Consider the following 54,205-nt stretch of genomic DNA (forward strand, 5'->3'; position numbering starts at 1 on the left):
GTCGAGGATCTTCGCCGCGTCCTCGACCTTCTGGCGGATCTCGGCCTTGTTGACGCCGGCGATCTTCAGGGCGAAGCCCATGTTGTCGGCGACGGTCATGTGCGGGTAGAGCGCGTAGTTCTGGAACACCATGGCGATGTCCCGGTCCTTGGGCGGCAGGTGCGTGACGTCGCGCTCACCGATGCGGATGGCGCCGGCGTTCACGTCCTCCAGGCCCGCGAGCATGCGCAGGGAGGTGGACTTTCCGCAGCCGGAGGGACCGACGAGGACGAGGAATTCGCCGTCCGCTACGTCGAGCTCGAGCTGGTCGACGGCGGGCTTGTCGCCACCCGGGTAGATGCGGGTCGCCTTGTCGAACGAAACAGTGGCCATGGTGAGGGCCCCTTCCACCGGCAGGAACGTGCCGGACGATCCGAGTAGAGGGAGTGGTGTAGTCCACCTGAGTGAACTGCTCGGACGGTACCCCGGGGGGGACCGCTCTGTCAGTAGTCCTGCGGCTGCGACCTTCGAGGAAATTTTCGACGGGGGCACCGGCGGTGTTGGTTACACTGCACGGGCACGTCAGTGCATGCCTCCTTAGCTCAGATGGCCAGAGCAACGCACTTGTAATGCGTAGGTCGTCGGTTCGAATCCGACAGGGGGCTCTTTTTTCTGCCTAGTGGCGGCCCGACAGGCGGTCCGCGATGCGGGCCAGGCGGGGGGCCGTGGGCGTCGGGGTGGTCAGTTCTCGGCGGTCCGCGTTGCGGTACGTCGCGTACATGCCCTGGACGCCGATCCAGCGGAACGGTTCCGGTTCCCACTTGCGGACCTTGTGGTTGACCCAGGGCAGGGTCGTGAGGTCCGTGGGGCCCGCCTGGCCCGAGTCCTGCTGGACCAGGTCGCGCAGGGTGCGGGCCGCGAGGTTGGCGGTGGCGACGCCCGAGCCGACGTAGCCGCCCGCCCAGCCCAGGCCCGTCGCGCGGTCCAGGGTGACCGTGGCGCACCAGTCGCGGGGGACGCCCAGGACCCCGGACCAGGCGTGGGCCACCTCGACCCCGGCCAGCTGCGGGAAGAAGCGGGTGAGGATCTCGCGCAGGGCCTCGATCGTGGCCGGTTGCGTGCGGCCGTCGTTGTCCGTCTTCGAGCCGAAGCGGTACGGGACGCCTCGGCCGCCCAGTGCTATGCGGCCGTCGGCGGTGCGCTGGGCGTACATGTACGCGTGCGCCATGTCGCCGAGGGTCTCGCGGCCCTCCCAGCCGATCGACTCCCACTGGGTGGGCGACAGGGGCTCCGTCGCGATCATTGAGGAGTTCATCGGGAGCCACGTGCGGCGCTGGCCCTTCAGGGACGCCGTGAAGCCCTCCGTGCAGCGCAGGATGTAGGGGGCGCGGACCGTGCCGTACGGGGTGATGGCGTGCTTGGGCTTGATCTCCGTGACCGGCGTCGATTCGTGGATCGTCACGCCCAGTGCCTCGACCGCCGCCGCCAGGCCCTTCACCAGTTTCACCGGGTGCAGGCGCGCGCCGTGCGGGGTCCAGGTGGAGCCGACGGCGCCCGCGACGCGGATCCGGTCGGCCGTCTCCCGGGCGCCGTGCAGCGTGCGCTCCTTCTCGCCGTACGCGAGTTCCGTCGCGTGGAACTCCTTCAGGCGTGCCAACTGGGCAGGCGTGTACGCCACTTCGAGTACGCCGCCGTGGTGGATGTCCGCCTCGATCGACTCGTCGGCGGCGGCGCGGATCACCTCGTCGACGGTCTCGTTCATCGCCTCCTGGAGGCGGACCGCGGCCTCCCTGCCGTGCAGGCGGGCGTAGCGGTCGCGGCCCGCGATGCCGTTGTAGAGCCAGCCGCCGTTGCGGCCGGAGGCTCCGTACCCGCAGAACTTCTGTTCCAGGACGGTGATGCGGAGGAAGGGGGCGGCCTTCTTCAGGTAGTACGCGGTCCACAGGCCCGTGTAGCCGCCGCCGACAATGCAGACGTCGGCACTCTCGTCGCCCGGCAGGGGTTCACGGGGGGCCGGGGTGCCGTCGTCCGTGTACCAGTACGAGATGCCGCCGTTGATCGTGCTGCTCATGCGCGGGACGTTACTGCGCTGGTGGGGGCTTTGGGGAGGGGTTCAGGGCAGGGCATTCCGATACGTTGATCCGGCACGTGGCGGAGCGTCACGTGCCGGATCGACAAAGGACAGTTCAGATGGCCGTACGCAAGGCCGGGCGCATCGTCGCCGCGGTGGCCGCCACCGCACTTCTCGCCGGGGGCGCAGCCGCCTGCGGGCCCGAGGACCTCACGGGCGGGAGCGACGACAAGGGGTCGGCCTCGGAGTCCGCCGCCACCGGCGGTTCCGGTGGCCCCGAGGCGAAGGAGCCGCCGGCCGGCACCGACGCGCTCGCGAAGACGCCCGCCACGGTGAAGGGCGGCGTGATCACCGTCGGCGACCCGAAGGCCGCGCACACGGTCAAGCTGTACGAGGACGCGCGCTGCCCGATCTGCAAGAAGTTCGAGGAGACCGGCGCGCAGGCCCTGGTGAAGCCGGTGGCCGACGGCAAGGTGAAGGTCGAGTACACGCTCGCCTCGTTCCTCGACAAGAACCTCGGCGGCAGCGGCTCGGTCAACGCGGCGAACGCGCTGCGCGCCTCGGTGGACGCGGGCAAGTTCCCGCAGTTCCACGCCGCGGTCTTCGCCAACCAGGCCGAGGTCGAGACCGACGACGCCTACACGCCCGCCTTCCTGCTGAAGATCGCCGACAAGGTGGACGGGCTGCGGGGCGCCGAGTTCGACAAGGCGGTGCACAAGGGCACGTACAAGAAGTGGGTCGGTGAGGCCATGCAGGCCTTCACCGACGACGGCATGCAGGGCACGCCGACCGTCGTCATCGACGGCAAGAAGGCGGACAGCAACTCGCTGTTCGACCAGGACACGTTCGCCAAGGAGCTCAAGGCGTCCGGGATCTCCTGAATCTCCTGACCGCCCATCGTGCCGGTGCCGGGCGTACGGCGCTCCGGGTCAGCGGGTAGCAGGCGAGGCCGATCAGGACCGACGTGAAGTGGCCCAGGTCGGTGAAGGTCCTGCCGGTGATCAGTGGAGTGCCGTACACGGCGATGACGACGAGGAGATACGCGTATCTCCAGGGGGCGGGGACCCAGTAGGTGAGGACCGCGATCACGCCCGCGAGGGCGTAACTGACGCCCACATCAAGGGTGTTGACCGATGACGGCGGCGCGGCGCCGTGGTGGATCGCCAGCGCGAGGACGCCCTCGCTGATGAGCGTGGCCATGACGTGCGCGCCCGCGGCCACCGCGAGCCAGCGCGCCGTGCCGAGCCAGCGTTCGGCGGTGGCGTGGAACACGGTGTAGAGCACGGCGTACGAGAGCCAGGTGCCGCCGTCGATCCACAGCGCGCTGGAGATCAGGACGCGGACGGGGTTCTTGGACAGCTCGTGGATGTTCGTGGAGCGCTGGCGCAGGAAGTCCTGCTCGAACTCCGGTGACATGTGGTGCATCGCGACCGTCGTGACGAAGAGGATCGCGAGCCAGGTGTACGTCCCCGGGGCGCCGCGGATGTAGGCCAGGACAGCCTGCCTCGCGGGCCTCGTGGCCCGAAGAATCCCCATGCGGTGATTGACCCACGCCGGTAGCGTCGCGGGCGTGATCGACATTCGCATTCCGGACGGGCTGATCGAGTCGCAGTACGAGTACGCGGGGGAGCCGGGCCGTGCCTTCATCGCGGCGCTGCCCGCGCGCGTGACGGAGTTCGTCGAGCGGTGGGACCTGAGGGTCGACGGGCCCCCGATGCACGGCATGGCCGCGCTCGTGCTGCCCGTGGTGCGGCGGGGCGACGGCACTCCCGCCGCGGTCAAGTTCCAGCTCCTGGACGAGGAGACCGAGGGGGAGCCCGTCGGGCTGCGCGTGTGGGACGGGGACGGGGCGGTGCGGCTGCTGGACCACGACGCCGGCACGGGCACGATGCTGCTCGAACGCCTCGACTCCGGGCGGATGTTGTCGACGATGAAGGACACCCGGAAAGCCGTGCTCGTCATCGCCGAGCTGCTTGCGCGGCTCACCGCCGTGCCCGCGCCGCAGGGGATGCGGGGGCTGGGGGACATCGCGGCGGAGATGGTCGACGATCTGCCTCAGGCGCTGAAGGCGATCTCCGACCCGGCCGAGCGCGCGATCGTGGAGCGGTGCGGGGGCGCGGTGCGCGAGGTCATGGGCGAGCCCGGTGACCGGCTGTTGCACTGGGACCTGCACTTAGAGAACGTCCTGGCGGCCGAGCGCGAGCCGTGGCTCGCCATCGACCCGAAGCCGCTGGCCGGGGACCCCGGCTTCGACCTCTGGCCCGCGCTCAACAACCGCTTCGACGTGGACGACGTGCTGTGGCGGTTCGACGCGATGAGCGAGGTGCTCGGGCTCGACCGGGAGCGGGCGCGCGCGTGGACGCTGGGGCGGGTGCTGCAGAACGCGCTGTGGGAGATCGAGGACGGGCGGGCGCTGGACGAGGAGGATCTGGAGGTCGCCCGGCTGCTGTTGGGGGTGCGGTGAGCCGCGTCGTACCCTGCGGCCATGATTCGTGCCGCCACCCCTGCCGACGTGCCCCTCATCCACGCCATGGTCCGCGACCTGGCGGAGTACGAGAAAGCCCTCGACGAAGCGAGGGCCACCGAGGAGCAGCTGCGTGAAGCGCTCTTCGGGGAGCGGCCCGCCGCGTTCGCGCACATCGCGGAGGCGCAGGACGCGTCGGGCAAGAGCGAGGTCGTCGGGTTCTCGCTGTGGTTCCTGAACTTCTCCACGTGGCGCGGGGTGCACGGGATCTACCTGGAGGACCTGTACGTACGGCCCGAGGCGCGCGGCGGCGGCCACGGCAAGGCGCTGCTGACCGAGCTCGCGCGGATCTGTGTGGAGCGCGGTTACGAGCGCCTCGAGTGGTCCGTGCTCGACTGGAACGAGCCGTCGATCAACTTCTACAAGTCGCTCGGTGCGCTGCCGCAGGACGAGTGGACCGTGTACCGGCTGACCGATGAGGCGTTGGCGGGACTCGGGGCCTGAGCGGGTTTCCGCTGAGCCGTTCTACGGGATCAGGACCACCTTGCCCGTCGTACGGCGGCTCTCCAGGTCGGCGTGGGCTGTTGCCGCCTTCGACAGGGGGTAGCGCTGGATCGCCGGGGTGAAGTGGCCCTTCGCCGCTTCGGCCAGGGCCGCGAGCTCCAGGGTGCGGACCGGGTTGTCGCCGCCCGCCTTCCGCATCATGACCGGGCCGAGGACGCCGGTCTGGGTGATGCCGCGGGCCGCCAGCTGCTCGTCGGTGAAGGTCAGGGGCTCGCCGTCGTGCGGGCCCTTGCCCGACCAGCCGAAGACGAGGTGTTCGCCGCCGCGGGCGAGGAGGTCCACGGCGGCCCGGCCGGGCGCCCCGCCCACGCCGTCGAAGACGACGGTGGCGCCGGGGACGCCGAGCTTCGCCAGGTAGGCGTGCGCCTCGTCCGGCCAGTCCGGGTTCGTGTAGTCGACGGCGAGGTCGGCGCCGTTCGCCTCGACGCGGGCCGTCTTCTCCGGGCCGCCCGCCAGCCCGATCACGGTGGCGCCCGCGTGCTTGGCGTACTGGACCAGGAGCGTGCCGATGCCGCCCGCCGCCGCCGGGACGACGGCCACGGAGTCGGGGGTCAGCTCGGCGAACTGAAGGATTCCCATCGTCGTACGGCCCGTGCCGATCAGGGCCACGGCCTCCGCGTCGTCCAGGCCTTCGGGGATCTCGTGCAGCCGGGAGGCCTCCGTGACGGCCAGCTCGGCGTAGCCCCCGGGGGCGAAGCCGATGTGGGCGACCACGCGCTTGCCGAGCCAGTTCGCGTCGACTCCCTCGCCGAGGGACTCGACCGTGCCGGCCACCTCGCGGCCCGGGATCGTGGGCAGCTCGGGGAGTTCGGGGAGCGGGCCCTTGATTCCCTCGCGGATGGCGGTGTCCAGGAGGTGCACGCCCGCCGCTGTCACCGCGATGCGGAGCTGGCCGGGGGCCGGGACCGGGTCCGGGGTCTCCTCGTACGTGAGGTGGTCGGCCGGGCCGAAGGTGTGCAGGCGGATGGCGTGCATGGGGGGTGCTCCCTGGACGAGGACGAGGACGTGGGCTTGGTCGTGGTCGTGGTCGTGGGCTTGGGTGTCGGGTCGGGGTCTCGGGGTCGGTGAGGTGGTGGGCCTGGACGCCAGCCTGGTTCCTCAAGCGGACTTGAGGTCAAGCCTTGTGGAGGTCAGTGCGAGCGTCACCGCCTCCAGCGCGCTGTTGAAGGACACCTCGGAGAGCAGGCCGGGCGCGGCGACCTGGTCACCGGCCAGGTAGACGCCGTCGCCGCGGTCGATCGCCGGGCGGTCCCGCCAGGTGGTGCCGGGCAGGTCCACCGCGCCGGTGCGGCCGTTGGACACGGCGTCGCGGCGCCAGACCAGGCGGTCGCGCCAGCCGGGGAAGCCGAGGTCGAGCAGGTGGTCGGCGCGGGCCACGCCGTCCGCCTTGGACTCGTCGGGGGAGAGGGGGATCTGACCCTGGATCAGTTCCTGCCCGGCGGGGGCGAGGGTGCGGTCCTGTGTGGTGAACCGTTCGATCCAGCCGGTCCCGTCCAGGTCGGAGATGGCGAACGGGTCGACCCTGCGGGAGGTGAGGGCCACGTCGACGAGGGTCGTGCGGGCGCTGTCCCACTGGAGGGTGTCGTCCTGGAGGAGCCGGCGGGCCGCGGGGAGGGAGGTGGCGACGACGACGGGGCCCGTGGCGGGGAGCGAGGCGAGGCTGTCGACGCGGGACAGCGTCTCCACGCGTACCCCCAGGTTCCAGGCGAGGGTCGCCATGCGGTCGATGACCGAGCCCCAGCCGCCGCGCGGGTAGTGCGCCTCCGGGGGCAGCTTCGTGGCGCGGCGCAGGCGCTCGTGCACGAACCTGGCGGAGAGGGAGCCGGGGTCGTGGTGGAACGTCGCCACGGCGATGTAGTGCGCGGCGGCGCGTGCGCCTTCCTCGCCGACCTCGGCGGTGGCCCAGGTCATGAAGTCCTCGTCCACCGGCGCCTGTTCGGGCCTGCGGCGCAGGAGCTTCAGCATCGCGAGAGGTGGGGTACGGCGGAGCCTGCCCTGGTGGTGGAGGCGCAGGCGGGTGCCTTCGATGGGCGGGAGGGAGGCGAGGGGGCCGATGAGGTCGCGCTGCTTGAGCCAGGTCCAGTGGGGCCCGCCGTTGTAGAGGGCGTGCGGGCCTTCGTTCGTGCGGTACGCGCCTTCGGCGGTGCGCGCTCGGCCGCCGAGGGTGTGGTGGGACTCGTGGATGGTGACGCGGGCGCCGGATTCGGCGGCGGTGATGGCCGCGGTGAGACCGGCGAAGCCGCCGCCGATGACGGTGAGGTGCGTGGTGGGGGTGGGGTTGGAGTGCTTGGGGTTGTTGCGCATGGGGTGCTCCTGTCGTGGTCGGGCGCGGGCAGCCGCGCCTGGCTGCGCCCACTCGGTACGGCCTGCTCGGTACGGCCTACTCGATACGACGGACAGGGGTGCCCTGGATGTGACATCGGGGTGCGGCGGCGTTGTCAGTGGGTGGGTGCACGATGGGGGCATGGGACAGAGGGATGCGGCAGCGGTGAAGAAGGCTCGGCGGCCTGAGGTGCGGTTGCCCGCGCTGCGGGAGTTCGACGGGGGCGAGTTGGAGCCCGACGGGGATTACGACGGGTTCGGGTTCCGGGACCTCGATCTCGCGGGGCAGGACGGCGGGGGAGCGCTGTTCCTGGACTGCGCGATGACGGGCTGCGGGGTGACCGAGACGCGGCTCAGCAGGGCGCGGTTCGTGGACTCGGTGCTGACGGAGCTGCGGGGGGTCGGCACGGAGCTGGTGGAGGCGTCGCTGCGGGACGTGGAGGTGGTGGACGCGCGGCTGGGGGGCGTTCAGCTGCACGGGAGCGTGCTGGAGCGGGTCGTCGTACGGGGCGGGAAGATCGACTATCTGAACCTGCGGAAGGCGCGGTTGAAGGACGTCGTCTTCGAGGGGTGCGTGCTGGTGGAGCCGGACTTCGGGCAGGCGGCTCTGGAGCGGGTGGAGTTCGTGGGCTGCGTGCTGAAGGGGGCGGACTTCAGCGGGGTCCGGATGAAGGACGTCGACCTGAGGGGGGCCGCGGAGGTGGACATCCTGCGGGGGATCGACTGCCTGGCGGGGGCGGTGATCAGTACGGCGCAGCTGATGGATCTGGCGCCGGCGTTCGCCGCGCAGGTGGGGGTGCGGGTGGAGTAGCGGCCGGGTTTGGCTGGGTGGTTCCGGTCCGCCGGTGGGTGCGGTGTCTCTCCGTGGGTGGTGCGGGCCGCTGCGACCGGCGTACGCGCTGGGCGCTTATGCCCGGGGGAATCGGGACTGGAGGGTCCAGATGGTGGGGTTGTCCGCCAGGGACTCGTGGAGGTCGATGAGGTCCGCCAGGAGATCCTGGAGGAAGTCCCGCGCCTCGCGGCGGAGCTCGGAGTGGGAGAACGTCAGCGGGGGCTCCTCCGCCCGCATCCAGTCCGCCTCGATGTCCACCCACCCGAAGCGCCGGGTGAACAGCATGCGGTCCGTCGACTCCGTGAAGTCGAGCTCCGCGTGCTGAGGACGGGAGGCCCTGCTCCCCCGGGGGTCCTGGTCCACGAGCTCGACGATGTCGCACAGCGCCCACGCGAAGTCGAGGACGGGAACCCATCCCCAGGCTGTGGACAGCTCCCGGTCCGCCTTCGTGTCCGCGAGATACACGTCCCCGCAGAACAGGTCGTGCCGCAGCGCGTGGACGTCCGCGCGGCGGTAGTCGAACTGCGGGGGGTCGGGAAAGCGGTGGGAGAGGGCGTAGCCGATGTCGAGCACGTGAGTGATGGTGTCATGGCGGCGGAGGCCACCTGTCGATGCCTGCCGGTGCTTGTCGGTGCCCGCCGATGCCCGTCCGTCCCTGTTGGTACCTGTCGATGCCTGTTGATGCTTCCTCACGGCAGCAGGCGCTGTTCCTTCGCCACCGCCACCGCTCCGGCCCTCGTGTCCACGCCGAGCTTGTCGTAGATACGGCCCAGGTGCGTCTTCACCGTGGCCTCGCTGATGAACAGCGCGCGGGCGATGTCGCGGTTGCCGAGCCCGTGGGAGAGCTGGGCGAGGATGTCGAGCTCGCGGTCCGTGAGGGTCGGCAGCGGCTTGCGCATGCGGGCCATCACGCGGGACGCGACCGGCGGCGAGAGCGTGGTGCGGCCCTGCGCGGCGGCGTGGATAGCGGCGAAGAGCTCCTCGGGGCGCTCGGCCTTCAGGAGATAGCCCGTGGCGCCCGCCTCGATGGCGCGGGTGATGTCGGCGTCCGTGTCGTACGTCGTCAGGACCAGGACGTGCGGCGGGGCGGCGGGCGCCGTGATCCGGCGGGTCGCCTCCACTCCGTCCATTCCCTCGCCCAGCTGGAGGTCCATCAGGACCACGTCCGGGGTCAGCTTCGCGGCCAGCGCGATCGCCTCCTCGCCCGTGCCCGCCTCGCCGACCACCTCGATGTCCGGCGCGCTGCCCAGCAGGGCGAGCAGTCCGGCGCGTACGACGACGTGGTCGTCGCAGACCAGCAGGCGGACCGGGGAACTGTCGGGCGTCATGACGTCTCCTGGGGGGAAAGCGGGATCGCGACCGAGAGCACCGTGCCCTCGCCCGGTGCCGACTCGATCGTCAGTGTGCCGCCGAGCTGTCGTGCCCTGGCGCGGATCGCGGGCAGTCCGTGGCCCCGCCGGTCGGGGGCGGGCCGCGGCTCGGCGGGTGTGAAGCCGCGGCCGTCGTCCGCGACGTCGAGCACCACCTGGTCGTCCAGGTGGGTGAGCGTCAGCGCCGCCGTCCGCGCGCCGGCGTGCTCCGTCACGTTGGCCAGGGCGCCCTGCGCGATGCGCAGGAGCGCTGACTGCGTCCGGTCCGGGAGCGGGACCGGCGTGCCCTCGGAGTGGAAGCGGACCGTGAGGCCCGCGTCCCGCGCGGTGCGCGCGGCCAGCGTCCGCAGTGCCTCGTCGAGGCCGCCGCCGTCGGCGAGGTCGGCGGGCGCCAGGTCGTGCACGAAGCGGCGGGCCTCGGTGAGGCCGCGTTCGGTGATCGACTCGGCCGTACGGACATGGGTGCGGGCCTTGGCCGGGTCCGTGTCCCAGACGCGGTCGGCGGCCTGGAGCAGCATCTGCTGGCTGGACAGGCCCTGGGCGAGGGTGTCGTGGATCTCCATGGAGATGCGCTGGCGTTCGGCGAGGGTGCCTTCGCGGCGCTCGGTGGCGGCCAGTTCGCGGCGGGTGCGGATGAGGTCGTCGATCAGTTCGCGCTGGCGGCCCGCCTGGCGCTGCATGTAGGCGAAGACCGCCGTCGCGATCGCCGACACGGCGGGCGGCCCGAGGATCAGGTCGGGGTCGTAGCGGCCCGCGAGCCGCAGCTGCGACGCGATGACGCAGCCGGTCAGGACGGCCACCAGGACCAGGGCCGCGCGCGGCGGCAGCGTCCGGAGCCCGGTGAAGAAGAGCGGCACCGCGCACCACCCGAAGCTCGGCGCGAGGACGACGAGGACCAGCCAGACCCCGACGACCAGGGCGAGCCAGGTCAGGCGGCGGGGGGTGGGACGGGTGCCGGGTGCCGGGCCGGACGCGTACGACGCGGAGTGCTTTCCCCGCAGGGCCGCGGTGAGCGGTGGAAGGGCGTAGAGGACGGCGAGGACCACCGAGAGCACGATGATCCACGGGACGCGCGCGCCGCCGGGGTGGCGCAGCAGGAAGCGGGCCAGCGAGGTGGCGAGGAGCAGGTAGAACGCCGCGTGCATGACGGCGGCGAGCCATCGGGCGTCGGGGTCCGGCGTGCGGGGGTCGAGGCCCGGCGTGCGCTGTCCCACTGGGGCGCCTCCCTCTCGTACAGCCTCGTGCCGCCGTCTCTCATGTCGCCGTCACGCGGTCGCTGAACTGCGCAAACAACCTCATTGTGGCCCGGCGGGACCACCGAGGGGTCAACCGATCGGTTGACCCTGGTGTCGGCCGAGTCGCGCGCGGCTCCCAGCCGGTACGCCGAGGGGTGCGGGCCGGATGCGGCCGGAGGATTGGTGGCAGAGGAAAACAACCTCCCCGAACACCCCGAACACCCTGAACATCCTGAACACCCCCGAACTCCGCCCCACCTTCACCTTGAGGAGCACCCCGTGCAGAAGATCTCCCGCCGCACCCGCGTCCTGACCATCGCCGCCACCGCCGCCGTTCTCGGCGCGGTCACCTTCGGCGCCGTCTCCGCCAGCGCCGAGTCCCCGGCCGCCGCCCCCAAGGCCGCCGTCGCCGCCGACGCGGCCAACAAGAACCTCACGCAGTCGACGCACCTGAACGTCGCCGCCGCGACCAAGGCCGCCCAGGCCACCCTCGACGCCGCGAAGAAGGAGAACCAGCGCGTCTCCGTCGCCGTCGTGGACCGCAACGGCAACACCATCGTCGAGCTGCGCGGCGACGGCGCGGGCCCGCAGTCCCCCGAGTCCGCCGTGAAGAAGGCGTACACCGCCGTCTCCTGGAACGCGCCCACCTCCGAGCTGGTCAAGCGCCTGGAGCAGGCCCCGAACCTGAAGGACATCCCCGGCACCCTGTTCCTCGCGGGCGGTGCGCCGGTCACCGCCAAGGACGCGCCCATCGCGGGCATCGGTGTCGCGGGCGCCCCGAGCGGCGACCTGGACGAGAAGTTCGCCAAGGCGGGCGTCGCGGCGCTCGGCCGCTGAAGCCGCTGAGCCGCGAAGCTGCCGAGGCCGGCTGATCTCATGATGCCGAGGCTGTTCCCGGTCCGTACGACGACGAGGAGAACGATCATGACAAGGACCGCTGTCGACCAGCGGCTGCTCGACGCCGCACACGCCGGGAACGCCGCCGAGGTGAGAGCCGCCATCGACGCGGGCGCCCGCGTCGAGACCCGCGACACCGAGCTGCGCACGCCCCTGCTGCTCGCCGCCCTCGGCGATCACGTCGAGGCCGCGCAAGTCCTGGTGGCCGCGGGAGCGGACGTCGACGCGCAGGACCATCGCGCCGACAGCCCCTGGCTGGCCACCGGCGTGACGGGCAGCGTCGCCATGCTGCACGTGCTGCTTCCCGCGGGGCCCGACCTGAAGCTCCGCAACCGTTTCGGCGGGATCTCCGTGATCCCGGCCTCGGAGCGCGGCCATGTCGCGTACGTACGGGAAGTCCTGCGCGTCACCGACATCGACGTCGACCACGTCAACGACCTCGGCTGGACCGCCCTGTTGGAGGCCGTGATCCTCGGCGACGGCGGCCGGGCCCACCAGGAGATCGTGGAGCTGTTGCTCGCCGCGGGCGCCACGCCCGGCCTCGCCGACCGGGACGGCGTCATGCCCCTCGCGCACGCGGAGCGGCACGGATTCGCGGAGATCGCCGCGCTGCTGAGGGACGCCTCCTCGTGAGGGCGCCCCGAGCGGGAGTCGCCGCCGGGGCCGCCCTCCTGAGCGCCGCCGTCCTCGCGGGCTGCGGCGCCGGCGGGACCGGCGGCGACGGCCCCGCGGCAGCCGGCTCCGGGCCCGCCCGCGCGACCGCCACCGCCACCCTCCCCGCAGAGCAGCGCACCCCCGAAGGCACCCTCCTGGTCGCCGACTTCGGCTCGGACACCGTCACGTTCGTCGACCCCGAGCGCGGCCCCGTCGAGTCCGTGAAGGTCGGCACCGCCCCCTACGGGCTGACCGTGGGGGAGGACGGCCGTGCCTGGGTCGCCACCGCGGACGCCGTCGCGGTCGTGGACACCCGCACCCGCGAGCGCGTCGACACCATCCCGTACGAGACCGACAGCGGCCCCGCGACGACCGGCGAGTACCGCGGCGGCGGCATGGGCATCGCCCTCGCCCCGGACGGCGAGCACGCCTACGTCGGCGTCAACGTGCCCGGCGGCAACGGGACGTTGGAGGTCATCGACACCGGCAGGCGCGAGGTCACCGACACCGTCCCGGTGGGCCGACGGCCCTTCGACGTGGACGTGTCCAAGGACGGTCGCGAGGTCTACGCGACCAACCACGACTCCTTCGACGTGACGGTCGTACGCGCCGACTCCCTCAAGCCCCGCCGCATCGAAGTCGCCCCCTACGGCACCGAAGGCGGCCTCGGTTCCTGGCTCAAGCCGCACTACGCCGCCGTACGCCCCTCGGACGGCAAGCTCCTGTTGCCCTTCGAGGGCGAGAAGCTCGTGGTGCTCGACCCGCGCACCGGCGAGTCCGACATCGAGAAGATGACGGCCAACACCCATCAGCACGGCGCGCGGATCACCGGCGACGGCACGCTGTTCGCGGTCGGCACGGGACCCATCGACCCCTCGTCGGACGAGGGCCCCTCGCTGACCATGCGTACGAAGGACGGCAAGGAGAAGGTCTTCCCGCTCGACGGGCCGCACGAGGACGTCGCCGTCTCCGAGGACGGCGGCACCGCCTACGTCACCGGCGGCTTCACCCGCGACGGATTCTGGAACGGGATCACCGTCGTCGACCTGGAGAGCGGAGACACCCGCCGCCTCCCGGCAGGGGAGCGCCCGTTGGGCGTCGCGGTGCTCTAGGGCGGGGCCCCGGGGCGCGGAGAAGGCGCGGAGAGGGGGCGCGCAGAGGCATGGACATGGCATGGACAGGGTGCGGGCAAGGTGCCCGGCCCGAACATATGCCGCATAAGATCACAGGCGTGCACCTACGATCCACCGCGCTGCGCGGCACCTCGGCCGTCGCCCTCACCGCCCTCGCCCTCACCGCCTGCAGCGGCTCCGGAGTGCACGGCACGCCCGGGGCCGACGGCGTGCGTGACCCGTACTTCCCGAAGCTGGGCAACGGCGGCTACGACGTCGCGCACTACGACCTGACCCTCGGGTACGACCCCGACGCGCGCCACCTCACCGGCACGGCCGAGGTCACGGCGCGCGCCACCCAGGACCTCAGCGCCTTCAACCTCGACCTCAAGGGCCTGGACGTGCGGGGCGTGGCCGTCGAGGGGAAGGACGCCTCCTTCCACCGCGACGGGCAGGAGCTGACGATCCGGCCCGCGGACGACCTCGACAAGGGCGAGACGTTCCGCACGACCGTCCGCTACTCCGGCAGCCCGGAGACGATCACCGACCCGGACGACTCCGAGGAGGGCTGGCTGCGGACGGAGGAGGGGGCCCTGGCGCTCGGCGAGCCGACGGGCTCCATGGCGTGGTTCCCCTCCGCCAACCACCCCTCGGACAAGGCCTCGTACGACATACGCGTCACCGTCCCGCAGGGCCTGAAGGCCGTCTCCAACGGCGAGTTGACCCGCGAGTCCACCAAGAACGGCCGCACCACCTTCGCCTGGCACAGCGCCGAGCCGATGGCGAGCTATCTCGCGACGGTGGCGATCGGGCCGTACGAGGTGAAGAGGTCGACGACGAAGTCCGGCATCCCGGTGCTCACGGCGGTCGATCCCTCCGAGGCCAAGGCCGGTGCGAAGGCGCTCGCCCGCATCCCCGAGATCATGGAGTGGCAGGAGCTGAACTTCGGCCCCTACCCCTTCTCGTCGACCGGCGCGATCGTCGCCCAGGAGGGCGACGCGGGGTACGCCCTGGAGACCCAGACGCGCCCCACCTTCCCCGGCGCCCCCGACACCGGGCTCATCGTCCACGAGCTGGCGCACCAGTGGTTCGGGAACTCCGTGACGCCCAAGTCCTGGCGGGACATGTGGCTCAACGAAGGCTTCGCGACGTACGCCGAGTGGCTCTGGGAGGAGGACCACGACGGCGACAGCGTGCAGGAGACCTTCGACCAGATCTACGCGGACGACTACTACGAGGACCAGGAGGACAACGACGCCATCTGGGCCTTCCCGCCCGCGAAGCCGCCGTCCGCCGCGACCATCTCGGACAGCCCGGTGTACGAGCGGGGCGGCATGGTCATCCACAAGATCCGCCAGGCGGTGGGCGACGACACCTTCTACGACATCGTGCAGGGCTGGACGAAGGCCCACCGCCACGGCAACGCGGACACCGAGGACTTCACGCGCTACGTGGAGAAGCACGCGGGCAGCGAGGCCGCGCGCGAGAAGGTGCGCGCGATCTGGGGCCCGTGGCTGTACGGGGACGGAAAGCCGGACCGCCCGTAGGGACTCACAGCAGCGGCTTGCGCAGCACGGCGCAGGGGCGGCCCGCTTCGAGATCGTCCCGGTGGTCGATGACCTCGTACCCGAGCCCGCTCCAGAAGGCGAGCCCGGCGTCGTTCCCCGCGAGCACCGCGAGCCGCACGCCGGTGCGCCCGTCCTCCCGGAAGCGCTCCTCGATCCGCTCTGCCAGCTCGCGGCCGAACCCCTGGCGTTGCCGCCCGGCGTCGACCATGAGCAGGCCGATCCACGGGTCGGGGTCGGCGGGGTCGGGATGCCGGTCCAGCGTGATGCCGATCCCGACGACCCGCCCCTCGGACCGCGCGACGAGCACCTGGGCCCCCGGCACCGCCAGCTCGTCCGCGAGCGCGGCGGCGACCTGTTCGGGGCGGATGTCGTCCGGGTCGGGGAAGTCCCCGGAGAGGGCGTGGAAGACGTGGTTCGACGCGTACAGGGCGGTGAGCTCGGTGAGCAGCTCACCGGGGAGCGCGCCGTCCTCGGCGGAGGCGAGCGGTTCGAGGATCATGCGGCGCAGGTTAGTTGACCTGAGTCCGCAGGGATTTGAAGGCGCGGGTCTGGTCCACGATCGCCCGCTCCGTGGGGAGGCGTTCGATCGACGAGGCGCCGAAGAAGCCGACGACTCCCGTGGTGCGGGACAGGACGTGGGCCGCGTCCCGCGGCTCCGCGATGGGGCCGCCGTGGCACAGGACCAGGATGTCGGGGTTCACGCGTTTGGCCGCGTCGTGCATCTCCTGGACCGCGGTGGCCGCCTGATCCAGGGTCAGGGCCGTGCCCGCGCCGATCGAGCCCTTCGTCGTCAGGCCCACGTGCGGGACCAGGACGTCCGCGCCCGCGCGGGCCATGTCCGCCGCCTGGTCGGGGTCGAAGACGTAGGGGGTGGTCAGGAGGTCGCGGGCGTGGGCCTCGCGGATCATGTCCACCTCCAGGCCGTACCCCATGCCCGTCTCCTCCAGGTTGGTGCGGAACGTGCCGTCGTACAGGCCGACCGTCGGGAAGTTCTGTACGCCGCTGAAGCCCATCCCCTTCAGCTCGTCCAGGAAGCGGCGCATGTCGCGGAACGGGTCGGTGCCGCAGACCCCGGCCAGGACCGGGGTGTCCTTCACCACCGGGAGCACCTCCCTGGCCATGTCCACCACGATCGCGTTCGCGTCGCCGTACGGGAGCAGGCCCGCCAGCGAGCCGCGGCCCGCCATCCGGTAGCGGCCCGAGTTGTAGATGATCAGGAGGTCCACGCCGCCCTCCTCCGCGCACTTGGCGGAGAGGCCCGTGCCCGCTCCCGCGCCGATCACCGGATTGCCCTTCGCCACCTGGGAGTTGAGGCGCTCCAGGGCTTCCGTGCGGGTGATGTGTGTCATGGGGTGCTCCTCAGCGAGTCGTGCGACAGCGAGTCGTGCGACGGATGCGGTGTCACGTCATGGCGTCTGGTTCAGCGCTTCAGCGCGCGTGCGCCGATCAGCTCGTCCAGGCGGTCGGCCATCGCCACCGCGAACTCCGCGTCGTTGATGTGTGCGTCCAGCTCGTGGAGCCGTACGGTGCTGCCCCGCAGCGTCGTCCGCAGCGCGTTCAGCCCGGCCTCGTCCGCCGCCGTGTCCTGGAACGGGCCGCCCTCGGTGTCCACCGCCGAGACCCCGCGCAGCGGCCAGAAGAAGTCGACGGGGCCGCGCGCGGCGGCGAGCCGGTGGCCGAGGGTGGCGCCGAGCGCGGCCATCTCCTCGGCCGTCGTACGCATCAGGGTGACCGTGGGGTTGTGGACGAGCAGGGTGCGCTCGGCGAAGCGGGGCGGGACGGTCGACGCGGGGCCGAAGTTGACCATGTCGAGGGCGCCGGGGGCGACCACCTGCGGGATGCCCGCGCGGCCCGCGGCGGTGAGGCGCTCGGGGCCCGCGGAGAGGACGCCGCCGACCAGCTCGTCGGCGAGTTCGGTGGTCGTCAGGTCCAGTACGCCGTCCAGCAGGCCGTCGGACGCCAGCTTCTCCACCGCACGGCCGCCCGAGCCCGTGGCGTGGAAGACCAGCACCTCGTAGCCGAGCTCGTCGAGGCGGGCGCGGGCCGCGTCGATCGCGGGTGTCGTCACGCCGAACATCGTCGCGGCGACCACCTTGCGGCCCCGGCCCGCCAGTTCGTCGTGGTTGCGCTCGAAGCGGCGTGCCATGCCCGCGGCTGCCGCCGCCGCGTTGCCGAGGACCTGCCGGGAGACCGCGTTGATGCCGGAGATGTCCACGACGCTGTACATCAGGGTGATGTCGCTGCTGCCGACGTACGGCGCCACGTCACCGCCCGCCATCGTGCTGACCAGGACCTTAGGCACTCCGATCGGCAGTGCGCGCATGGCCTGCGCGGCGATCGACGAGCCGCCGCTGCCCCCGGCGGCGAGCACCGCGTGCAGCCTGCCCTGCCGGTGCAGGTCGAGGACCACCTCGGTCACGCCGTCCGCCATCGCGGCCACGGCCGCGCCCCGTTCGCCCGCGGTGCGCAGCTTCGCCAGGTCGTGGCCGGCCGCGCGGGCCACGGCGTCGGCCGTGACGTCGGGGGCGGGGGCCTGGGCGGGCGGGGGCAGTATGCCGGTGTCGACGAGCAGGGTGTCGCTGCCGTACTCCCTGAGCCGCTCGCGCAGCCAGGCGTACTCCGCGCCTTTGGTGTCGAGCGTCCCGACCAGCACCACGGTCGCCATGGCCCTCACACTCCCTCAAGTGGTGGGTGGTGCACACGATCCTGCGGCCCCGGAGCCGTCACGGCAACGGCGAGGGCCCCCGGCGGAGATTCCGCCGGGGGCCCTCGGGAACTGCTGACTGCCTTATGAACCTCAGACGTTGACGCCGAAGTCCTGCGCGATGCCGACGAGGCCGGACGCGTAGCCCTGGCCGACCGCGCGGAACTTCCACTCGGCGCCGCTGCGGTACAGCTCGCCGAAGACCATGGCGGTCTCGGTGGCGGCGTCCTCGCTCAGGTCGTAGCGGGCGATCTCCGTGCCGCCGGCCTGGTTGATGATGCGGATGAAGGCGTTCCGCACCTGGCCGAAGTTCTGCGAGCGGTTCTCGGCGTCGTAGATCGAGACCGGGAAGACGATCTTGTCGATGTCCGCCGGGAGGCCCGCCAGGTTGACCTTGATCTGCTCGTCGTCGCCCTCGCCCTCACCCGTGACGTTGTCACCGGTGTGCTCGATGGTCTGGTCCGGCGTCACCTTGTTGTTGAAGAAGACGAAGTGCTGGTCCGAGAAGACCTTGCCCTGCGGGTTCACCGCGATGGCCGAGGCGTCCAGGTCGAAGTCGGTGCCAGTGGTGGTACGGACGTCCCAGCCGAGGCCCACGGTGACGGCGGTCAGGCCCGGAGCCTCCTTGGTGAGCGAGACGTTGCCACCCTTGGACAGGCTTACTGCCATTGTTGGGAGTCCCTTCCCTCGTTGCGTACGAACGGGCTTCGTACTGGGGACGAAGCTACCGTCACCTCTATGAACGTCGACCGGGGTCCCAGAGGTTCCAGCTCCTTTTACTTTCTTTACTCATCTCTCGCGTCACTCCCGACACAAGGGAGGCGCGCCGTTAATACGGGTGACGTGGACCGGACAGACGCGGGACCATAGGACCCATGTCCGGTCCCTATGTCATCCGCGGCTCCGTCTGTCTGCCCGAGGCCGAGCTCATGTGGCGCTTCTCCAGGTCCTCAGGGCCGGGCGGTCAGCACGTCAACACCAGCGACTCGCAGGTGGAGCTGCGCTTCGATCTGGCCGGCACGGAAGCGCTGCCTCCGGTGTGGAAGGAGCGTGCCCTGGAGCGGCTCGCGAGCCGGCTCGTCGGCGGTGTCGTCAGCGTCCGGGCCTCCGAGCACCGCTCCCAGTGGCGCAACCGCGAGATGGCGGCAACCCGCCTGGCCTCGCTGCTCGCCGAGGCCACCGCGCCGCCGCCCAGGCCCCGCCGGGCCACGAAGATCCCCCGCGGGATCAACGAACGGCGCCTTCGTGAGAAGAAGCAGCGCGGTCAGACCAAGCGCGGCCGCTCGGGCGAGGGCTGGGGCTGAGCTCCTGCGGCGTCGCGGGCCGTCGTCGCGGGTCGTCGTCGCGAGCCCTCGCGGGCAAAGGTGCGACAGCAAATGTCGTTCAACCCGAAACCATCAGCCCAGCTGTCGGTACTTCCCCTTGAAGTACATCAGCGGCCCCCCGTCGGCGCTCGGCAGAGCAGCCGAAAGTACTCGCCCGATGACGAGGGTGTGATCACCCGCTGTCACCGTCTGTTCGGTCCTGCACTCCAGCGTCGCGAGCGCGCCGCCGACCAAGGGCGCCCCGGACGACTCCCCCCGTACGTAGGGGATGTCCTCGAAGAGCAGCCGGTCGCTGATCCTGCCCTTCATCGCGAACCGGCCCGCGATGTGGCGCTGGCTCTCGGAGAGCACCGAGACGCCCCACATCGGCTGCTCGTCGAGCAGGTCGTCCATCCGGGACCCCTCACGCAGGCTGACCAGCACGAGCGGCGGGTCGAGGGAGACGGAGAGGAAGGCCGTCGCGGTCATGCCGACGTCCTCGCCGACCGGCGCCCGGGGATCGTCCGCGTCGAGGGAGGGCTCGCAGGCGGTCACCAGGACCACACCCGCGGCGAGCCGGGACATGGCGGCGCGGAACTGTTCGTTGCTCACCCCCACAGGATGCCCGTCCGGCGACGGGGTGCGGGGGGCGGGAGGGGCGGGGAGAGTCGCGGAAGCGCTCTCCGGGGATGTCTTCAGTACGGGAACCACGGGAGTGACGCTAGCCCGGTCACCCCAGTCGCCACATCGGGCCGAGGGCCGAGACCGGGCCTAGGTCCGATGGCCGATGCGCCGCCGCCGGGAGCTCGCGGGGCGGGTGCCCGGCGAGTGGACTGGACCAACGAAGGCTTCCCATCTGTGACTTGAGTCACAGGACCCATATTTTGTTGACCCTGTGTACCGAGTGAGCTGCTCGCTGTGATTCAGTGACGGTGGCAATCAGACACTGAGAGAACTCAGGTACGACGAGAACACTAAGGGCGCTGCGAATCCTGGAGTTGCTGTCGAGGTCTCGGGGAGAGCGAGCAATGGAGACCGAGTCGGAGCCGTACGTCCGTCTTGCGACCCTGCGGCAGCTGCATCAGGTGGTGGCGGATCTCAACACGGCCCGGAGCCTGGCGGACACGCTGCAGACCGTCGCCGACGGCGTGGTCAACGGCCTTGGCTATGAGCTGGCGTGCGTCAATCTCGTGCGCCCTGACGGCGATCTCGTCGTCGCCGCCTTCGCGGGCAACACCGCGGCCGAGGCCCTCATCACCGGCCGGGTCGGCTCCCGCGACGCCTGGGAGAAGCGACTCTCCATGGGCGAGGCCTGGGGCGCCCTGAGGTTCATCTCGTACACCGAGGGCTGGGTCCTGGACGAGGACGACGTCCCGCAGTGGTACACCGACGGCCCCGAGCCCCGCTTCGAGGACGAGTGGCACCCGGCCGACCGCCTCTTCGCCCCGATGTACGCGACGGGCGCGGCCGGCGGCGAACTGCTCGGCGTGATCTCCGTGGACCGCCCGCGCAACGGCCGCAGGCCTGGCGCCTGGGGCCGCGAGGCCCTCCAGATGTACGCCTTCCAGGCCGCCATCGCGATCAGCAACGCCCGCCTTCGCGCCAACATGCAGCGCGCCCTGGTCCGCCTGGAGCGCGAGCAGCAGGCGCTGCGGGCCAGCGAGGAATCTTTCCGGCAGGCCTTCGAGTACGCCCCATCCGGTATGGCCATCGCCGAGATGGGCGGTGACCAGCACGGCCGCATCCTGCGCACGAACGACGCGCTGTGCCGTCTGCTCGGCCGCCCCGCGTCCGCGATGCGCCGCTACTCCTTCTCCGACCTGGTCCACCCCGAGGACATCGGCACCCTCCTGCGGACCTCCGCCGAGGGCGGCCGGGCCGAGCTGCGCCTGGCCCGGCGCGACGGGACGTACGTCTGGGTCTCGCTGCGCAACTCCGTCGTAGCGGACGCCGCCGACGGGCCGCGCTTCCTGCTCACCCACGTCGAAGACATAGAGGAGCGCAAGCGCCGCGAGCTGCAGCTCGCGCACCGCGCCTCGCACGACTCCCTCACCGGCCTGCCCAACTCAGCCGAGCTGCGCTCCCGCCTCAGCTCCCGGCTCTGTCGCAGGCCGCACGCGGGCCAGCCGAGCGCGGTGGACTCGCTGGACGCGGCGTACGACGGCGTCTACGACGCGGACGGGCAGCACAGCTTCGACTACGGCTCGAACAACGCGCACACCCTCCAGCAGGGCGGCGACGGCTTCGACCACCACGTGCACACCGTCGCGCCGCCCGAGGGGCACGGGGACACGGACGACGGCACCAAGGGCCTCGCCGTGCTCTTCTGCGACCTCGACGGCTTCAAGTCGATCAACGACCGCTTCGGGCACCACACCGGTGACGCCGTCCTCATAGAGGTGGCCAGGCGGCTGACCAGCGGTGTCCGTGACGGGGACACGGTTGCCAGGCTCGGCGGCGACGAGTTCGTCGTCCTCGCCGACGGCCTCGGCCGCGCCGACGCGCAGGACCTCGCGGTGCGGCTGCGGAACGCGATCATCCCGCCGATCCGGGTCGACGGGCGTGCGGTCCGTGTGGGTGCCAGTTTCGGCATCGGGTGGGCGCACTGCGGGATGTCGGCCGACGAAGTGTTGCACTCCGCTGACCAGCGGATGTACGTGGAGAAACGGTCCCGTGCCAAGCAGCACAGGCGGGCGGGCTGAGGGTCCGGATGAGGTCAACGCCACCCCTTGACCTCACCCGGAGCGGGTAGGCTCCCCCGGTCAGCGACATGAGGGAGTGACCAGGGAATGACGCCCGGCAATAACGGCGACCACACGCCGAACGCGCCAGAGGGCGACGACGATCCGTTCGGCTATCTGTACGAAGACGGACAGGCGGCCGGCGCCACCCCGCCCAGCGGCGGGGGCGGCTACGGGTACCCGGGTCCCCGCTCCTCGTCGTACAACCACGTGCGCGCGGTGGGCGACCGCAGGCCCAACACCTACGGGGCGCCGGCAGCGCCCGCGTACGGCCAGCAGGTGCCGCCGCAGCAGCAGGCCTACGGCCAGCCGAACGCGCATTACGCCGCTCCGGAGACGCAGCCCGGCGGAGCCCCCACGGGACCGCAGTACACACCTGCTTCCCGTGGCTCCGGCGGCCGCGGCGGCGGCCCCAACACCAAGGGCCTCCTGATCGCCGCGATCGCGGTCGTCGCGGTCGTCGCCATCGGCATCGGCGCCGCGATCGTGTTCGGCGGCGACGACAAGGAGGACGGCAAGGAAGCGGGCGGTCGGCCGACGCAGGCCGAGACGGTCAAGCCCAGCGAGAAGCCGACGAAGGACCCCCAGAAGCCTGCCGAGCTCCCGAAGACGGACGCGAAGGCGCTCAAGCTCGACGGCGGCACGACGACGGCTTCGGACGTCGAGGGCGCCGAGTCCGAGGGCGGCGTCTACGTCTCCGGCTTCGACAAGGTCGGCGCCCAGGTGACGTGGACCGTCAACGGCATCCCGAAGGCCGGCTCGTACAGCCTCCGGGTGAACTACGGCGTGCCCGGCAAGGACTCCAACGCCACCATCCTGGTCAACGGCAAGAAGCAGACCCGTCCCCTGAACATGAAGAACTTCTCCCACGCGGAGGAGGGGGACTGGGCGAAGGGCTGGACCAACACCTGGGCGGTGGTCCAGCTCACCAAGGGCACCAACGCGATCACGCTCACCTGTGGCCAGAGCGACCTGTGCGGGACGACGGGCGCCAACATCGACCAGATGTGGCTCGTGGAGGGCAGCAACGGCTGACGCCGCCGCCCCTCCTGCCCGGCGCTACTCCTGGGGCTGCTTCAGCAGCCCCAGGAACCCCGCCACCGTCCCGGCCATCGCCTCGCGGGCCGGGGCGAGGTATTTCCGGGGGTCCACGCCCGTCTCGTGGGCGCCCAGGTACTCCCGCACCGCTCCCGTGAACGCCGTGTTCAGGGCCGTGCCGACATTGATCTTGACCATGCCGGCCGCCACCGCCGCCCGGATCTCCTTGTCCGGTACGCCACTTGAGCCGTGCAGGACCAGCGGCACGGGGACGGCCGCCGTGAGGGCCGCTATCAACTCGTGGTCCAGCGTTGCCGTGCGGGACGTCATCGCGTGGGAGGAGCCGACCGCCACCGCGAGGGCATCGACGCCGGTGTCCGACACGTAGGCCGCCGCTTCCGCGGGGTCCGTGCGGACCCCGGGTGCGTGCGCGTCCAGGGGGGCCTCGCCCTCCTTGCCGCCCACCTTTCCCAGTTCCGCCTCGATCCAGATGCCCCGCTCGTGGCCCCAACGCACCGCGTCCGCCGTCGCCTTGACGTTCTCGCCGTACGCCAGCTTCGACGCGTCGAACATCACCGAGCTGAAGCCCTCGGGGTGCGCGGCCCGCAGCAGTTCGGGGTCCGTGACGTGGTCCAGGTGCAGGGAGAGCGGGGCCGATGACGTCCTCGCCACCGCCGCTGCCGCCGCCGCGATCGCGGACAGGTTGCCGCCGTGGAACTTCACGGCGTTCTCGGAGATCTGGAGGATCGCGGGGGTGCCCGCCTGTTCGGCGCCCGCGGCGATCGCCTCCGCGTGCTCCAGCGTGATCACGTTGAACGCGGCGACCCCGCGCCCCGCAGCGCGCGCGTCGGCTACCAGGTCACCGGTGGATACGAGTGGCACGATGAATGTCCCCAATTCCTGGGCCCGTACGGCCCGTTGTGCGTCGCCCACGCGGTGACGCGTGTCCTCACGCCGCGGTGGCCTCCCCGGTCACCGCGACCCGCGCGAGCAGGTCTTCGTACGTCGCGGGCACGAACTCGCCCGCCACCGGGGCCGCCACGGTCGCCGCGGAGAGGGCGACGGCCCGTGCCAGGCGCTGTGGCCAGGGGAGTTCCTCCACCAGGGCGGAGAGCAGGCCCGCGACCGCCGAGTCACCGGCGCCCGTCGGATTGCCGTGCACGCGGACAGGCGGAGCGGCCTGCCAGGTGCCCTCCGGAGTGACCGCGCGCAGGCCCGCCGCGCCCAGGGACGCCACCACCGCGTGCGCGCCCCTGCGGCGGGCGTCACGGGCCGCCTGGGCGGGCTCGTGGGAGCCGGTCAGCTCGGCCAGCTCGTCGGCGTTCGGCTTGACGATGTCGGGGCGGGCGGCGACGCCACGGCGCAGCGCCTCGCCGCTGGTGTCCAGGAGCACGGGGACCTTGGCGGCGCGCGCCGCCCGGACCAGGGTCGCGTACGCGCCCACCGGGACTCCCGGCGGCAGGCTCCCGCACAGCGCGACCGCGTCCGTGCCGCCGCGCAGCGCCTCCTCGTACGACTCCTGGAAGGCGGACCACTCCGCGGGGGAGATCGCCGGGCCCGGCTCGTTCAGCTGCGTCGTGTCGCCGGTCGCCGCGTCGACGACGGCGAGCGTGCGGCGCGTCGCGCCCTCGACGGGCACGAGCGCGTCCGTGACGCGGGGCTCGCGCGTGAGGCGCTCGTGCAGGACGCGGCCCGTGTCGCCGCCCGCGAAGCCCGTCACGGTCACGTCGTGGCCGAGGGCCGCGAGGACGCGGGCGACGTTCAGGCCCTTGCCGCCGGGGCGTTCGATGACCTCGGTGACGCGGTGCGAGGCGTGCGGGGTGAGGGCGGGGACCTTGTACGTGATGTCCAGGGCGGCGTTCAGCGTCACTGTGAGGATCACTCGTCACTCACCCCCGGGATCAGTGGAGAACGCGCTTGCCGCCGGTCTCTTTCGGGGCTGATCATGCCAAAGAGAAGGCGGTTGGCCCAGGGGTCCGGGCCAACCGCCTTCTCTTCGTTGTCTCTTCAACGGGTGGTGAAATCACCCGAGTTGGGCCTAATTGGGCGCAACCACCCAGTCACCCTTGCGCATGACGCCCACCAGGTCGAATGCCGCGTCCAGGACCACCAGGTCGGCGTCCTTGCCCGGCTCCAGCGAGCCGACCGTGTCGTACATCCCCAGGAGCCTGGCCGGGTTGGCGGAGATGGCCCGCACGACGTCCTCGACGGGCAGGCCGTCGACCGTCGCCGAGCGCTTGAACGCGCGGTCCAGGGTGAGGGTCGAGCCCGCGATCGAGCCGCCCTCGACGAGCCGCGCGACGCTGTCCTTCACCTCGACCTCCAGCGGGCCGAGCATGTACCGCCCGTCGCCGAAGCCCGCCGCGTCCATCGCGTCCGTGATGAGCGCGGTGCGGGCCGCGCCCGCGTGGTGGAAGGCCAGCTGGAACGAGGCGGGGTGCAGATGCGTGCCGTCGTTGATCAGCTCGACCGTGATCCGCTCGTCCTCCAGGAGCGCGGCGATCGGGCCCGGCGCGCGGTGGCCCAGCGTCGGCATCGCGTTGTAGAGGTGCGTGGCGACGGTGGCGCCCGCGTCGATGGCCTCCTGCGTCTGCTCGTACGTCGCGTCCGTGTGGCCGATGGCCGCGATCACGCCGTGTTCGGCGAGCAGGCGTACGGAGTCGATGCCGCCCGGCAGCTCGGTGGCGAGCGTGAGCATCTTGGCCCGGCCGCGTGCCGCGTCGATCAGCTTGCGGACCTCGGCCGGGTCCGGGTCGCGCAGCAGCCCCTCGCTGTGCGCGCCCTTGCGGCACGGCGAGATGAACGGGCCCTCGAAGTGGATGCCCGCGATCTCGCCCTGCTCGGCGAGCTCGCTGAGCATCCCCGCGCGCTGGGCGAGGAAGTCCATCTCGCCGGTGACGGTCGACGCGACGACGGTCGTGGTGCCGTGCAGGCGGTGCGTGTGGACGCCCTTGAGTACGTCCTCGACCGTGCCGGAGGTGAAGGAGGCACCGCCGCCGCCGTGGTTGTGGATGTCGACGAACCCCGGGACCACCCAGTGGTCCGGCGCGAGATCGACGACCTCGGCATCCGCGGGAGCGCTCCCGGCAATGCGCGTGCCGTCGACGATCACACGGCCGTTGGAAATGGTCCCGGTGGGCAGGACCACCTGAGCACCGGCGAGGACCTTGCTAGTGGCCATCAGGCGGTTACCTCCGTGGAGTCGGTGGGATCGGTGGGGTCAATGGGGTGATCGGGTGCGCCGAGCAGATCCCAGGCGAGCAGGCCCGCGCCCAGGCACCCCGCGGTGTCCCCCAGGGCTGCCGGGACGATGAGGGGCTGGGTCTGGAACGTGACGATGCGTTCCGTCATGGCCGCCCGCAGGGGTGTGAACAAGGTTTCCCCGGCCTCGGCGAGGCCGCCACCGATGATCAGAGTGTGCGGGTCCAGGAGGGTGAGGGCGGTGATGAGGCCGTCCGCGAGCGCGTCGACGGCGTTCTGCCAGACCTCCCGCGCCCGCGGGTCGCCGGACTCCACGGCCTTCGCGCAGTCCGCCGCGTCCGCCTCCGGGTCGCCGCTCGCCGCCGCCCAGGCCTCGCTCACCGCGGACGCGGAGGCGAGCCGCTCCAGGCAGCCGCGCTGGCCGCAGCCGCAGGGCGGGCCGCCGGGGCGCACGATGATGTGCCCGATCTCGCCCGCGGAGCCGTGGGCGCCGGGCTCGATGCCGCCGCCGATGCCGATGGCCCCGGCGATGCCCGTGCCGAGCGGGACGAAGAGGAACCGGTCGGCGCCCTTGCCCGCGCCGATCCGCCCCTCGGCGAGGCCGCCGGTGCGGACGTCGTGGCCCAGGGCCACGGGTACGCCTTCCAGCCTGCGGCTCAGGAGTTCGCGCATGGGGACGTCGCGCCAGCCGAGGTTCGAGGCGTAGACCGCGATGCCGCGCTCGGTGTCGACGATCCCCGGGATCGCGACGCCGGCCGCGGCGGCGGGTTCCCCGAACTCCTTGATGCCGTGGGCGCGGAGGTCGGCGGCGAAGTCGAGGATGGACTCGACCACGGCGTCGGGCCCGCGCTCACGGCCGGTGGCCCGCCGCGCCTCGTACAGGAGCGCGCCGTCCGCCCCGACCAGGGCGGCCTTCATTCCGGTGCCGCCCACATCGAGGGCGATGACATGTCTCACGGGGGACAGTCTCGCGCGTCCCCCGCGAGAGGTCTAGTCCACTTCCGAGGCTTACGCCTCGCCAAAGGTCCCTTTCGAGGGGACGTGTCCCTTTGCGCCGTACCGCCACGGGGCCGCGACCTCGCCCCTGGCCGTGCCGCCATGGGGCTGCTTCCTCGTTCCTGGCCGTGCCGCCATGGGGCTGCTACCTCGTTCCTGGCCGTGCTCCGCACCGGGTTCGAGCTCGTTCCTGGCCGTGCCTCACGCCGGGGTTCGAACCCACAAGGCCGCCGCTTCGCGGCGGATGTCTCCCACCCGCCCACCCGTCACCCCGAGGTGATCAGGGTGGGTGGCGAAGCCTGTTCGGGTGGGGGGCGCTGCGGGGCAATCGGGTGGGTGGGCGGGAAACACCCGCCGCGAAGCGGCGGTTCAGGACAGCCGCTCACCCACGGCAAGGGGCAGGACCGCCCGCCTGCCGAAGGGGGCAAGCGGCGGTTCAGGAGCAGCGGCCCCCGGGCTGGGGCAAGCGGCGGTTCAGGGCCAGCGCCCCCCGGGCCGGGGCAAGCGGCGGTCCAGGAGCAGCGGCCCCCGGCCGGGGCAAGCGGCGGTTCAGGATCAGCCGCCCCCGGCCGGGGCAAGCAGCCGCCCATCCACCCGAAGGGACTCAGCTCAGGATCACGCTTCGCGTCAGGTTCCTCGGGCGGTCCGGGTCGAAGCCTCGGGATTCGGCCAGGGTCACCGCCAGGCGTTGCGCGCGGATCAGGTCCGCCAGGGGGTCCGCGTCCTGGTGGGCCACCAGTTCTCCGCCCACGCGGGCCACGTCGCCCGCGAGCCCTTCCGGCAGTGCGCCGAACATCCACGTCACCCGGCCGGGGCCGGTGATGGAGATCGGACCGTGGCGGTACTCCATCGCGGGGTATGACTCCGTCCAGGCCCCGGCAGCCTCCCGCATCTTCAGCGCCGCCTCGAGGGCGAGACCGTACGTCCAGCCGCGGCCAAGGAACGTCCACTGCTCGGCGGCGACCACCGAAGCCGGCAGCGGCTCCGTCACCGCGAGCTCCGCGTCCACCGCTGCCTCGGCGACCGACTTCACGCCGGGGATGTCGCCGAGTCCGGCCCGCAGGAAGGCGAGCGCGGTCGTGGCGAAGCGGGTCTGGACCACCGACTCCTCGTCCGCCCAGTCCAGGACCGCCACGGAGTCGGCCGCGTCCATGATCGGCGTCTTGGGGTCGGCGGTGAGCGCCGTGGTCGGGACCGTGCCCTTCAGCTCGCCGAGGAGTTCGAGGACCTCCGTCGTCGTGCCGGAGCGGGTGATGGCGACCACCCGGTCGTACGTCCGCCCCGAGGGGAACTCCGAGGACGCGAACGCGTCCGTCTCGCCCTGCCCGGCGGCCTCGCGCAGCGCCGCGTACGCGATGGCCATGAACCACGACGTCCCGCACCCGGTGACGGCCACCCGCTCGCCCGGCTCCGGCAGTCCGTCGAAGGCGGCGGCGGCCTCGGCCGCCCGGTGCCAGCAGGCGGGCTGAGTTGCTATCTCTGCTGCGGTACGCGACATGCGTCAAGGCTCCTTGCCGGTGGGACGTCATTGGTACGCCGTTGCACAAGCGATACTGAGGTGGTGTAGACCTCGTGTCCATACGCGAGGGAAAATCGCAGTTCACGTAGATCATCGAGGGTGGGAACAGCTGTGCAGCGGCGCGCGACAGGACTGACCGCGGCGATAGCCGCACTGGGCATGGCGGCGGTGCTCGCCGGCTGCGGCGGTCCGGGCGACTCCGGCGACGTCACCCTCAAGCTGGTGGCCGCCGACTACGGCGACTCCAAGGCCAACAGCTCCCAGAAGTACTGGGACGGGCTCGCCGAGAAGTTCGAGGCCAAGAACCCCGGCATCAAGGTCGACGTCAGCGTCTACTCCTGGACCGACGTGGACCGCAAGGTCAAGGAAATGGTGAAGGCGGGCGACGCCCCCGACATGGCCCAGATCGGCGCGTACGCCGACTACGCCGCGGCGGACAAGCTGTACCGCACCGAGGACCTGGTCTCCATCTCCACCCAGGCCGACTTCATGGCCCCCCTCTCCGAGGCGGGCGAGGTCAAGCGCGTCCAGTACGGCATGCCGTTCGCCTCCTCCACGCGCCTGCTCTTCTACAACCAGAAGATCTTCAAGGACGCCAACCTCACCCCGCCGCAGAGCTGGACCGACCTCGCGGCCGCCGCCAAGACGCTCAAGGCGCGCGGCGTGAAGATCCCCTACGCCCTGCCGCTTGGCAAGGAAGAGGCGCAGGCGGAGACCATGCAGTGGCTGCTCAGCGGAGGCGGCGGCTACACCGACAACGTCGGCACGTACGACATCGACTCCACGCAGAACGTGAAGACCTTCACCTGGCTGAAGGACGAGCTCGTCGGCAAGGGCCTGACGGGCGCCACGCCCCCCGCCAAGCTCGACCGCGCCGAGGCCTTCGCCGCCTTCACGCGCGGCGACGTGGGCATGCTCAACGGCCACCCCACGCTGATGCAGATGGCCGCGAAGAAGGGCGTGAAGTACGGCATGGTGCCGATGCCCGGGGTGAACGGCCACACCCAGGCCACGATGGGCGTCGCCGACTGGATGATGGCCTTCAAGCAGCGCGGCAACCGCGAGGAGATCGGCAAGTTCCTCGACTTCGCCTACAGCACGAAGAACGTCCTGGACTTCTCCCGCGAGTACGACCTGCTGCCGGTGACGAACTCCGCTGCCGAGCAGATGACGGGCAACAAGGACGACAAGGCGCTCGCCGAGTTCCTCGACGAGCTGCCCACCTCGCAGCTCTACCCGGTGGGCAAGACGTCCTGGGCTCAGGTCTCCGTCGACGTCAAGAAGTACATCGGCAAGGCCGTCGACCCGAACGGCAATCCGGCGTCGATCCTCGGTCAGCTCCAGACCAAGGCGGCGACGGAGGAGAACGCGGAATAGCGTGAGGGCATGACCGATGCGAAGGATGCCGACGCCGGGGACGGCCCCAGGGGCGACTCCGGCCTTTCCGAGCGCGACCGCGCGATCCTCGCCCTGGAGCGCCGGGACTGGGTGACGGGACCCGGCGCCAAGGAGCGGGCCGTGCGCGAGCAGCTCGGCCTGGCTCCGGTCCGCTACTACCAGCTCCTGAACGCCCTGCTCGACGACCCCCGCGCCCTCGCCCACGATCCGGTGACCGTCAACCGGCTTCGGCGGGTTAGGGAGTCCCGGCGCGGGGAGCGTTGAGCGTAGGGTCGGGCCCATGGGTGACCTTGTGAACTCCCCCGAGCTGCCCGAGCTGCCCGAGCCCGTGACCCCCGCAGGGCGCGAGGGTCTCGCCGCGCTCCTCGCGCGGCCGGGCAAGGCCGTGATCGCGCTCGACTTCGACGGCACGCTCGCCCCGATCGTGCCCGACCCCGAGCAGGCCCGCGCCCACCCCGGAGCCGTCCCCGCCCTCGCCGCGCTCGCCCCGAAGGTGCTGTCCGTCGCGGTGGTCACCGGCCGCCCGGCGGGCGTGGCGGTGCGCTACGGCGGCCTCGCGGGCGTCACCGGCCTCGAACACCTCGTCGTGCTCGGGCACTACGGAGCCGAGCGCTGGGACGCCGTCTCCTCCACCGTGCACGCGGCCGAGCCGCACCCGGGCGTGGCGTCCGTGCGCGCCGAACTGCCCGGATTCCTGGACACGATCGGCGCCTGGCGCGGCACGTGGATAGAGGAGAAGGGCCGCGCGGTCGCGGTGCACACCCGCCGCGCGCGGGACCCGCAGGCCGCCTTCGAGGCCCTGCGCGAGCCCCTCGCCGAACTGGCGTCCCGCCACGGCCTGATCGTCGAACCGGGCCGCCTGGTCCTGGAGTTGCGCCCCCCGGGCATGGACAAGGGCGTGGCCCTCGCCGACTACGTACGCGAAGTGGGCGCGGAGACCGTCCTGTACGCGGGCGACGACCTGGGCGACCTGCCCGCCTACGCGGCCGTGGAGAAGCTCCGCTCGGACCAGGTGCGCGGCCTGCTGGTGTGCAGCGGCAACGCGGAGGTCGTGGAACTGGCCGAGCGGGCCGACCTGGTGGTGGAAGGACCGCAGGGCGTCGTGGAGCTGCTTTCCTCGATCGCCGCCCAACTGGACTGACCGGCGCGGGGGCCGGGGCCGGGGCGGATCAGGCCCGCAGGGCCCGCAGTTGGTCCAGGAACCACTGGGCCGGGGGGAGCGCCGTCGCAGCCGCCGCGAGGCGTTTCGTGCGCTCCGCCCGCTCCTCCAGCGGCATCGTCAGCGCCGTGTGCAGCGCGGAAGCCGTCCCCGTCACGTCGTACGGGTTCACCACGACCGCGTCCTCGCCCAACTCCTCGTACGCCCCCGCCTCCCGGGACAGGACCAGCGCGCAGCCCTCGTCCGAGACCACCGGGACCTCCTTGGCGACCAGGTTCATCCCGTCCCGGATGGGGTTCACCAGCGCCACGTCCGCCAGGCGGTACGCGGCCAGCGACCGCGCGAAGTCGTCCTTCACGTGGAGCACGACCGGGGTCCAGCCCTCCACGCCGTACTCGGCGTTGATCTCGTCCGCGAGGGTCTGGACCGACGCCGTGTACTCGCGGTACACCGCCAGGTCCTGCCGCGAGGGGTACGCGAAGGCCACGTGCACCACCCGCTCCCGCCACTCCGGCCGCGAGGCCAGCAGCTCCCGGTAGGCCAGCAGGCCCCGCACGATGTTCTTCGAGAGCTCCGTCCGGTCCACCCGGACGATCACCTTCCGGTCGCCCCCGCCGCCCACCTGCTCCCGCAGCGCGACGAGCCGCTCCTCCACGTCCGCCCGCCGCGACCGCTCCCGCAGGAAGTCCGCGTCCGCCCCGAGCCCGTGCACGCCGATGCGCGTGCCCGACGTACCGCCGACGACCGCGACGCAGCACTCCGTGAACGCGTCCGCCCAGCGCCCCGTCAGGAACGCCGCCCGGTCGGCGCCCAGGATGCCGCGCAGGAGCTGCTCCGCCACGTCGTCCGGCAGCATCCGGAAGTAGTCCACCGGGGCCCACGGCGTGTGCGAGAAGTGGCCGATGCGCAGGTCGGGGCGGAGTTCGCGCAGCATCCCCGGCACCAGCGCCAGGTGGTAGTCCTGGACCAGGACCGCCGCGCCGTCCGCCGCGCTCTGTGCGAGCGCCTCGGCGAAGGCCCGGTTGTAGGTCTCGTACGACGCCCACTGCGCCCGGAACTCCGGTCCGAAGGCCGGTTCGAGCGGCGTCTGGTAGAGCATGTGGTGGACGAACCACAGGACCGAGTTGGCGATTCCGTTGTACGCGTCGGCGTGCACGCCCTCGTGCGAGCCCGCGTCGATGTCCAGCATCCGTACGCCGGGCTCACCGACCCCGCGCCGCACGGCCTCCCGGTCGCCGTCCCCCAGCGCCGCGCAGACCCACAGGGCCGATTCACCGTCGGATTCGCCGATCGCGCTGAGCCCGGAGACGAGTCCGCCGCCGCCCCGCTTGGCCGTCAGCTCCCCGTTGTCCTCCAGGGCGTACGTGACGGGGCCGCGGTTGGACGCGACGAGGATCTGTGCGGCGGCGTGCTCGGAGACCATGTGCCGAACCTAGCCCTTCGGGGGAGGACTCAAACGTACGGCCGGGCCCACGGCGGGCCCGGCCGTATACGTTCAAGGAATCAGGGCCCGGCCGCACCGGCTACCGGTCCCGCCTGTAGTCCCTTCTGCTCCTGGCCGCTGCCACCGCCAGCGCGCCCAGAGTGCACAGGGCGATCGCGAGCCCCGCGTACAGCATCGTGTCCGAGTCGCTGCCGGTGTCGGCCAGTTCACCCCGGGTGCCCTGCTGTCCCACGGGCTCGCGCTGCTCCTGCCGCGGGACGGTCCGGGCCTGCACCCGCCGCGGTCGGCTGTCGCCGTCCTGGCTGCCCTCGCCGTTCGCGGCGGTGGCGCGGCGCGCCACCACGTCCGCCGCCGCGGCGGGCGCGGTGGCCGCGCCGAGCGCTCCCGCCGCGAGGGTGGCCGTCGCCATGGCCACGGCACCGGCGCGTCGCGCGCTTCCCATTACCTGTCTGAGCCACATAAGTGGGGAATGTAGACAAAATGCCCGGTCTGGGGTGGTTACGCCACGCGGCGGGCCGTGTACTCCGCGATGTCGGCCATCGGCGGCCGCTCCTCCGTGTCCACCGCATGGGTGCGCGGCTCGAACCCCCGCTCGCCCCGTTCGAACTGGATGAGCTCGGGGCGTACGAGATGGCCGCGCGCGAGCCGCAGCTGCGCGGTCCGGTAGATCGCCGCCGCCATCCGGCCGAGCGCCTGCCCGTCCTGGTGCCGGTGCTTGCGCACGCCGACGTCGACCTGCGCGAGCGCGTCCAGGCCCACGGTGTGCAGTGCGTCGACGAGCAGGCCCAGCTCCACTCCGTAACCGACGGGGAACGGCAGCCGCTCCAGGAGGGACCTGCGTGCCGCGTACTCGCCGCCCAACGGCTGGACGAACCCCGCCAGTTGGGGCCAGTGCATGTTGAGCAGCGGGCGCGCCATCAGCTCGGTGACCCGGCCTCCCTGACCTGCGGCTGAGGCCAGCGGGCGGTCGTACATCGCCTTCACGAAGTCCACGTCGGGCTCGGTCAGGAGCGGGCCCACGATGCCGGAGACGAAGTCCGCCGAGAACTCCTTCAGGTCCGCGTCGACGAACGCGACGATGTCACCGCCGGTCACCAGGAGCGAGCGCCACAGGACCTCGCCCTTGCCGGGCACGGCCGGGATGCGCGGCAGGATCGCGTCCCGGTGCACGACCCGCGCGCCCGCCTCCCGCGCGACCTCGGCCGTGCGGTCCTTCGAGCCGGAGTCGATCACCACGAGCTCGTCGACGAGGGGGGCCTCCTCGATCAGCTCACGGCGGATCGCGGCGACGATCTCGCCGACCGTCTCCTCCTCGTCGAGCGCGGGCAGGACGACACTCACCGAGGCTCCCGACGCCCGTTTGGCGGCGACGAGTGCGCTGAGCGGACGGTCGGCAACGGACCAGGAACGCCTGGTCAGCCAGCGCTCGGCCTCTTCCAGCACGGGTGGCTCCTCCTGTGTGTGGCCTACATGTGATCCATCTCGCGGTTCGGACGACTATCTCAAGGGTCCAGGCCGTCGGTTACAGTCTTGAACAACGCGGATGACCATCGCATGTCGGGGTCATCGCGCGACAAATGCCCGGAGCCCCTGAAGCCCCGGCGCCATACCGCTCATCCAGAGGGGCAGAGGGATACGGCCCGTTGAAGCCCCGGCAACCATCCCGCCGACCGCGCACGCGAGGTCTCGGTGGGGAAGGTGCCAATTCCGTCTCGTGACGAGATGCGTCACGGGGAAGATGAGGAGAAAGGGCCTCGCCTCCATGGCTGCGCAGACTGTCGCAACGAACGAAACCACCTCTTCGACCCCCTCCAGCAGTGGGTCCGTGGATCTCGGCCCCGCGTCCGGCCTCTCTTGCCGCGAGTGCGGCGAGCTCTACGCCCTCGGTCCGATCTTCGCCTGCCAGGCCTGTTTCGGCCCGCTCGAAGTGGCGTACGACCTGCCGACCGGTGACCCCGAGGCGCTGAGGAAGCAGATCGAGTCCGGCCCCGACAACATCTGGCGCTACGCGCCGCTGCTGCCCGTCCCCGCGGACGTGGCCGAGAAGCCGAACATCAACCCCGGCTGGACCAAGCTGGTCAAGGCCGACAACCTCGCGCGCGAACTCGGCGTCGAGCAGGGCAAGTTGTTCGTCAAGGACGACTCCGGCAACCCGACGCACTCCTTCAAGGACCGTGTTGTCGCGCAGGCCATCGAGGCGGCGCGCGCCTTCGGCTTCACCACCCTGTCCTGCTCCTCCACCGGCAACCTCGCCGGTGCCGTGGGTGCCGCGGCGGCCCGCGCCGGCTTCCGCTCCTGCGTGTTCATCCCGCACGACCTGGAGCAGGGCAAGGTCGTCATGGCCGCGGTCTACGGCGGCGAGCTCGTCGGCATCGAGGGCAACTACGACGACGTGAACCGCTTCTGCTCCGAGCTCATCGGCGACCCGCTGGGCGAGGGCTGGGGCTTCGTGAACGTGAACCTGCGGCCGTACTACGGCGAGGGCTCCAAGACGCTCGCGTACGAGATCTGCGAGCAGCTGGGGTGGCAGCTGCCCGACCAGCTGGTCATCCCGATCGCCTCGGGCTCGCAGCTCACGAAGATCGACAAGGGTCTGAAGGAACTCATCCAGCTGGGTCTGGTCGAGGACAAGCCGTACAAGATCTTCGGCGCGCAGGCCGAGGGCTGCTCCCCGGTGTCGACCGCCTTCAAGGCCGGGCACGACGTCGTACGCCCCCAGAAGCCGAACACGATCGCCAAGTCGCTCGCCATCGGCAACCCCGCCGACGGGCCGTACGTCCTGGACATCGCGCGTCGCACGGGCGGTGCGGTGGAGGACGTGAACGACGAGCAGGTCGTGGACGCGATCAAGCTTCTCGCTCGCACGGAAGGGATCTTCGCGGAGACCGCGGGCGGCGTGACCGTGGGCGTCACGAAGAAGCTGCTCGATGCGGGGCTCATCGACCCGTCGCTGACCACGGTCGTGTTGAACACCGGTGATGGGCTCAAGACCCTCGACGCCGTTGCCGAGACGTCTCAGGCGACGGCGACGATCAAGCCCAGCCTTGAGGCGTTCCGCAGCGCCGGGCTCGCCGGCTAGCCGCCGCAGGGCCCGGCCGCCGTCGCCGACGGACGGTCGTGGTCCGTCCTCGCGCAGTTCCCCGCGCCCCTTGCAGGGGCGCTTCCTCCCCGCATCAAGAGGTGAACCCCATGAGCGTCAAGGTCCGCATCCCCACCATTCTCCGCACCTACACCGGCGGTCAGTCCGAGGTCGTCGCCGAGGGCGCGAACCTCAGCGAGGTCATCGCCGACCTGGAGAAGAACCACGCCGGCATCGCCGCCCGCGTCCTGGACGACCAGGGCAAGCTGCGGCGCTTCGTGAACGTCTACGTGAACGACGACGACGTCCGCTTCGAGCAGGGCCTGGAGACGGCCACGCCGGACGGTGCCGGGGTCTCGATCATTCCCGCCGTCGCGGGTGGTTGATCCTTTAAGGAAATACCCTGCGTAATTGCTGTTGCCCCCTCCGCGAGAGAAGTGGAGGGGGCAATTCCATGTGGTTGAGCGCGGTACAGTTGGGAAGCGAGCTTCCCCGTTTGTGCCCAGCGCATATACGAAGTCGCCCTGAGGGCGACAAGAAGTAGCCAAAGTGCACTGCCCATTTGCCCTTTCCGTGGCATTTGTCTGGCCCGAGTTGCCCTGAATCCCGGTGAATTCTCCGCATATTCCCGATCAGGCGTGCCCAGAATTCTCGTCCGATTGACCTGTTGCAGAGGGCAGTTGGACAGATACATTCAGCCGCGGTCGACGCGTTCCGGCGCACGCCTCCACAACCCATTGGGGGGGTGAGGTCTGACCCGGGTCCGCGAAGTGCGGGTCCGTGCAAGGGCCAGTAATAGGGGAGTTAGGCATGGCTCAGGGCACCGTCAAGTGGTTCAACGCGGAGAAGGGGTACGGCTTCATCGCGGTCGACGGTGGTGCGGATGTTTTCGTCCACTACAGCGCGATTCAGATGGACGGCTACCGCACCCTTGAAGAAGGTCAGCGAGTGGAGTTCGAGATCTCGCAGGGCCAGAAGGGTCCGCAGGCGGACATGGTCAAGCTCGCCGTCTGATCTCGGCGCGATCGGCCAGCGACTTAGCGAGTGACGAGGGGCCCGCATCCCGACAGGGGTGCGGGCCCCTCGTGCGTCCCGGGGCGCGAGCCCCTCAAACGTCGTCGCGGCACGCGCCCCTCGTACGTCGGGGATCCGTAAGAGGCGCTTGCACTCGCAGGGGTCGAGTGCTAATCATTGGGCTTAGCACTCTCCGAGTGAGAGTGACAGAACTTGGATCGGGTCGGTGAGGTCCGCAGGCCGGGTGGGGCAAGGAACCACAAGGTTTGCAGGCCGTCCGTCGCGGGCACTGGCGCGATCCGGAGCATGCCACCCCTGTCCGGGAGGACCACTTCACATGGCCAAGATCATCGCGTTCGACGAGGAGGCACGGCGCGGCCTCGAGCGCGGCATGAACCAGCTCGCCGACGCCGTCAAGGTGACCCTGGGCCCCAAGGGTCGCAACGTCGTCCTCGAGAAGAAGTGGGGTGCCCCCACGATCACCAACGATGGTGTTTCCATCGCCAAGGAGATCGAGCTCGAGGACCCGTACGAGAAGATCGGCGCCGAGCTGGTCAAGGAGGTCGCGAAGAAGACGGACGACGTCGCCGGTGACGGCACGACGACCGCGACCGTCCTGGCCCAGGCGCTGGTCCGCGAGGGCCTTCGCAACGTAGCCGCCGGTGCCAACCCCATGGCCCTCAAGCGTGGCATCGAGAAGGCCGTCGAGGCCGTCTCGGGCGCCCTGCTCGAGCAGGCCAAGGACGTGGAGACCAAGGAGCAGATCGCTTCGACCGCCTCCATCTCCGCCGCCGACACCCAGATCGGCGAGCTCATCGCCGAGGCGATGGACAAGGTCGGCAAGGAAGGCGTCATCACCGTCGAGGAGTCGCAGACCTTCGGTCTGGAGCTTGAGCTCACCGAGGGCATGCGCTTCGACAAGGGCTACATCTCGGCGTACTTCGCCACCGACATGGAGCGTATGGAGGCGTCGCTCGACGACCCGTACATCCTGATCGTCAACTCGAAGATCTCGAACGTGAAGGACCTCCTTCCGCTCCTCGAGAAGGTCATGCAGTCCGGCAAGCCGCTGCTGATCATCGCCGAGGACGTCGAGGGCGAGGCCCTGTCGACCCTGGTCGTCAACAAGATCCGTGGCACCTTCAAGTCCGTCGCCGTCAAGGCCCCGGGCTTCGGTGACCGCCGCAAGGCCATGCTCGGCGACATCGCCATCCTCACCGGTGGCACCGTCATCTCCGAGGAGGTCGGCCTCAAGCTGGAGAACGCCGGTCTCGACCTGCTCGGCCGCGCCCGCAAGGTCGTCATCACCAAGGACGAGACCACGATCGTCGACGGCTCCGGTGAGAGCGACCAGGTCCAGGGTCGCGTCAACCAGATCCGCGCCGAGATCGAGAACTCGGACAGCGACTACGACCGCGAGAAGCTGCAGGAGCGCCTGGCGAAGCTCGCCGGCGGTGTTGCGGTCATCAAGGCCGGTGCCGCGACCGAGGTCGAGCTCAAGGAGCGCAAGCACCGCATCGAGGACGCCGTTCGCAACGCGAAGGCGGCCGTCGAAGAGGGCATCGTCGCCGGTGGTGGCGTGGCCCTCATCCAGGCCGCCGCCGTCTTCGAGAAGCTTGAGCTCGAAGGTGACGAGGCCACCGGTGCCGCCGCTGTGAAGCTGGCCCTCGAGGCCCCGCTGAAGCAGATCGCGGTCAACGCCGGCCTCGAGGGCGGTGTCGTCGTCGAGAAGGTGCGCAACCTGACCGTCGGCCACGGCCTGAACGCCGCGACCGGTGAGTACGTCGACATGATCGCCGAGGGCATCCTCGACCCGGCGAAGGTCACGCGCTCTGCCCTGCAGAACGCCGCGTCCATCGCCGCGCTGTTCCTCACCACCGAGGCCGTCATCGCCGACAAGCCGGAGAAGGCGGGCGCTGCCCCGGCCGGCGGCGGCATGCCGGGCGGTGACATGGACTTCTGATCCCCTGCGGATCAGCGGTTCATCGCTTGACGCGAACCGAGGGCGGCACTCCTTCTCACGAAGGGGTGCCGCCCTCGGGCGTTGTGCGGGGGCCCGCTCCGGCGGTCAGGGCGTAGGCGATGCCGTCGTCCGCGCCGGACTCCAGGCCCTTGCGGAAGGCGGCCTCGTACGCGAGGTCGCCGACCGCGTCACGGACCCGGCGTTCGCAGGCCTGGCGGGCGGCCACCAGGTCCGGGCTCCCCATCTGCGCGACACCGACGGAGCGCCACAGGGTGTCGGAGATGCCGAGCAGCCGACCGGTCTGCTCGGGGTCGGCCGTGGCCGAGGTCAGTGCGTCGATGCTCAGGGCGGCGCCGAAGACGTCGTGCAGCCGCCACTTGATCGGCAGGGCGGCGCGGGCGTGCCGGACGGCGGAGGCCGGGTCGCCGTTGCCCTGCGCGGCGCTGGACAGCATGTAGAAGGCGTAGCTGCGCATCCACTGCTCGCCGTGCCGCTCGCACTCCTCGCGCAGGGCGTCGGAGCTCGTGATGGCCCGGTCGAACTCGCCCAGGCGCAGATGCGCGAACGGCACGGCGGAGAGCAGGAAGAGCTTGATGGCGGGGGAGCCGCCGCCGCAGTCGGGGGAACCGGCCGTCGGTGCGAGAAGGGCGATCGTCTGCGCGGGTCGGCTGGTCAGCACCAGCTGGACCCCTTCGAGGTAGAGGGCGGCGTCGGCCGCCGCCGGATCGTCGATCCGCTCCGCCAGCGGCGTGCAGAGGCTCGCCAGCCGGGTGGAGGCTTCCAGGTCGCCCTGCATGAAGGCCACCGCCCCGCAGGCCCACAGGGCCCAGAAGCGTTCCGCTCCCCGGCCGGGACCGGGAGCCTTGGCCAGCGCCCGGTCCAAGTAGTGGCGGCCTTCGCGCTGGAAGCCGCAGCAGAGCCAGAAGAACCACAGACCGCCGGCCATCTCCAGGCTGTCGCGCGGGTCCGGCGCCGCCAGGCAACTCTCCAGCGCCACACGCAGGTTGGCGTGCTCGGCGGTGCACCGCTCGTACCACGCCACCTGGTCGGGACCGGCCCACTCCCGGCTGCCGGTGCGGACCAGCCAGCGGTAGTAGTCCCGGTGCCGCTGCGCGAGGCGCTGTTCCTCGCCGAGATTCCGCAGCCACTCCGCGCCGTACTCGCGGACGGTGTCCAGCATCGAGTACCGAAGCCCGCGCGGGGTCTTCGCCGCCTGCAGGAGCGACTTGTCCACCAGCGCGGACAGCAGCCCCCCGATCTGCCCGCTGCCGAGCGGGCCCCCGGCGCAGACCAGTTCGGCCGCCTCCTGCTCGAAGCCGCCGGCGAAGACGGAGAGGCGGGCCCAGACGAGCCGCTCAGGCGGGGTGCACAGTTCGTGGCTCCAGCCGATGGCCGTGCGCAGCGTCTGGTGCCGGGGGTCGCTCTCGCCGTGCCAGGCGCCGGACGCGGAGGAGGCGAGGGTCTCGAAGCGGGTGTGCAGGCGCTGCCGGAGCGCGTCCAGGTCCATCTCGGGCAGGTGGGCGGCGGCCAGTTCGATGGCGAGGGGGATGCCCTCCAGATGCGCGCAGATCTCCGCCACCGCCGTGCCGTCCTCCTCGGCGACGCCCGCGCGCTCCATGAACAGCAGGGCCGCGTCGGACGGTCGCGTGCCGTGGTCGTCGACGGGCAGCGGGGGCACGACGATCGCCTGTTCGCCCCGGAGGGACAGCGGGCGGCGGCTGGTGGCCAGGACGCGCACCCCCGGGGCCGCGGTCAGCAGGGTGCGTACGAAGTCGGCGCAGTCGGCGGCCAGGTGTTCGCAGCAGTCCAGGATCAGCAGCAGCTCCTTGTCGGCCAGCCAGTCGGCCACCACCTCGATCGCGGGCCGGGTGCTCTGGTCGGCGAGCCGCAGGGCCTCGTACAGGGCGAGCGGCATCAGGGCGGGCCGGCTCAGCTGGGCGAGGCCGACCAGCCACACCCCGTCGGGGAAGTCGTCCCGCAGTTCGGCTCCGGCGCGCTGTGCGAGGCGGGTCTTGCCCACGCCGCCCACGCCGGTCAGCGTCACCAGGCGGGCGTCGGCCACGGCCAGGGCGACCGCCCGCAGTTCGGCCCCGCGTCCGACGAAACTCGTTCTCTCGTCCGGCAGGTTGCCCACCCGCCGGCCCTGCCCGGATTTCCGCATGCTGGCCTCCCCGCCCGGCCGCTCACCCCTGGGGGCCTCTTCCGGCCCCGCAGCCGCTGCTTCCCGCCGCCTGAGTCTGCTCTCCGTCACGGTCCCGGGCGTGCGGATGTCGTGAGATGCCTATTTCTCCAGGCAAGACGCTCTGTTCACCGCATTGCGGTGTCAGGCCCGATCATCTGCCGACTACTCCGGTCAACGCACCTGGGAAGGAGCGCGGTTGGGCCATAGTGACCGTCAGTCGTCACGCAGCGTGAATACAGGGGTGGGGTCGGGCCATGCCCACCGGCAGGTGGCGCCGGGAGGCAGACATGAGGAGATGGCGCAGCAGGGGCGGCCTTCTGGCGCTCGCCCTGGGGGTGAGCTTCCTGCTCGCGGTGCTCGGCACGTCCGTCAGCGGCTGGCCGACCGGGGTCGCCGTGCTGCTGATCGGTCCGGTGCTGGCCGGTGTCTGGTCCAGTGCGCGGCGGACCGCCGTGGTGGCCGGATGGACGCTGCTGCTCGCGACGGGTACCGGCGTTCTGCGGCGTCTGGTGGGGACGCCGGGTTTCTGTCTGGAGTTCGTGGTCCTCCTGGCGGGCGGGGTGCTCGCCGTCCACAATGCCGCCCGGCATGCCGAACGGGAGGCGGCGCTCGCCCGGGTCACGGAGGTGGCGTGCGCGTCGCAGAGCGCGCTGCTACAGCCCCTGACGGTCGAGGTCGGCGGGATCGAGGTGTGCACCCGGCACCACAGTCCGGTGCGGGAGGCCTCGGTGTGCGGGGACCTGTACGACGTCGTCCACACGCCGTACGGACCGCGGCTGTTCGTCGGTGACGTACGAGGCCACGGCCTGGAGGCGCTGCGGACCACCGCGGCGGCGATGCGGGCCTTCCGCGACCTCGCCTATCTCACCCCCGGCCTGGCCGAACTGGCCACGGCCCTGGACGCCCGGCTCGCCGCGGACCTGGGGTCCGAGGACTTCGTCACCGCCGTCCTCGCCGAGTTCGCGCCCGGCGAGGTCCGCCTCGTCAACTGCGGCCACCCGCCGCCCCTGCGGGTGGGCAAGCAGGTCAGACTCCTCGAACCCCCGCAGCCCGCGCTCCCGTTGGGGATGCGGACGACCCCGCTGCCGCACCGGGTCTACCTGCAGCCGGGGGAGCGCCTCCTGTTCTACACCGACGGCCTGAGCGAGGCCCGGGACGGCGACGGCGTCGACTTCCCGCTCCTCCCACGGGCGGCGGAGGCGCTGGCCGAGCCCTCGAACTCCGATGCGCTCGACGCCCTGTACGCCATGGTGATCGAGCACACCGGCCGCCCGCTCACGGACGACGTCGTTCTCGTCCTGTGCCGGGCGACCGGCGTGACCGAGGCTCCGCTGACGGCCTGCCCCCGGGAGGGCGTCAGCCCGGAAGCCGGTCCATGATCCAGGTGGAGAGCTCCTCGGTGACCAGGGTGTGGCCCTCGTTCTGCGTGGAGCAGAAGTACTCGTCCAGTTCGCTGTCCTCGGACGTCTCCGGGAAGGGCTCGTAGAGCTTCTCGCGGGTGTCGATGTCGCGCAGGGCGACCGCGCTGACGGCGGGGACGAAGCAGTGTTCGCGGATCTCGGCCTCGGAGCCGAGGCCGATGATGGCGGGGATCTTGTTCAGCTCGTCGGCCAGGATGCCGAAGCCCTCCAGGGTGCCGCCGGGTGCGCCGTCGATCTCGGGCATGCCCGAGACGCGGATCTGCGGCTTGCGCAGGGTCACCACCCGTAACTGCGCGACGAGTTGGTCCTCCCCGGTGGGCTGGGTGTAGAGGTGGGTGCCGGTGATGGCCAGGCCCTTGCCGCGGAAGGCCCGTACGCCGGGGGCGATGGTGTTGCCGGCTCCGGTGCGCACGCCGTTGGCGACGCCGATCTTCTTCGGGCGCCTGGGCCAGCCGCCGACCCGCTCCAGCTCGGCGAGGAACTCGATGCGCTCCTTGTCGGTCTCGGGGCTGTCGTCCCACTCGGAGATGTGCTGCCACAGGAGCTGGCGCGCTGCCGGGCTGTTCATCTGGTTCGAGAAGGCGGCGTTGAGCCGCCGGATGTAGTGCGCGAACGACTGGAGCGCGATGGGAATCCAGGCGCCGCGGTGCGGGCTGTCGAAGGAGAAGTACAGCTCGGTCTGGTGGTCGACGCTCTCGTGCTCCATCTTGGCGAGCGCGTACCGCGCGACCAGGCCGCCCATGCTGAAGCCGCCGACGGTCAGCGGGTGGTCGCCGACGCGCCGCGCGATCGCCTCCTGGATCGCCGACCTGGCGGCCTTGGCGTTCTCCAGGATCGAGGCGCTGCGCTCGTCGAAGCCGAGCAGGATGACGTCGTAGCCGCGCTCCCGCAGCTTGCTGATGAACGGGTACGGGCCCCGCTCCAGGATCTCCCACGAGAAGTCCAGGTCGCTCGGCCCGGTGTTGAACCCGTCCGCGAGGATCACCGGCTTGGCGAGCCCGTGCTTGGAGTTGGCGAGGTACACCCAGGCCCTGCCCTCCGGCAGGGTCCACTCCTGGTCGGGGGTGGGCGCGGCTTCGGAGATCTCCCTGGGGCCGGGGGCCAGCGTGATGTGGGCGGCGGCGCCCAGGGCCTCGGAAATCTGCTGTTCCGTGGGCTCGTTGGACTCGGTCATGAAGGGCCCCTCCGGTTGGTCGTTTCGATGACGGCAGGTGCCATCCTCGATACGCGCCGTAGTCGCCGGAAGGCGGTCACCGGGATTGACCGGGTGAGCGGGGTCATTTCGGACAGTGGAGGGGTGGCTGTTTTCACCTGTGCCGGACCGGGGCGCCGGGCCCTTGGCCGGGGCGAGGGTGCGCGCGGCGGTCACGGGTGTGGCGTGGCGGGCTTCGTCTCGGTCAACTTCTGCTGGGTGGGGGCGGGGAAGTATGTCCCGAAGGTGACCCGGGGAGGGGGCGGGCTGGGGTGGGGCGGTCAGTCGGCGTAGTCCTTGAGCGCTTCGGTTTCCAGGGTGATGGCGACGGGGGCGGGGATGCGGACGGTGGAGCCGTAGTGGAAAGAGCGACGGCTCTGATAGACGCCGTTCTCGGGAGAGCTGTATACGACGACGGTGTGGTTGTCACGGTCGATGAGCAGGTAGACGGGGATGCCGGCGTAGGCGTAGGCGCGCGGCTTCTCCTGGCGGTCGCGGCGCTCGGTGTCCCGATCGCGGGAGGTCACCTCGACGGCCATCAGGACGCCGACGGGGGACGCCCACTCCTCTTGCCCGGCGAAATAGCCGACGGGAGCCAGGGCGCCATCCGGTTTGATGCAGCCCTTCCTGTACGTGTCGATCCGCAGCCCTTGCTCGGGATACAGGGCCAGTTCGGGGCGCTGCATCACCTCGATGTCGATCGGGCCGTGCTTGACGTACACCCTGCCGTCGAGGAATTCGAGAGACACGGTCTCCGGTGCCCGGCGGGCCAGCTCTTCGAATTCCTCGACGGACATCTGGGGGCGCTCATCGGTGCCAGGGGTCATGGTGGTGCCTCCTCCTTTCCATCGTGCCCCGGCTGTGTGCCTTCGACCGTTGGAGCGCTCATGCGTGTGTCCTTTCGCGTGGGCTGCGGGCGGCGCGTACGGCTGCCGCGTGGGAGTGGACCGCTGCAGGCGGCAGGAGTGCCGCCGTGCGGGGTGGTGCGGGTTCGCCCCGGCACGGGCCGCAGACGCCGCCGGGCAGGGCCTCGGGGCGGCCGGGGGTGCCGCATCTGCCGCACTCCAGGACGCGGAGGGCGGGGCGGAGGGCTGGTTCCGGCGGGAGCTTCGTCGTGAGGCGGCTGCGGATGAGGGCCGCCGGGCTGTGGACCGGGGTGGGGAGCCCTGCGGTCAGGGCGCGGAGGACGTCCGGCTCCGTGGCGCCGCGCGTGAACCACTCGGTGAGCTGGGGCTCCAGGGCGACGCAGTCCGCGTACGAGAGGGAGAGCGCGGGGGCCGTCCGGCCGAGGGCGGCGAGAAGGATGAACGCGCGGCTGCGGGTGGGGTGTCGGGGCCGTCTTTCCGGCTCCGGCTCCGGCACGTCGCCGCGCGTGAAGGCCGCCCACCAGGCGTCGTCCCGCGCGGTGCGCGAGAACCACGTTCGAGTGATCCAGCGCGCGCTGCCGCTTCCGTGCACGTGTTCCCTGCCGCGCCTCAAGTGCCCAGCGGACTGAATCCTGTTGAGGGCGGTGCGGAGGGCGCACTGCCCGTACGGGAGGTGCTTGGCCAGGGTCTTTACGGAGATGTCCGCGCCCTCCGGCAGCCGGTCGACGGCGGCTGCGATGGCTGCCTCGCGGGGCGGGAGGTGGGCGAAGTCGTGGTTCGTACGGGGCCGTTGTTCGGGCGCCGAACGCTTTCCGTAACCCGGACTGGCCATGGGGTGCGGGTCTGCGTGCGCAGGGCGGGGGGCGGCACTAAGCTTGGCGTCAGCCATGGATCGAACGTCTCTTTCGATCGTGATGGTTAAACCCCCGCAGGTGTTTGCCGACACCGGGCGGGGGTTGTTCGTTATTCGGGCACGCTAGAGCGTCGTCACACTGCGTGGCAAGTCGAAGCCCGAAAGTGATCGGCTGTGCCAACTCCAAGGGAGGGAGGGCGGGTTGAGGCCCGCCTCCCGTTCCTTGAAAAGAGGTCTCGGGGCTGGTGGCTTGAGCCTCGGGATCAGTTGTTCTTGAGGTCCGCGACGAATGCGGACCAGCTGGCGGCCCGGAACACGAGCTTCGGGCCGGTGGGGTTCTTGGAGTCGCGGACGGGGACGATTTCGGGGTGACCGTCGGCCACTTCGAGGCAGTTGCCGCCGTCGGGGCCGCTGTACGTGGACTTCCGCCAGCGGCCGACTTCCAGGCAGTTGCCCCCGCTCGCGTCGCTGTAGCTGGACTTGTGCCACGAGGCGTTGCTCAGGTCGTACTCAGGGCCGTTGCTCTTCATGGGAGTAATCCTCTGCCACTGATGCAATCAAGGCCAGGGAATCACGCGGTGAGAGAGCGCTGGCCCCGAGTAGGTCGTAAGCCAGCTCGTACTGGGCGACGGCGGCAGGATCGTCTTCGAGCCGCCCTGTTCCGAAGCCTTCCAGGTAGGCGAGTGGGGGCGCGTCATCGCAGGTCATCAGCTTGACGGAACCCCCCATCGCCATGTGCCCGCCTGCCGCGAAGGGCAGCACCTGCACGATGGCCCGGCGTCTGCGCCCCAGGGTCGTGACGTGTCGCAGTACCTCCGCCATCACGACTGGCCCGCCCACCTCTCGGCGCAGGACTGCCTCGTCAAGGACCGTCCACAACAAGGGCGTTGTTGGGTCGTCGAGTAGGTGAGCCCGCTCCAGGCGAGCCGCTACCAACCCATCGATTTCGCTATCCGTCGCGGTGGGGCGGCCATCGCAGAACACCGCACGCGCGTACGCCTCGGTCTGGAGCAACCCTGGCACCAGCTGCGGTGCGTACTCTCTGATGGCGGTCGCCACGGACTCCGCCTCCGCCGCCTCCGCGAAGTGATCCGGGTACTTCGACCTCGCCACAGCCCTGCAATTCCGGGCGAAGAAGCCCCCCGTATCCAGCACCTCGTCGAAGTGCTGGGCGTACTCCATGTGCATCCTGCGCGTACCCGCCTCCAGCTGGCCGATGAAGGAGCCGCTGACGAACAGCGGCGCACCCAACGCCTCCTGGCTCATCCGCTTCCGCTCCCGTGCGTGACGGAGTTCGCAGCCGAGGAGGGCGCGGGGGTTCGATGAGGGATCGAGGTCCTTGGGGCGTGTCATCAGCAACTCCTCATCCAACAAGGCGGTTTGTTGGGACGCCGTTGCTTCTCAGGCTACGCAGCGACGGACACGCTTAGTGAGGAAACAGCAACACCCAGTGTGAGAGGCGGGGCGCATGGCGCTGACGGCGGAGGAACGGGTGCGGGCGGCGGAGGAGGCCGTCCGGCAGTTGAGAGCGGGGCTCGAAGAGGTCGGCGTCACGCTGCCTTCCCTGCGGATGGACCCGTTGACGGCAGCGGCGGAAGGCGCGCTGCCGTTGGTGGAGTTGGGGCGCTGCAACCTCGACACCGCGCTGCGGCTCGCCGCCGTACTGGAGAGCGCGCGGTGAACGACGACGATCCGAGCGTGCCGGAGGCGGGGACGTACGCCGTCGACTTCCGGGACGGCAGCGTCGGGCAGGTCATGGGGTGCGAGGGCGGGCTCGTACAGCTGCGGCCCCTGAACGGCGGCCGGGAGTGGGACTGCCCGCCGGAGAAGGTCGGGCAGGCCCCGCCGGGCGAGGTGTTGCGGGAGAGGGTGCGGCAGCTCAACCGGGAGCGTCGGCTGCCGTGAGGGTCAGCGGACCGGGAAGCCGAAGGTGTAGCCCTGGCTCTTGAGCTTGGGAAGGAGCGTGCGCAGGGCCTCGACGGTCTGGGTGCGGTCGCCGCCCGCGTCGTGGAAGAGGAGTGTCGGCCCGTTGGGCAGCTCCCGCTCGACGGTGGCGACGATGGCGGCCGTGCCCGGGAGCTCGAAGTCCTTGGTGTCCACGTTCCAGCCGAGCGGGCGCATGCCCCGGTCGGCGGCGAGCTTGCGGCTGTAGGGGGTGAACGCGCCGCCGGGCGCGCGGTAGTACATCGGCCGTACGCCGCCGGACGCCTTGGTGATCATGCGTTCGGCGTCGAGGATCTGCTTCGACTGGTAGGCCTTGGAGTCCTTGTCCATGCCGGTGTTGTGCGACACCGAGTGGTCGCACAGCCGGTGCCCGGCCGCGACGACCTTCTTCACCATGTCCGGGTGGGCCTGGGCCTGCGTCCCCACCATGCAGAACGTGGCCTTCACGTCGTACTCCTTGAGCACGGCGAGGACTTCGGGCGTCCACTTGGGGTCGGGGCCGTCGTCGATGGTGAGGTTGATGCCGCGCTCACCGGCCTGCGAGGCGTGCGCGATGGTCGCCGAGACCGGCTTGACGGCGCTGGGCTTCTTCGCCGCCGGTGAGTCCGTGGTGCCGGCCTGGGCGCTCCACACCCCTGCGCCGGTGGCGAGCATCGTCACCCCGAGCGCAGCCCCGATGACTTTGCCGTACCAGCCACGCCCGCCACTGTGCCGTGCCATGTCCGCCCCTTTGCGTCCCGTCCCTTGCCGCACCCCGGTCACTCGCGGCCACCTGGCAGGACGAGGTTCGGGGTCCGGAGGATGCACCGGGGCCGAGTCCGTTACCGATCAAGGACAATTCCGGGGAACTTCGCGGACAACTCCCCGAGGGGAAGCGGCGAGAACGGGCGAGGACGGCACCCGCGGCGCGGGGTGCCGTCCTCGTGAGGTCGAGCGGTGGGTCAGACCGCCGCGGGCGACTTGGCCGGGTCGGCCGGGTCCGCGGACGGGGCGGGCGAACCCGCGACGACCTGCTCGTGGGCGGTCGTGTCGACGTTCAGCTCGGTCAGCATCTGCTTGCTGAAGCCGAAGAAGTACGTCGCGAAGAAGCCCACCACGTAGCCGACCAGGAGGCCGCCGCCGTAGATCGCGACGGTCAGGCCCAGGCCCTTGTTGCCGTCCAGGAGCGGGAACAGCGCCCAGCCGGACGGGCCGATCGCCGTGGAGCCGACCTTCTCGCCGATCATCGAGAAGAAGCCGATGAACGCGCCGCCCGCCGCGCCGCCCACGCACGCCGTGATGAAGGGGCGGCCCAGGGGGAGCGAGACGCCGTAGATGAGGGGCTCGCCCACGCCCAGGAAGCCGGCCGGGAGCGCGGACTTGATCGTCGTACGGATCGACGTGTTGTTCTTCAGGCGCTTGAACACCGCGATCGCGCAGCCCACCTGGCCCGCGCCCGCCATCGCCAGGATGGGGAGCAGGACGGTGAAGCCCTGCTGCTCGATGAGCGTGGTGTGGATGGGGATCAGCGCCTGGTGCAGGCCGAGCATGACGAGGGGGAGGAACAGGCCGCCCAGGACCAGGCCCGCGAACGCGCCGGTGTTGTCCAGGAGCCAGTTCGCCGCCGTGCCGATGCCGGTCGAGACCTCGCCCGCGAGGAACATCAGGCCGAAGATCGTGACCAGGCCGGAGAGCAGGACCGTGATGGTCGGGGTGACCAGGACGTCCAGCGCCTCCGGCACCCAGCGCCTGCACCACTTCTCGATGTAGGTGGCGAGGACCGCCGCGCCCAGGGCGCCGAGTACGCCGCCCTGGCCGGGCGAAAGCTTCTGGCCGAACGCCTCGATGTTCGCGACACCCGCGTAGACGATGATCGCCGCGACGGCGCCGCCCAGGATCGGCGTACCGCCGAACTCCTTCGCCGTGTTGTAGCCCACGAACACCGCGATCAGCGCCATGAAGCCGGAGGCGATGGCGGCGAGCGCCGGGGTGATGCCCGGCAGCCACTCCAGGTTGATCAACAGGCCGTTGATGCCCGCGATGATGCCGCAGCCGATGAGGGCCGGGATCAGCGGCACGAAGATGTTCGCGATGCGGCGCAGGAAGAGCTTGAAGGGGGTCGAGTTCTTCGCCTTCCTCGCCGCCCGGATCTCGGCTCCCTGCGCCGCCAACTCGTCGGCGGTGAGGGTGTGTTCGGGCGCGGCGGTCGGAGCGGCCGAAGCGCCCTCCGCCACCAGGGCCTCGAACTCCGGGGTGACGCGGGCGACGGTGCCCGGGCCGAGGACGATCTGGTACGTGTCGTCCTCGACCACGCCCATCACGGCGGGCAGCGCCTTCAGCGCCTCGTCGTCGACCAGCGAGCGGTCGGCGAGGCCCAGGCGCAGGCGCGTCATGCAGTGGGCGATGGACGTGACGTTCGAGGCGCCGCCGACGAGGGGGAGGATCGCGGCGGCTGTGGCGCGGTTCTTGTCAGTTGCCATGGTGCGGGGTGCCTTGCTGTGTGCGGGGTGGCGCTGTTCTTCAGCGGCTCGGGGGAGGTGAGTCAGGTGGTGCGGGGCGTGCCGGGCGTGCGGGTCGTGCGCGCGGTGTCCAGGGCGGCCCTGAGGTGGCCGTCCGAGGAAGCGAGCAGGTCGGCGGCCGTGGGGCCGTCGACTCCGCCGAGGATGGTGAGGATGGCGTTCTTCACCTCCCCGTCGGTGGCGGCGAGGGCGGCCTCGATCTCCTCGTCCGAAGCGCCGGTGGCGAGGGAGACGATCCGCCGCGAGCGGGCGCGCAGCTTCTCGTTCGAGGCGCGTACGTCCACCATCAGGTTTCCGTAGGTCTTGCCGAGGCGGATCATCGTGATCGTCGACAGCATGTTGAGGACGAGCTTCTGGGCGGTGCCCGCCTTCAACCGGGTGGAGCCGGTGAGCAGTTCGGGGCCGACGACGACCTCGATGCCGTGGTCGGCGGCTGCCGCGAGACCGCTGTCCGCGTTGCAGGAGAGGCCGATGGTGAGCGCGCCCTTTGCCCGCGCGTGCTCGACCGCGCCGATCGCGTACGGGGTGCGGCCCGACGCCGATACCCCGACCACCACGTCGTCGGCCGTGAGCCGGAGCCCGTCCAGGTCCTCGGCCGCGAACTCCTTGCTGTCCTCCGCGCCCTCGACCGCCGTGACCATGGCGCTCGGGCCGCCCGCGATGAGGCCGACGACCTCGGCCGGGTCGGTGTTGAAGGTGGGCGGGCACTCGGAGGCGTCCAGGACCCCCAGGCGCCCGGCCGTCCCCGCCCCCGCGTAGATGAGCCGCCCGCCGCGGGCCATGCGCTCGGCGGTGCCGTCGATGGCGGCGGCGATCGCCGGGAGCTGCTCGGCGACGGCCGCGGAGACCGTGGCGTCCTCGCCGTTCATGATCTTCGCGATCTCCAGCGTGGGCTGCCGGTCGATCTCGGAGAGCTCGGGCCGGAACGCCTCGGTGGTGAGCGTGTCCAGCTGGGCACGGAGCTCGCCGTACGTCTCGCCGTCTCCGGGGGTGGGGGAGGGGTTGGGGTTGGCGTCGGTCGTGGAGGTCATGGGGTGCGGCTCTTTCGTGTGCGGCGGGGGGTGGCGGGTTGCGCTGGGCTTGTGGCGGGCCGGTCGGGGTTGGTGGCGGGTTGCCCTGGGCTCGTGGCGGTCGCCGCTTGGGGCTCGTGGCGGGTTGCTCTGGAGTCGCGGCGGGTTGCCCGGGGCTCGCTGCGGGTTGCCCCTGGGCTTGTGCTGGTCGCTCTGGGCTGGTGGTGGGTTGTTGTGGGCTTGTGCGGGTTGGTCGGGGCTCGTGCCGGGTCGCTCTGGGCTGGTGGCGGTTCGTCTGGGCTCGTGCGGGTCGGGCGGGGCTGGTGGCGGGTCGCTCTGGGCTGGTGGCGGTTCCTCTGGGCTCGTGCGGGTCGGTTGTGGTGGGTCGCTCTGGGCTCGTGCGGGTCGGGCGGGGCCCGTGCGGGTTGCTCTGGGGGCGTGCGGGGCCCTCTGGGAGGGGGCTCAGCGGTTGCGGGTGCGGGGGCTGTGGCGGTGTGCGAGTGCTTCGTACGAGGCGGCCAGGGCGGGGGCCGCGGTCTCGTAGGTCCGCTGGGCGACGCCCACGAACAGGCAGTCCACGACCAGCAGCTGGCTCGTGCGCGACGACATCGCGGCGGGCCGCAGCTCGCTCTCGCGCGCGGTGGAGGTGGTCAGTATGTGATCCGCGTACTGCGACACGGGGCTGCCGGGGCGCCCGGTGATCGCGATGGTCGTCGCCCCGCGCTCGAAGGCGACCCGCAGCGGCTCGATGACGTCACCGGTGGACCCGGAGTGCGTGATCGCGATCGCGACGTCCTTGGAGTGCAGGGTGACCGCGTTCGTGACGGCCAGGTGCGGGTCGGAGTGCGCGTGGGCGATGTGGCCGATGCGCAGCAGCTTCTGGGCGAGGTCCTGGGCGACGAGGCCGGAGGCGGCGACTCCGTAGATCTCGGTGCGGGGGGCGACGGCGAGCGCGGCGACGGCCGCCCCGAGCTGCACGGTGTCGAGGCCGCCCGCGGTGTCGGCGAGGGTCTGCTGCTCGTCGTACGCCAGCTTCGCCACGACGTCCGCGATCGGGTCGTCGACGGCGATGTCGGCGGTGACGGCGGGCGCGCGGCCCGACTGCTGCTGGGCGGCGAGTCCGGCGAGGGCGAGCCGCAGGTCGCGGTAGCCGGGGTAGCCGAGGAGGCGGGCGGTGCGCACCACCGTGGCCTCGCTGGTGCCGGTGAGCTCGGCGAGGCCGGTGACCGTGAGGGCCGCGCAGCCTGCGGGGTCGCCTGCGACGGCTTCGGCGACCAGCTGCATGGAGCGGGTCATGGACGGGGCGAGGGTGCGCACCTTGGCCGCGAGGGCGGCTGGGGCGGGGGGCGCCGCGCCCGCGAAAATTTCCTTCACGTCATTGGTCACGCTTGAAAGATATTTTCGGAGCGGGGGTCGGTCAAGACCCCTTTGGTCCCGATCCCGGTTACCTGCCTCACCTCCGTTCCGGTTGGATCTTCGGCGGGTTGCGCGTGGGGTGGACAATGGCTGCATGGACGCGATCGACCCTCTGGAGCAGGCGCTGCACGCCGCTCGTGCACTTGTCCTCGCCGACCTCGTGGCGCGCGAGGTCGCCCAGGCCGAGGTCGTCTCGCTGGTCGAGGCGTCGGTGGCGCACCGCCGCTGGTGGGTCGAGCAGTGGCCCGAGGGCGTCGAGTACGTCGCGGGCCTGGTCGCCCAGGACGTCCAGGACGCGCTCCTGGAGCAGTACGGCCGCTGGCCGCTGTGCCCCGTCTGCGGCTCGGGCGACCCTCATGCGCTGGACGTGGAACCGGAGTTGGGCCCCGATCCGCACTGGGTGTGCGGCAAGGCGGGCGTGGTCGTGGCCCCGGTGGGCGGCCTGACGTGACGGTCTTCATCGACCCGCCGACCTGGCCCGGCCACGGCCGCCTGTGGTCGCACCTGGTCAGCGACGCCTCGTACGAGGAACTGCACGCGTTCGCGGAGGCCATCGGCGCCCCGCGGCGCGCGTTCGAGCGCGACCACTACGACCTGCCCTCGCACCGCTACGAGGACGCGGTGCGTGCGGGGGCGGTCGAGATCGGCTCCAAGGAGCTGGTGCGCAGGCTTACCGATGCGGGGTTGCGCAGGCCCAAGGGGAGGCCCGCGTAGGGCGGGTTGTGCTTAGGGTGGCACGCATGATCACGGTTCATCTGAAGTACGAGATCGATCCCGACCGCATCGACGACTTCGAGGAGTACGGCCGCCGCTGGGTCGTCCTGGTCAACCGTTTCGGCGGCGACCACCACGGCTACTTCCTGCCCAGCGAGGGCGACAGCGACATCGCGTACGCCCTCTTCTCCTTCCCGAGCTTCGCCGCGTACGAGCAGTACCGCACCGACAGCGCGACCGACCCCGAGTGCCAGGAGGCCCTGGAGCTCGCGCGCCGGACGGGGTGCATCCGGCGCTACGAGCGGCGGTTCCTACGGCCTCTGGAGTGAGGTCGCCGCCGGGCTGTGGCCGGGAGCGGCTCCGGCTCCGGCTTCGGCGGATGCGGCCGAGGCGGACGTGACCACGCGGCTCGGGGTCCTGCGGTGCAGCCGCAGGGACACCGCGACCGCGCCGATCGCCACCGCCGTCATCGCCGCGCCCGCCCAGGCCGTCGAGGCGTAGCCGAAGTCGAGGTCGATGACCGTGCCGCCGAGCCAGGGGCCGCCGGTGTTGCCCAGGTTGAACGCTGCCGTGGTGGTCGCGCCCGCGAGGGTGGGGGCGGCGCCCGCGACGTTGAACATGCGGGCGTTGAGCGCCGGGGCGGTGTAGAAGGCGGAGACGCCGAGCAGGAACGAGAGCGTGATCGCCACGGCCGCCGTACCGGAGAAGAGCGCGAGGACGACGAGGAAGACCGTCGAGGCCGCGATGCCGCTGAGCAGGACGCCGAAGAGGTGCGCGTCCGCGAAGCGCCCGCCGATCGCCGTGCCGAGGAGCGCGCCCGCCCCGAAGAGGCCGAGGACGGTCGGGACCCAGCCCTTGTCGAGGCCCGCGACGTCCGTCAGGAGCGGGGAGAGGTACGAGAACGCGCAGAAGACGCCGCCGGCCGCGAGCGCGGTGATCGCGATGGAGAGCCAGACCTGGCGGTCGCGGTAGATGGCGAGCTCTTGCTTCAGGCGGGGCTTCTCGGCGGGGAGGGGGATGCGGGGGATGAGGGTGAGTACGCCGACGAGGGCGATGGCGGAGGCGGCTCCCACGGCCCAGAAGGCGGACCGCCAGCCGAAGTTGTCGCCGAGGAAGGCTCCGGCGGGCACGCCCAGCACGTTCGCGATGGAGAGACCGCCGATCATCACGGCCATGGCGCGGGCGCGCTGGTTGACCGGGACCATCGCGATGGCGACGGCGGCGCCGACGGCCCAGAATCCGGCGCAGGCGAAGGCGCTGACGACGCGGGACGCGAAGAGGATCTCGTAGGTGGGCGCGAGGGCGCCGGCGACCTGGCCGAGGCCGAAGACGGTGATGAGCGTGATGAGGGTGGTGCGGCGGGGGAGGCGCAGGGTGGCTACGGCGAGGAGGGGGGCGCCGACGACCATGCCGATGGCGAAGGCGGAGATGAGGAGGCCGGCGCGGGGGATGGAGACGCTCATGTCGTCGGCGATGGGGGG

General features: G+C 71.3%; 56 protein-coding genes, 1 tRNA gene and 1 riboswitch (2 of these 58 running past the window's edge). Of the genes, 25 read left to right on the forward strand and 32 right to left on the reverse strand.

Annotation, left to right across the window (positions count from 1 at the left end):
• Positions 1–372, reverse strand: partial view of a sn-glycerol-3-phosphate ABC transporter ATP-binding protein UgpC gene (locus ACIGXX_RS10305; protein WP_351168499.1) — the 5' end (the start) only. The gene continues 765 nt to the left of window position 1, outside the view; the window shows 372 of its 1,137 coding nt (coding positions 1–372); the start codon lies at positions 370–372; its stop codon lies beyond the left edge, outside the window.
• Positions 373–570: 198 nt separating this feature from the next.
• On the opposite strand from ACIGXX_RS10305, the gene ACIGXX_RS10310 reads away from it, so the two are divergent.
• Positions 571–644: transfer RNA gene (locus tag ACIGXX_RS10310), tRNA-Thr, on the forward strand.
• An 11-nt stretch (positions 645–655) separates the two neighbouring features.
• Here the strand turns inward: ACIGXX_RS10310 and ACIGXX_RS10315 are convergent.
• Positions 656–2,050, reverse strand: a complete 1,395-nt coding sequence (locus tag ACIGXX_RS10315; RefSeq protein WP_399974550.1) for an NAD(P)/FAD-dependent oxidoreductase — start codon at positions 2,048–2,050, stop codon at positions 656–658.
• Between the two features lie 119 nt (positions 2,051–2,169).
• Between ACIGXX_RS10315 and ACIGXX_RS10320 the strand changes: the two genes are divergently transcribed.
• Positions 2,170–2,931, forward strand: a complete 762-nt coding sequence (locus tag ACIGXX_RS10320) for a thioredoxin domain-containing protein (RefSeq protein WP_361467189.1) — start codon at positions 2,170–2,172, stop codon at positions 2,929–2,931.
• On the opposite strand, the gene ACIGXX_RS10325 is transcribed toward ACIGXX_RS10320, so the two are convergent.
• Complete coding sequence (locus ACIGXX_RS10325) at positions 2,909–3,586, reverse strand: rhomboid-like protein (protein WP_361467186.1); 678 nt, start codon at positions 3,584–3,586, stop codon at positions 2,909–2,911. The genes ACIGXX_RS10320 and ACIGXX_RS10325 overlap by 23 nt on opposite strands.
• 34 nt (positions 3,587–3,620) lie before the next feature.
• On the opposite strand from ACIGXX_RS10325, the gene ACIGXX_RS10330 reads away from it, so the two are divergent.
• The gene (locus tag ACIGXX_RS10330) at positions 3,621–4,514 is read left to right on the forward strand and encodes an aminoglycoside phosphotransferase family protein (protein WP_351168507.1); all 894 of its coding nucleotides are present in this window, start codon (positions 3,621–3,623) and stop codon (positions 4,512–4,514) included.
• Between the two features lie 21 nt (positions 4,515–4,535).
• Positions 4,536–5,018: a GNAT family N-acetyltransferase gene (locus ACIGXX_RS10335; protein ID WP_351168509.1), complete on the forward strand. Its 483-nt coding sequence runs from the start codon at positions 4,536–4,538 to the stop codon at positions 5,016–5,018.
• Positions 5,019–5,039: 21 nt separating this feature from the next.
• Here the strand turns inward: ACIGXX_RS10335 and ACIGXX_RS10340 are convergent, their stop codons facing one another.
• Positions 5,040–6,053 carry a zinc-binding dehydrogenase gene (locus ACIGXX_RS10340; RefSeq protein WP_366462476.1) on the reverse strand — a complete coding sequence of 338 codons (1,014 nt, stop codon included), beginning with the start codon at positions 6,051–6,053 and terminating at the stop codon, positions 5,040–5,042.
• A gap of 123 nt (positions 6,054–6,176) precedes the next feature.
• A complete protein-coding gene (locus tag ACIGXX_RS10345; RefSeq protein WP_399974556.1) occupies positions 6,177–7,382 on the reverse strand; it encodes an NAD(P)-binding protein in 1,206 nt (401 codons plus the stop codon).
• A 160-nt stretch (positions 7,383–7,542) separates the two neighbouring features.
• Between ACIGXX_RS10345 and ACIGXX_RS10350 the strand changes: the two genes are divergently transcribed.
• Positions 7,543–8,211: a pentapeptide repeat-containing protein gene (locus tag ACIGXX_RS10350; protein ID WP_351168514.1), complete on the forward strand. Its 669-nt coding sequence runs from the start codon at positions 7,543–7,545 to the stop codon at positions 8,209–8,211.
• Between the two features lie 96 nt (positions 8,212–8,307).
• Here the strand turns inward: ACIGXX_RS10350 and ACIGXX_RS10355 are convergent, their stop codons facing one another.
• From ACIGXX_RS10355 to ACIGXX_RS10365, 3 genes are all read right to left on the reverse strand, one after another.
• On the reverse strand, positions 8,308–8,805 hold the full coding sequence (locus ACIGXX_RS10355; protein WP_351168516.1) for a hypothetical protein: 498 nt from the start codon (positions 8,803–8,805) through the stop codon (positions 8,308–8,310).
• A 116-nt stretch (positions 8,806–8,921) separates the two neighbouring features.
• Positions 8,922–9,560: a response regulator transcription factor gene (locus ACIGXX_RS10360; protein WP_351168518.1), complete on the reverse strand. Its 639-nt coding sequence runs from the start codon at positions 9,558–9,560 to the stop codon at positions 8,922–8,924.
• Positions 9,557–10,816, reverse strand: a complete 1,260-nt coding sequence (locus tag ACIGXX_RS10365; protein ID WP_399974560.1) for a sensor histidine kinase — start codon at positions 10,814–10,816, stop codon at positions 9,557–9,559. The genes ACIGXX_RS10360 and ACIGXX_RS10365 overlap by 4 nt, the downstream gene beginning before the upstream one ends.
• A gap of 300 nt (positions 10,817–11,116) precedes the next feature.
• Between ACIGXX_RS10365 and ACIGXX_RS10370 the strand changes: the two genes are divergently transcribed.
• The 4 genes from ACIGXX_RS10370 to ACIGXX_RS10385 all read left to right on the forward strand — a co-directional run bounded on the left by ACIGXX_RS10370 (position 11,117) and on the right by ACIGXX_RS10385 (position 15,047).
• The gene (locus tag ACIGXX_RS10370; protein WP_399974563.1) at positions 11,117–11,674 is read left to right on the forward strand and encodes a heme-binding protein; all 558 of its coding nucleotides are present in this window, start codon (positions 11,117–11,119) and stop codon (positions 11,672–11,674) included.
• A gap of 87 nt (positions 11,675–11,761) precedes the next feature.
• A complete protein-coding gene (locus ACIGXX_RS10375; RefSeq protein WP_399974566.1) occupies positions 11,762–12,367 on the forward strand; it encodes an ankyrin repeat domain-containing protein in 606 nt (201 codons plus the stop codon).
• Entirely contained in the window at positions 12,364–13,500 is a 1,137-nt protein-coding gene (locus ACIGXX_RS10380; RefSeq protein ID WP_366462480.1) for a YncE family protein, read from the forward strand. Before ACIGXX_RS10375 ends, ACIGXX_RS10380 begins: the two co-directional genes overlap by 4 nt.
• A 98-nt stretch (positions 13,501–13,598) precedes the next feature.
• The gene (locus ACIGXX_RS10385; RefSeq protein ID WP_383819055.1) at positions 13,599–15,047 is read left to right on the forward strand and encodes a M1 family metallopeptidase; all 1,449 of its coding nucleotides are present in this window, start codon (positions 13,599–13,601) and stop codon (positions 15,045–15,047) included.
• 4 nt (positions 15,048–15,051) lie between these two features.
• On the opposite strand, the gene ACIGXX_RS10390 is transcribed toward ACIGXX_RS10385, so the two are convergent.
• From ACIGXX_RS10390 to ACIGXX_RS10405, 4 genes are all read right to left on the reverse strand, one after another.
• On the reverse strand, positions 15,052–15,567 hold the full coding sequence (locus ACIGXX_RS10390) for a GNAT family N-acetyltransferase (protein WP_361467169.1): 516 nt from the start codon (positions 15,565–15,567) through the stop codon (positions 15,052–15,054).
• Positions 15,568–15,577: 10 nt separating this feature from the next.
• A complete protein-coding gene (locus ACIGXX_RS10395) occupies positions 15,578–16,417 on the reverse strand; it encodes a phosphoenolpyruvate hydrolase family protein (protein ID WP_351168529.1) in 840 nt (279 codons plus the stop codon).
• A 71-nt stretch (positions 16,418–16,488) separates the two neighbouring features.
• Positions 16,489–17,733 (reverse strand): Tm-1-like ATP-binding domain-containing protein, encoded by a 1,245-nt coding sequence (locus tag ACIGXX_RS10400; RefSeq protein ID WP_399974571.1) that lies wholly within the window; start codon positions 17,731–17,733, stop codon positions 16,489–16,491.
• 132 nt (positions 17,734–17,865) lie between these two features.
• Positions 17,866–18,441, reverse strand: a complete 576-nt coding sequence (locus tag ACIGXX_RS10405; RefSeq protein ID WP_249589187.1) for a TerD family protein — start codon at positions 18,439–18,441, stop codon at positions 17,866–17,868.
• A 197-nt stretch (positions 18,442–18,638) separates the two neighbouring features.
• On the opposite strand from ACIGXX_RS10405, the gene arfB reads away from it, so the two are divergent.
• A complete protein-coding gene (arfB, locus tag ACIGXX_RS10410; RefSeq protein ID WP_351168620.1) occupies positions 18,639–19,076 on the forward strand; it encodes an alternative ribosome rescue aminoacyl-tRNA hydrolase ArfB in 438 nt (145 codons plus the stop codon).
• A 93-nt stretch (positions 19,077–19,169) separates the two neighbouring features.
• Here arfB and ACIGXX_RS10415 read toward each other — a convergent pair whose 3' ends face one another.
• The gene (locus tag ACIGXX_RS10415; RefSeq protein ID WP_351168535.1) at positions 19,170–19,688 is read right to left on the reverse strand and encodes a flavin reductase family protein; all 519 of its coding nucleotides are present in this window, start codon (positions 19,686–19,688) and stop codon (positions 19,170–19,172) included.
• A gap of 416 nt (positions 19,689–20,104) precedes the next feature.
• Between ACIGXX_RS10415 and cdgB the strand changes: the two genes are divergently transcribed.
• Both cdgB and ACIGXX_RS10425 read left to right on the forward strand, forming a co-directional pair.
• Entirely contained in the window at positions 20,105–21,778 is a 1,674-nt protein-coding gene (gene cdgB, locus ACIGXX_RS10420) for a diguanylate cyclase CdgB (protein ID WP_351168537.1), read from the forward strand.
• Positions 21,779–21,865: 87 nt separating this feature from the next.
• Positions 21,866–22,852: a carbohydrate-binding protein gene (locus ACIGXX_RS10425; RefSeq protein ID WP_351168539.1), complete on the forward strand. Its 987-nt coding sequence runs from the start codon at positions 21,866–21,868 to the stop codon at positions 22,850–22,852.
• Between the two features lie 24 nt (positions 22,853–22,876).
• Here ACIGXX_RS10425 and ACIGXX_RS10430 read toward each other — a convergent pair whose 3' ends face one another.
• The 5 genes from ACIGXX_RS10430 to ACIGXX_RS10450 all read right to left on the reverse strand — a co-directional run bounded on the left by ACIGXX_RS10430 (position 22,877) and on the right by ACIGXX_RS10450 (position 28,550).
• Positions 22,877–23,737: a class II fructose-bisphosphate aldolase gene (locus ACIGXX_RS10430; RefSeq protein WP_351168541.1), complete on the reverse strand. Its 861-nt coding sequence runs from the start codon at positions 23,735–23,737 to the stop codon at positions 22,877–22,879.
• A gap of 67 nt (positions 23,738–23,804) precedes the next feature.
• Positions 23,805–24,737 (reverse strand): 1-phosphofructokinase family hexose kinase, encoded by a 933-nt coding sequence (locus tag ACIGXX_RS10435; protein WP_351168543.1) that lies wholly within the window; start codon positions 24,735–24,737, stop codon positions 23,805–23,807.
• Between the two features lie 156 nt (positions 24,738–24,893).
• Positions 24,894–26,036 (reverse strand): N-acetylglucosamine-6-phosphate deacetylase, encoded by a 1,143-nt coding sequence (gene nagA / locus ACIGXX_RS10440; protein WP_399974579.1) that lies wholly within the window; start codon positions 26,034–26,036, stop codon positions 24,894–24,896.
• On the reverse strand, positions 26,036–27,013 hold the full coding sequence (locus tag ACIGXX_RS10445; RefSeq protein WP_351168547.1) for an ROK family protein: 978 nt from the start codon (positions 27,011–27,013) through the stop codon (positions 26,036–26,038). Before ACIGXX_RS10445 ends, nagA begins: the two co-directional genes overlap by 1 nt.
• Before the next feature lie 643 nt (positions 27,014–27,656).
• Positions 27,657–28,550: a sugar isomerase gene (locus ACIGXX_RS10450; RefSeq protein WP_351168549.1), complete on the reverse strand. Its 894-nt coding sequence runs from the start codon at positions 28,548–28,550 to the stop codon at positions 27,657–27,659.
• Positions 28,551–28,730: 180 nt separating this feature from the next.
• Here ACIGXX_RS10450 and ACIGXX_RS10455 point away from each other — a divergent pair, with 180 nt between their 5' ends.
• The 3 genes from ACIGXX_RS10455 to otsB are packed head-to-tail and all read left to right on the forward strand — an operon-like array spanning position 28,731 to position 31,110.
• The gene (locus ACIGXX_RS10455) at positions 28,731–29,948 is read left to right on the forward strand and encodes an extracellular solute-binding protein (protein WP_351168622.1); all 1,218 of its coding nucleotides are present in this window, start codon (positions 28,731–28,733) and stop codon (positions 29,946–29,948) included.
• Between the two features lie 9 nt (positions 29,949–29,957).
• A complete protein-coding gene (locus ACIGXX_RS10460) occupies positions 29,958–30,233 on the forward strand; it encodes a DUF3263 domain-containing protein (protein ID WP_351168551.1) in 276 nt (91 codons plus the stop codon).
• 16 nt (positions 30,234–30,249) lie between these two features.
• On the forward strand, positions 30,250–31,110 hold the full coding sequence (gene otsB / locus ACIGXX_RS10465; RefSeq protein ID WP_361467153.1) for a trehalose-phosphatase: 861 nt from the start codon (positions 30,250–30,252) through the stop codon (positions 31,108–31,110).
• A 28-nt stretch (positions 31,111–31,138) separates the two neighbouring features.
• On the opposite strand, the gene ACIGXX_RS10470 is transcribed toward otsB, so the two are convergent.
• The 3 genes from ACIGXX_RS10470 to ACIGXX_RS10480 all read right to left on the reverse strand — a co-directional run bounded on the left by ACIGXX_RS10470 (position 31,139) and on the right by ACIGXX_RS10480 (position 34,015).
• Entirely contained in the window at positions 31,139–32,551 is a 1,413-nt protein-coding gene (locus ACIGXX_RS10470) for a trehalose-6-phosphate synthase (RefSeq protein ID WP_351168555.1), read from the reverse strand.
• A gap of 100 nt (positions 32,552–32,651) precedes the next feature.
• A complete protein-coding gene (locus ACIGXX_RS10475) occupies positions 32,652–32,981 on the reverse strand; it encodes an LAETG motif-containing sortase-dependent surface protein (protein WP_399974584.1) in 330 nt (109 codons plus the stop codon).
• Between the two features lie 89 nt (positions 32,982–33,070).
• Entirely contained in the window at positions 33,071–34,015 is a 945-nt protein-coding gene (locus ACIGXX_RS10480) for a glucosyl-3-phosphoglycerate synthase (RefSeq protein ID WP_383819066.1), read from the reverse strand.
• Positions 34,016–34,182: 167 nt separating this feature from the next.
• Positions 34,183–34,317, forward strand: a riboswitch (SAM riboswitch).
• A 17-nt stretch (positions 34,318–34,334) separates the two neighbouring features.
• On the opposite strand from ACIGXX_RS10480, the gene thrC reads away from it, so the two are divergent.
• The 4 genes from thrC to groL all read left to right on the forward strand — a co-directional run bounded on the left by thrC (position 34,335) and on the right by groL (position 38,628).
• Entirely contained in the window at positions 34,335–35,651 is a 1,317-nt protein-coding gene (gene thrC / locus ACIGXX_RS10485) for a threonine synthase (protein WP_351168561.1), read from the forward strand.
• Positions 35,652–35,761: 110 nt separating this feature from the next.
• Positions 35,762–36,037 (forward strand): MoaD/ThiS family protein, encoded by a 276-nt coding sequence (locus ACIGXX_RS10490; protein ID WP_351168563.1) that lies wholly within the window; start codon positions 35,762–35,764, stop codon positions 36,035–36,037.
• Positions 36,038–36,461: 424 nt separating this feature from the next.
• Entirely contained in the window at positions 36,462–36,665 is a 204-nt protein-coding gene (locus ACIGXX_RS10495; RefSeq protein WP_005315736.1) for a cold-shock protein, read from the forward strand.
• A gap of 337 nt (positions 36,666–37,002) precedes the next feature.
• Entirely contained in the window at positions 37,003–38,628 is a 1,626-nt protein-coding gene (gene groL, locus ACIGXX_RS10500) for a chaperonin GroEL (RefSeq protein ID WP_055551550.1), read from the forward strand.
• Between the two features lie 55 nt (positions 38,629–38,683).
• On the opposite strand, the gene ACIGXX_RS10505 is transcribed toward groL, so the two are convergent.
• A complete protein-coding gene (locus tag ACIGXX_RS10505) occupies positions 38,684–40,789 on the reverse strand; it encodes an ATP-binding protein (protein ID WP_399974589.1) in 2,106 nt (701 codons plus the stop codon).
• A 308-nt stretch (positions 40,790–41,097) separates the two neighbouring features.
• On the opposite strand from ACIGXX_RS10505, the gene ACIGXX_RS10510 reads away from it, so the two are divergent.
• Positions 41,098–42,189 carry a PP2C family protein-serine/threonine phosphatase gene (locus ACIGXX_RS10510; protein ID WP_399974592.1) on the forward strand — a complete coding sequence of 364 codons (1,092 nt, stop codon included), beginning with the start codon at positions 41,098–41,100 and terminating at the stop codon, positions 42,187–42,189.
• On the opposite strand, the gene ACIGXX_RS10515 is transcribed toward ACIGXX_RS10510, so the two are convergent.
• The 5 genes from ACIGXX_RS10515 to ACIGXX_RS10535 all read right to left on the reverse strand — a co-directional run bounded on the left by ACIGXX_RS10515 (position 42,167) and on the right by ACIGXX_RS10535 (position 46,495).
• Positions 42,167–43,405: a hypothetical protein gene (locus ACIGXX_RS10515; RefSeq protein ID WP_366462491.1), complete on the reverse strand. Its 1,239-nt coding sequence runs from the start codon at positions 43,403–43,405 to the stop codon at positions 42,167–42,169. The genes ACIGXX_RS10510 and ACIGXX_RS10515 overlap by 23 nt on opposite strands.
• A gap of 299 nt (positions 43,406–43,704) precedes the next feature.
• On the reverse strand, positions 43,705–44,250 hold the full coding sequence (locus ACIGXX_RS10520) for a Uma2 family endonuclease (RefSeq protein ID WP_399974595.1): 546 nt from the start codon (positions 44,248–44,250) through the stop codon (positions 43,705–43,707).
• A 58-nt stretch (positions 44,251–44,308) separates the two neighbouring features.
• Positions 44,309–45,121: a hypothetical protein gene (locus ACIGXX_RS10525; RefSeq protein ID WP_383819072.1), complete on the reverse strand. Its 813-nt coding sequence runs from the start codon at positions 45,119–45,121 to the stop codon at positions 44,309–44,311.
• Positions 45,122–45,405: 284 nt separating this feature from the next.
• Positions 45,406–45,672: a DUF397 domain-containing protein gene (locus ACIGXX_RS10530; RefSeq protein ID WP_399974598.1), complete on the reverse strand. Its 267-nt coding sequence runs from the start codon at positions 45,670–45,672 to the stop codon at positions 45,406–45,408.
• Entirely contained in the window at positions 45,653–46,495 is an 843-nt protein-coding gene (locus tag ACIGXX_RS10535; protein WP_399974601.1) for a helix-turn-helix domain-containing protein, read from the reverse strand. The genes ACIGXX_RS10530 and ACIGXX_RS10535 overlap by 20 nt, the downstream gene beginning before the upstream one ends.
• A gap of 115 nt (positions 46,496–46,610) precedes the next feature.
• Between ACIGXX_RS10535 and ACIGXX_RS10540 the strand changes: the two genes are divergently transcribed.
• On the forward strand, positions 46,611–46,823 hold the full coding sequence (locus ACIGXX_RS10540; RefSeq protein WP_351168579.1) for a hypothetical protein: 213 nt from the start codon (positions 46,611–46,613) through the stop codon (positions 46,821–46,823).
• On the forward strand, positions 46,820–47,047 hold the full coding sequence (locus tag ACIGXX_RS10545; RefSeq protein WP_351168581.1) for a hypothetical protein: 228 nt from the start codon (positions 46,820–46,822) through the stop codon (positions 47,045–47,047). Before ACIGXX_RS10540 ends, ACIGXX_RS10545 begins: the two co-directional genes overlap by 4 nt.
• A 3-nt stretch (positions 47,048–47,050) precedes the next feature.
• Here ACIGXX_RS10545 and ACIGXX_RS10550 read toward each other — a convergent pair whose 3' ends face one another.
• The 4 genes from ACIGXX_RS10550 to ACIGXX_RS10565 form a co-directional block, all read right to left on the reverse strand.
• Positions 47,051–47,806, reverse strand: a complete 756-nt coding sequence (locus ACIGXX_RS10550) for a polysaccharide deacetylase family protein (RefSeq protein WP_361467129.1) — start codon at positions 47,804–47,806, stop codon at positions 47,051–47,053.
• A gap of 221 nt (positions 47,807–48,027) precedes the next feature.
• Positions 48,028–49,545 (reverse strand): PTS transporter subunit EIIC, encoded by a 1,518-nt coding sequence (locus ACIGXX_RS10555; RefSeq protein ID WP_351168585.1) that lies wholly within the window; start codon positions 49,543–49,545, stop codon positions 48,028–48,030.
• Positions 49,546–49,607: 62 nt separating this feature from the next.
• Positions 49,608–50,615: an N-acetylmuramic acid 6-phosphate etherase gene (gene murQ, locus ACIGXX_RS10560; RefSeq protein ID WP_351168587.1), complete on the reverse strand. Its 1,008-nt coding sequence runs from the start codon at positions 50,613–50,615 to the stop codon at positions 49,608–49,610.
• A 441-nt stretch (positions 50,616–51,056) separates the two neighbouring features.
• On the reverse strand, positions 51,057–51,980 hold the full coding sequence (locus ACIGXX_RS10565) for a MurR/RpiR family transcriptional regulator (protein WP_351168589.1): 924 nt from the start codon (positions 51,978–51,980) through the stop codon (positions 51,057–51,059).
• A gap of 124 nt (positions 51,981–52,104) precedes the next feature.
• On the opposite strand from ACIGXX_RS10565, the gene ACIGXX_RS10570 reads away from it, so the two are divergent.
• The 3 genes from ACIGXX_RS10570 to ACIGXX_RS10580 are packed head-to-tail and all read left to right on the forward strand — an operon-like array spanning position 52,105 to position 53,053.
• Positions 52,105–52,461 carry a hypothetical protein gene (locus tag ACIGXX_RS10570; RefSeq protein WP_351168591.1) on the forward strand — a complete coding sequence of 119 codons (357 nt, stop codon included), beginning with the start codon at positions 52,105–52,107 and terminating at the stop codon, positions 52,459–52,461.
• The gene (locus tag ACIGXX_RS10575; protein ID WP_351168593.1) at positions 52,458–52,724 is read left to right on the forward strand and encodes a DUF4031 domain-containing protein; all 267 of its coding nucleotides are present in this window, start codon (positions 52,458–52,460) and stop codon (positions 52,722–52,724) included. The genes ACIGXX_RS10570 and ACIGXX_RS10575 overlap by 4 nt, the downstream gene beginning before the upstream one ends.
• A gap of 26 nt (positions 52,725–52,750) precedes the next feature.
• Positions 52,751–53,053: an NIPSNAP family protein gene (locus tag ACIGXX_RS10580; RefSeq protein ID WP_351168595.1), complete on the forward strand. Its 303-nt coding sequence runs from the start codon at positions 52,751–52,753 to the stop codon at positions 53,051–53,053.
• Here the strand turns inward: ACIGXX_RS10580 and ACIGXX_RS10585 are convergent.
• Positions 53,036–54,205, reverse strand: the 3' portion of a protein-coding gene (locus ACIGXX_RS10585) for a Cmx/CmrA family chloramphenicol efflux MFS transporter (RefSeq protein WP_399974609.1). It continues 78 nt past the right edge of the window; only the last 1,170 of its 1,248 coding nucleotides appear in the window; its start codon lies beyond the right edge, outside the window — the gene reads right to left on this strand; the stop codon is at positions 53,036–53,038. The genes ACIGXX_RS10580 and ACIGXX_RS10585 overlap by 18 nt on opposite strands.

The organism is Streptomyces sp. NPDC055243 (assembly GCF_044544025.1).
In the GTDB taxonomy this organism is placed as follows: Bacteria; Actinomycetota; Actinomycetes; order Streptomycetales; family Streptomycetaceae; genus Streptomyces.

What these genes read in the sequence shown, in the direction of transcription:
- ACIGXX_RS10400 (WP_399974571.1), bottom strand. Translation starts at nt 17,733, where the DNA reads ATGGCGACCGTGGTGCTGGTCGGGACGCTCGACACCAAAGGCGCGGAG.
- murQ (WP_351168587.1), bottom strand. Translation starts at nt 50,615, where the DNA reads ATGACCTCCACGACCGACGCCAACCCCAACCCCTCCCCCACCCCCGGA.
- ACIGXX_RS10525 (WP_383819072.1), bottom strand. Translation starts at nt 45,121, where the DNA reads ATGGCCAGTCCGGGTTACGGAAAGCGTTCGGCGCCCGAACAACGGCCC.
- ACIGXX_RS10530 (WP_399974598.1), bottom strand. Translation starts at nt 45,672, where the DNA reads ATGAAGAGCAACGGCCCTGAGTACGACCTGAGCAACGCCTCGTGGCAC.
- ACIGXX_RS10375 (WP_399974566.1), top strand. Translation starts at nt 11,762, where the DNA reads ATGACAAGGACCGCTGTCGACCAGCGGCTGCTCGACGCCGCACACGCC.
- ACIGXX_RS10470 (WP_351168555.1), bottom strand. Translation starts at nt 32,551, where the DNA reads ATGGTCTCCGAGCACGCCGCCGCACAGATCCTCGTCGCGTCCAACCGC.
- cdgB (WP_351168537.1), top strand. Translation starts at nt 20,105, where the DNA reads ATGGAGACCGAGTCGGAGCCGTACGTCCGTCTTGCGACCCTGCGGCAG.
- ACIGXX_RS10405 (WP_249589187.1), bottom strand. Translation starts at nt 18,441, where the DNA reads ATGGCAGTAAGCCTGTCCAAGGGTGGCAACGTCTCGCTCACCAAGGAG.
- ACIGXX_RS10350 (WP_351168514.1), top strand. Translation starts at nt 7,543, where the DNA reads ATGGGACAGAGGGATGCGGCAGCGGTGAAGAAGGCTCGGCGGCCTGAG.
- ACIGXX_RS10495 (WP_005315736.1), top strand. Translation starts at nt 36,462, where the DNA reads ATGGCTCAGGGCACCGTCAAGTGGTTCAACGCGGAGAAGGGGTACGGC.
- ACIGXX_RS10515 (WP_366462491.1), bottom strand. Translation starts at nt 43,405, where the DNA reads ATGACCGAGTCCAACGAGCCCACGGAACAGCAGATTTCCGAGGCCCTG.
- ACIGXX_RS10580 (WP_351168595.1), top strand. Translation starts at nt 52,751, where the DNA reads ATGATCACGGTTCATCTGAAGTACGAGATCGATCCCGACCGCATCGAC.
- ACIGXX_RS10325 (WP_361467186.1), bottom strand. Translation starts at nt 3,586, where the DNA reads ATGGGGATTCTTCGGGCCACGAGGCCCGCGAGGCAGGCTGTCCTGGCC.
- ACIGXX_RS10360 (WP_351168518.1), bottom strand. Translation starts at nt 9,560, where the DNA reads ATGACGCCCGACAGTTCCCCGGTCCGCCTGCTGGTCTGCGACGACCAC.
- thrC (WP_351168561.1), top strand. Translation starts at nt 34,335, where the DNA reads ATGGCTGCGCAGACTGTCGCAACGAACGAAACCACCTCTTCGACCCCC.
- groL (WP_055551550.1), top strand. Translation starts at nt 37,003, where the DNA reads ATGGCCAAGATCATCGCGTTCGACGAGGAGGCACGGCGCGGCCTCGAG.
- ACIGXX_RS10540 (WP_351168579.1), top strand. Translation starts at nt 46,611, where the DNA reads ATGGCGCTGACGGCGGAGGAACGGGTGCGGGCGGCGGAGGAGGCCGTC.
- ACIGXX_RS10550 (WP_361467129.1), bottom strand. Translation starts at nt 47,806, where the DNA reads ATGGCACGGCACAGTGGCGGGCGTGGCTGGTACGGCAAAGTCATCGGG.
- ACIGXX_RS10520 (WP_399974595.1), bottom strand. Translation starts at nt 44,250, where the DNA reads ATGACCCCTGGCACCGATGAGCGCCCCCAGATGTCCGTCGAGGAATTC.
- otsB (WP_361467153.1), top strand. Translation starts at nt 30,250, where the DNA reads ATGGGTGACCTTGTGAACTCCCCCGAGCTGCCCGAGCTGCCCGAGCCC.
- ACIGXX_RS10490 (WP_351168563.1), top strand. Translation starts at nt 35,762, where the DNA reads ATGAGCGTCAAGGTCCGCATCCCCACCATTCTCCGCACCTACACCGGC.
- ACIGXX_RS10340 (WP_366462476.1), bottom strand. Translation starts at nt 6,053, where the DNA reads ATGCACGCCATCCGCCTGCACACCTTCGGCCCGGCCGACCACCTCACG.
- ACIGXX_RS10395 (WP_351168529.1), bottom strand. Translation starts at nt 16,417, where the DNA reads ATGACACACATCACCCGCACGGAAGCCCTGGAGCGCCTCAACTCCCAG.
- ACIGXX_RS10335 (WP_351168509.1), top strand. Translation starts at nt 4,536, where the DNA reads ATGATTCGTGCCGCCACCCCTGCCGACGTGCCCCTCATCCACGCCATG.
- ACIGXX_RS10345 (WP_399974556.1), bottom strand. Translation starts at nt 7,382, where the DNA reads ATGCGCAACAACCCCAAGCACTCCAACCCCACCCCCACCACGCACCTC.
- ACIGXX_RS10505 (WP_399974589.1), bottom strand. Translation starts at nt 40,789, where the DNA reads ATGCGGAAATCCGGGCAGGGCCGGCGGGTGGGCAACCTGCCGGACGAG.
- ACIGXX_RS10385 (WP_383819055.1), top strand. Translation starts at nt 13,599, where the DNA reads ATGCCGCATAAGATCACAGGCGTGCACCTACGATCCACCGCGCTGCGC.
- ACIGXX_RS10555 (WP_351168585.1), bottom strand. Translation starts at nt 49,545, where the DNA reads ATGGCAACTGACAAGAACCGCGCCACAGCCGCCGCGATCCTCCCCCTC.
- ACIGXX_RS10535 (WP_399974601.1), bottom strand. Translation starts at nt 46,495, where the DNA reads ATGACACGCCCCAAGGACCTCGATCCCTCATCGAACCCCCGCGCCCTC.
- nagA (WP_399974579.1), bottom strand. Translation starts at nt 26,036, where the DNA reads ATGGCCACTAGCAAGGTCCTCGCCGGTGCTCAGGTGGTCCTGCCCACC.
- ACIGXX_RS10475 (WP_399974584.1), bottom strand. Translation starts at nt 32,981, where the DNA reads ATGGCGACGGCCACCCTCGCGGCGGGAGCGCTCGGCGCGGCCACCGCG.
- ACIGXX_RS10570 (WP_351168591.1), top strand. Translation starts at nt 52,105, where the DNA reads ATGGACGCGATCGACCCTCTGGAGCAGGCGCTGCACGCCGCTCGTGCA.
- ACIGXX_RS10320 (WP_361467189.1), top strand. Translation starts at nt 2,170, where the DNA reads ATGGCCGTACGCAAGGCCGGGCGCATCGTCGCCGCGGTGGCCGCCACC.
- ACIGXX_RS10390 (WP_361467169.1), bottom strand. Translation starts at nt 15,567, where the DNA reads ATGATCCTCGAACCGCTCGCCTCCGCCGAGGACGGCGCGCTCCCCGGT.
- ACIGXX_RS10455 (WP_351168622.1), top strand. Translation starts at nt 28,731, where the DNA reads ATGGCGGCGGTGCTCGCCGGCTGCGGCGGTCCGGGCGACTCCGGCGAC.
- ACIGXX_RS10510 (WP_399974592.1), top strand. Translation starts at nt 41,098, where the DNA reads ATGAGGAGATGGCGCAGCAGGGGCGGCCTTCTGGCGCTCGCCCTGGGG.
- ACIGXX_RS10460 (WP_351168551.1), top strand. Translation starts at nt 29,958, where the DNA reads ATGACCGATGCGAAGGATGCCGACGCCGGGGACGGCCCCAGGGGCGAC.
- ACIGXX_RS10425 (WP_351168539.1), top strand. Translation starts at nt 21,866, where the DNA reads ATGACGCCCGGCAATAACGGCGACCACACGCCGAACGCGCCAGAGGGC.
- ACIGXX_RS10450 (WP_351168549.1), bottom strand. Translation starts at nt 28,550, where the DNA reads ATGTCGCGTACCGCAGCAGAGATAGCAACTCAGCCCGCCTGCTGGCAC.
- ACIGXX_RS10315 (WP_399974550.1), bottom strand. Translation starts at nt 2,050, where the DNA reads ATGAGCAGCACGATCAACGGCGGCATCTCGTACTGGTACACGGACGAC.